The following is a 57,671-nucleotide window of genomic DNA, read 5'->3' as shown; positions in this document are numbered from 1 at the left end:
ATTTAGAAAAGGCTTTAGATTGTATGTCTAGACATATAGAGACAGTAAGTAGTGAGATGAACATAGATTCTGAGTTTAAGCATTACTTTAGCAGTAGCTATTAGAGCTTTTTTTATTTACATAGAGATGTTAATTTATTTACAAACGAGGTATTAGTGGTTTTTTATTAGTGCTTCTAATGTATTTTAATAATCTAGTATACAAGTAGTCAAGATGGAAAGTGGTATGGCTTTTATTGCGCTAGGGGGGAGAGATATGGAACTTGTAAACATGACTGTAAGAAAATGTTTTAAAGAAAGAGTTGAAAAAACACCAGATAAGGTTTTTTTAAATCATGGGAAAGAAGTGTTCACTTGGAGTTGTGTTGACAAGATTACTGACAAGGTTGCCATGGTGTTTTTAGAGCAAGGGATAAAAGCCGGTGACAGGGTTGGCATAATAGGTGTAAATAGCGCAAGTTGGATAATATCCTTTCTTTCATTACAGAAAATATCTGCAGTTGCAGTTCTTATAAATCCCTGTTTTAAGGAAAAGGAATTAATAGATTGCATAAAAATAGCTAATATAAATCATATGTTTTATACGAATCTCTGTGGCGATAACAAAACAGATAAAGTTATGAAAAACATTAAAAATAGTAGAGAAGCTTCTCATGTGAAAATTTATAATATTGAGAAAAGTTATAAAGAATGGATAAAGCTTTCAAAGAAAACTATAAATACTAAAAAGCAATTTCCTAAAGATGATGACTCAAGTCAGTTATCATGTATACTTTTCACATCAGGAACTACTAACAATTGCAAAGGTGTTATGCTATCTCATTATTCGATAGTCAACAATGCAAGAGAAGTTGTAGAACAAATGAGATGGGGAGAAGATGATAAAATGTGTTTATCAGTTCCATTATTTCATTGCTTTGGGATTACAGTTAGCTTGTTGACCACGATTATAGCTGGAATGTCAATATCCTTGATTCACAAATATAAAACAATGCATGTTTGTGAAGTGATTGAAAAAAATAGGTGTACCGTACTAAATGGTGTTCCAAGCATGTTTTTAGCCATGATAAAAAATCCAAATATGGAAAAATACGATCTAAGCAGTTTGAAAAGTGGAATAATTGCTGGATCGCCGATATACGAAAATGAATATATGGAAATCTGCAAAAAGTTAAGTGGCGTAAAGTTGCAGACTTCTTATGGACTAACAGAGGCTTCTCCCTGCGTATCCATAGCAGATTACGATGACGATTTAGAGAGAAAAGCAAAAACATCAGGAAAGATAATAAGTCATGTAGATGTTAAAATAATAGATTTAAATAGCCATGAAGAATGTGGTCGAAATGAAGTCGGAGAAATATATGTTAAAGGCTATAATGTTACCAAAGGTTATTTGGCATCAGATCCTGTAGTCTGTGATGCAGTTCAACCAGATGGTTGGCTGAGAACAGGGGATTTGGCATATATAGACGAAGATGGATACCTAACAGTTGTAGGTAGGAGAAAGAACTTAATCATAAGAGGTGGAGAGAATATATCTCCTGTTGAGATTGAGGAATTTATCAAGGAAGTGAAAAATGGATTAGAAGTATTTGTTTTTGGAATGAAATCAGAGGTATTACAAGAAGAAATAGTTGCCTGTATAGAAGGTGAGCATGATGAGAAAATGATCGCCAAGATAAAATCTCACTTAGAGGAGAACATAAGTAAATACAAGATACCTAGTTACTTCGTATTTGTTAAAAATTTCCCTAAAAATCCTACAGGAAAGGTAAATGAAAAGGAATTAAAAAGAATTTCTTTAGATTTACTTTCTGAACAAATAAAAGAAAACAATAGAAAAAGAAAGAAAAAGTTTGATAATGACAAACATTAAATATTAGTTTGTTTAAAAAATAAATTATAAAGATATACAAAGTTACACTTTGATATATCATATGCAGTATTTAACTGAGTATTATTAAAATTTGGGAGGTAATGTTAATGAGCACAAGAAAACAACCATTAAAAGGAGTCAAGGTAATAGAACTTGCCAACTTTATTGCAGCAGCAACTACAGGAAGATTTTTAGCTGACTTAGGTGCAGATGTAATAAAAATAGAAAGTGCAAAAGGGGATCCTTTAAGATATACAGCTCCAACTGAAGGTAGACCTCTTGATATGCATGAAAACACAACTTGGGAATTGGAAAATGCAAACAAGAGATGTATATCGCTTAACATGAAAGATCCAGCAGGTAAAGAAGCCTTTTTCAAATTATTAGATGAGGCAGACATACTAATAACAAACTGGAGAGTTCAGGCTTTAAAGAGAGCAGGTCTTGACTATGAAACTTTAAAGGTTAGATATCCTAGCTTAGTATATGCTATATGTACTGGATACGGTGAATATGGTCCTGACAAAGATTTACCAGGGTTTGACTTTACTGCATTCTTTGCAAGAGGCGGTTACTTAGAAAACCTTAGACAGAAATCAGATGTTCCTATGAACGTTGTTCCAGGACTAGGGGATCATAACGTAGGTATAAACCTTGCTGCAGGTGTTCTTGCTGCACTATATCATGCAAAGATGACAGGTGAAGGAGAAAAAGTTGAAACTAGCTTATTTGAAAGTGCTATATTCAACATGGGGATGATGGTTCAGGCAGCTCAATATCCAGACTATGGAACAAAATATCCAATAAATATTAGAGAAGCAAACAATCCTCTAAATGCTTGTTGGAGAACTAAGGATGGAAGATATGTTCAGACTTGCATGCCAGATTATAATACATACTATAAGAAATTCTTAACAGCATTAGAATTAAATGAAATGGTAGAAGACGATAAGTATTTCCCAGTTCAGAATCTTCATGAAAATAAACTAGGAACTGAAGTTTACGATAGAATAATGTCTAGATTTGAAGAAAGAGAATATAAAGAATGGGCAGATGTACTTACTCAGGCTGATATACCTTTCGCATTAGCACAGTCTTGGGAAGAACTTTTAGAAGATGAACAGGCATGGGCAAATGACTGCTTCCACAAGATGAAATATCCAAAGGGCGAAAGAGTATTAGTTAAGCATCCTGTTAAGTATCAGGAAATGGGACCTACTCCGTACAACAGAGGACCATACATTGGTGAACATGGTGTAGAAATCCTAAAGGAAATAGGATATACAGAAGAACAGATTCAGGAAATGTTAGAAAATAAAACACTTTACATATGGGAAGACAAATAATATTTCAATCTAAATATTAGGGATTCGATATTGAAGATTTAGAGTATTACGGATTCGCAGTTTGTAATTTATATTAATTTATGTGTTTGTAAAAATTAAATTATGAAGGATGAAAAAATGAGAGATGTATATACAATGGGTATTGACATTGGTTCTACTTCGTCAAAATGTGTAATACTCAAAAATGGAAAAGATATTGTTGCCGAAGGAGTTGTAAACTTAGGTGCCGGAACAAAAGGTGCAGATAAAGTTATAGAAAAAGTAATGAATGATGCTAACCTGACTTTGGAAGATATGGATACAATTGTTTCTACTGGATATGGTAGAAATAGTTACGACGGCGCAACCAAGACAATGAGTGAGTTAAGTTGTCACGCAAAAGGTGGAAGTTATATATTTGGAGATGTTAGAACCATTATAGATATAGGTGGGCAAGATATCAAAGTTTTAAAACTAAACAATAAGGGTCAGCTTATGAATTTCTTAATGAATGATAAATGTGCTGCTGGTACAGGTAGATTCTTAGAAGTTATGTCAGGAGTCTTAGATGTTAAGTTGGAAGACTTAGGAGATCTGGATAAACAGGCGAGTGAAAAAACTCCAATAAGTTCTACATGTACAGTATTTGCAGAATCGGAAGTAATTTCATGTATGGCTAAGAAGATTCCTATTCCTAACATAGTAAGGGGAATTCATTTCTCAGTTGCTACTAGAGTAGCAGGACTTGCGAAAAGAGGAGGCTTAGTTGAACCGGTAGCTATGACTGGCGGTGTAACTAAGAATTTAGGAATAGTAAGAGCTTTAAGCGAAGAATTAAATACAGAAATAAAAATATCTAAAGATTCTCAAATGGCAGGAGCATTAGGAGCGGCTTTATACGCTTATGAAGAATATTTAAAGAGCTAGAAAGGAGCTTATCATGAGTAATACAGGAATGGTAGAAGAAAAACCAGCAAAGAAAATGTTGGGAGAAATAGTGGCAAAGCATTATCAGGATGCATGGGATGCTAAAAACAGAGGTGAAAAAGTTGGTTGGTGTGCATCTAACTTCCCTCAGGAAATATTTGAAACAATGGATATAAAGGTTGTATATCCAGAAAATCAGGCTGCAGCTATTTCAGCTAAGGGCGGCGGTCAGAGAATGTGCGAAATAGCAGAGGATCAAGGTTATTCTAATGATATTTGTGCATATGCAAGAATAAGTTTAGCATATATGGATGTAAAGGATGCTCCAGAACTTAATATGCCTCAACCAGATTTTGTAGCTTGCTGTAACAACATCTGTAACTGTATGATCAAGTGGTATGAAAATATAGCTAAAGAATTAAATATTCCACTAATATTAATAGATGTTCCTTATAACAATGATTATGAAGCTGGTGAAGACAGAGTTGAATATCTAAAGGGACAGTTTGATTACGCTATTAAACAGTTAGAAGATTTAACTGGTAAAAAATGGGATGAAGATAAATTTAAAGAAGTAATGGAAATATCTCAGAGAACAGGTAGAGCTTGGTTAAAGGCTACTGGATACTCAAGATATACACCATCTCCATTTAGTGGTTTTGATGTATTTAATCACATGGCTGTAGCAGTTTGTGCAAGAGGTAAGCTAGAATCAGCTTTAGCTTTTGAAAAACTTGCTGAAGAATTTGACCAGAATGTGAAAGAAGGAAAATCAACATTTAAGGGAGAAGAAAAATATAGAATATTATTTGAAGGTATTGCATGTTGGCCTCACTTAAGACATACATTTAAGCAGTTAAAGGACAATGGAGTAAATGTATGTGGAACTGTTTATGCAGATGCTTTCGGATATATTTACAATAATACAAATGAGTTGATGCAAGCATATTGCGGAACTCCAAATGCTATTTCTTATGAAAGAGCTACAGATATGAGACTTAAACTTTTGGAAGAAAATAACATAGATGGTATGTTAATTCATATAAATAGAAGCTGTAAGCAGTGGAGTGGAATAATGTATGAGATGGAAAGAGATTTAAGGGAAAAGACTGGCATACCAACAGCTACATTTGATGGTGACCAGGCAGACCCAAGAAACTTCTCAGAAGCACAGTATGACACGAGAGTACAAGGTCTTATAGAAGTAATGGAAGCAAATAAGGCAGCAAAGAGGGAGGCGCAGAAACATGAGTAATATTGATGTATTGTTTGACAAGTTAAATGTATGTCCATTAAAGCAGTTGGATAAATATACTGATGAAGGTAAAAAAGTTATCGGTTGTGCACCAGTATATGCACCTGAGGAATTAGTTTATGCAGCAGGAATGATACCAATGGGTATTTGGGGAGCTGAAGGTGAAGTTACACTAGCAAAGGAATACTTCCCAGCATTCTACGCATCACCAATTCTTAGATTAATGGATTTAGGTTTAGAAGGTAAACTAGACAAGATGTCAGGTATGATAATAGGTGGTTTAAGTGACGGACTTAAAGGACTTAGTCAAAACTGGAAAAGAGCAGTAAAAAATGTTCCAGCTTTATACATTGGATATGGACAAAATAGAAAGCTTGAAGCGGGAATTGAATATAATAAGAAGCAATATCTTAAATTAAAGAAACAGTTAGAAGAAATAGCAGGTAAGGAAATAGAGGATTCAAAGATAGAAGATGCTATAGTTCTATATAACAAGCATAGAAAAGCATTACAGGAATTCAATGAATTAGCATCTAAACATCTAAATACTGTAACTCCTACATTAAGAGCTAGAGTAATGACTAGTGCTTATTTCTTTGACAAGGCAGAACACTTAGAAATCGTAGAAGAAATAAATAAGATTTTAAGGGAAATGCCAGAAGAAAAGTTTGAAGGCAAGAAGATAGTTACTACAGGAATATTGGCTAATAGCCCAGAAATATTAAAGATATTAGAAGAGTATAAGTTAGCAATAGTAGATGACAATATAAATCATGAATCTGGACAGTTCGACTATCTAGTAGAAGAAGGAACTGGTGACCCAGTAAGAGCACTAGCTAAATGGATTTCTGATATAGAAGGAAGTACTTTACTATACGATCCAGAAAAACTAAGAGGAAAGATAATAACTGAAAAGGTAAGAAAACATGGAGCAAACGGTGTCCTATATTTACTTACTAAGTTTAGTGACTCTGATGAATTTGATTATCCTATCATTAAGAAAGAACTTGATGATAATGGAATAGTAAATATTTTAATAGAAGTTGATCAGCAAATGACTAACTTCGAACAAGCAAGAACTGCATTACAAACATTTGCAGACATGATTTAATTTAAAGATAAAAATTTAAGGAGGCAATCTATGATTTTCGAAAAAGAACATGAATTAGTTCGTCAGCTTGCAAAGCAATTCGCTGAAGAAATAATTAAACCTATCGCTGAAGAAGTTGATGAAACTAGCGAATTTCCAATGGAAGTATACAAGAAAATGGCTGACGCAGGTTTCTTAGGTATTAAGATACCAAAAGAATATGGTGGAGCAGGAGGCGATCATCGCTCATATGCAATAGTTATGGAAGAACTTTCAAAGGCTTCTGCAGTATCTACTATATGGATATCTTCTCCAAACTCACTACAGTCAACACCTATATTGAGAGATGGTACTCCAGAACAAAAGGAAAAATACCTAAGACCAATGGTTACTGGTGAAAAAATGTTCTGTTTTGCTCTTACTGAACCAGGTGCTGGTTCTGATGCAGCTTCAATACTTACAACAGCAGAAGCTGATGGTGATGATTTTATAATAAATGGTAGAAAAACATTTATAACAGGAGCTCCAGTTTCTGATTATATAATTTTATTTGCAAAGACTAACCCAGAGTTAGGTGCAAAGGGAATATCAACATTTATAGTAGATTCAAAGGCTGAAGGCGTATCATTTGGTAAGGCGGAAAACAAGATGGGTGTAATTGGATGCCCAACTAGTGACGTTGTTCTAGAAAATGTAAGAGTTCCTAAAGAAAATATGTTAGGCAAGGAAGGCAAAGGATTTATTAATGCAATGAAGACATTGTCAGTTGGTAGATTGGGTATAGCTTGTCAAGCATTAGGTATGGCTGAAGGGGCTATGGAAGAAGCTGTTAAATATGCTAAGGCTAGAAATCAGTTCGGAAGATCTTTAGCTAGATTCCAGAATACACAATTCGTTTTAGCTGAAATGGAAACAAAAATCTGTGCTATGCGTCACCTAGTTTATGACACTGCATATAAGATGGATATGGGTCAACCAGCGGATAAGGAAGCATCTATGGCTAAACTATTTGCTACTGAAGAAGCAAAGTGGGTAGTAGACAAGGCTTTACAGATTCATGGTGGATATGGTTATATCAAGGAATATCCAATAGAAAGAATATACAGAGATATAAGAGTAACTTCAATATACGAAGGTACTTCAGAAGTACAAAAGATGGTAATAGCATCAAACGTGTTGAAATAGGGGAGGTAGTATAGATGAAAATTGTAGTTTGCGTTAAGCAAGTACCAGATACAACAGAGGTAAGACTTGATCCTGTTAAGAATACATTAATCCGTGATGGGGTTCCAAGTATAATAAATCCTGATGACAAGGCAGGAGTTGAATTAGCACTTCAGATAAAAGAAGCAGTCCCAGGAAGTACAGTAACAGTAGTATCAATGGGACCTCCACAGGCAGAATTAGCACTAAGAGAAGCACTAGCTATGGGATGTGATGATGCGATATTAGTTTCAGATAGAGCATTCGGTGGTGCAGATACTTGGGCAACTTCTTCAACAATTGCAGGAGCATTAAGAAATATTGATTACGATATTATAATAGCAGGTAGACAGGCTATAGATGGTGATACAGCTCAGGTTGGTCCACAGATAGCTGAACATTTAGGTATACCTCAGATTTCTTATTGTGAAAAGCTAGATGTAGAAGATGGAAAGTTTATAGTTAAGAGACAGTTTGAAGATAGATATCATATAATTGAAATAACACCACCTTGTCTAATAACTACTTTAAGCGAGGAAATAAATCCTAGATACATGTCAATAGGTGGAATATTCGATGCTTATAAGAAAGATATTAAGGTTTGGGGATTAAAAGACATAGAAGACAAACTTGATATAGCAAATATTGGTTTAAAGGGTTCACCTACAAATGTTAAAAGGTCATTCACTAAACAGGCTAAGGGCAAGGGTGTAAAGCTAGAAGGTTTAACACCTGAAGAAGCAGCAGATGCTATAATTGCCAAGCTACAAGAAAAGTATTTAATATAATACTCTAAAAACTGAAAGATAATTTTAATATATAATTGAAAGGAAGATAACCTAATGAACAAAGATATTTATGTAGTAGTTGAACAGGTAGACGGTGTCATTCAAAAAGTAGGCATCGAGCTTATAGGTATAGCAAGTGAGTTAGCAAAAGATTTAGATCAAAAGGTAGTAGCTGTACTACTAGGAAGTAATATAAAGGGATTAGCTGAAAATCTAATACATCACGGAGCAGATGAGGTACTTTGCGTAGATGATCCAATATTAGAAGTTTATTCAACTGAACCATATACAAAGGCAGTAAATGCCATTATAGAAGAAAAGAAGCCAGAAATAGTACTATTTGGGGCAACTTCAATAGGAAGAGACCTTGCACCAAGGGTTTCTGCAAGAGTACATACAGGACTAACTGCAGACTGTACTAAGTTGGAGATAGATCCAGAAACTAAGTTGTTACTTATGACAAGACCGGCATTTGGTGGTAATATAATGGCAACTATAGTTTGTAAGGAATTTAGACCACAGATGGCAACAGTAAGACCAGGAGTTATGAAGGCTCTTCCAAAGGATGCTTCAAGAACTGGTGAAATAGAAGACTTCAAGGTTGACTTTAAGCCTGAAGATATGAATGTAAAGATAAGAGAAGTTGTAAAATCAACTAATCAGACTATAGATATCACAGAATCTAAGAAGTTAGTATCTGGTGGTAGAGGTATAGGAAGTGCAGAATACTTCGACGTACTTAAGGAATTAGCAGATGAATTAGGTGGTCTAGTTACATCTTCAAGAGCAAATGTTGATGCTGGATGGATAGGCAGAGATAGACAGGTTGGACAGACAGGTAAGACTGTAAGACCAGACTTATATCTAGCTTGTGGTATATCTGGTGCAATACAGCATTTAGCTGGTATGGAAGACTCTGAATTTATAGTAGCTATAAATAAGGACACTAACGCTCCAATATTCGATGTAGCTGACTTAGGAGTAGTAGGAGATCTACATAAGATAGTTCCTATACTTATAGAAAAAATTAGAGCTATAAAGCAAGAACAGGCAGACATGATGTAAGTTATTTATGCGATTATGTGTAGATAATATATAAAATACGGGTAATGACAAGATTTTATAAAGCTAATATTTAGGGGGAAGTTTAACATTCCCCCAAATTAGCAAAAGACTTCGATAAACTATAATCAAACGAAGTTTTATAAAAAAATAACAAAATTTAGATCAAATAAATTCGTTATCTATTTAAGATTGACTGCTGCGGTTTTTAACACAGTTAATTGTAACTAGAATAATTTCTAAGGGGGAAGAGAAATGGTAAAAGTTAGAGTAACTTGTAACAAAAACATTATTGAAAGATTTGGAGTTAAGAAACCAGAAGGATGGGATTTCAAGTATATCAACTATCCATGTAGTGATGAAGAATTGGTTGAACAGTGCAAAGATGCGGATATAGTATTCTGTGGACCAGTAGATTACTTCAGAAGAGAAGTAATAGAACAGTTAGATAATTGCAAGTTAATACACTCTTTAGGTGTTGGTTTTGATAAGATAGATCTTCAAGCAGCTAAAGAAAAGGGTATTTATGTGTGTAATAACAGAGCAGTCAATGCAGCACCAGTTGCTGAATTAGCAGTCGGACATATGATAAATTGTTTAAGAAGAATGCCAGAAGCTGATGCCAAGATAAAGGCACGTGGAGTAGATGGATTCAATGAAAGCTTCAAGGAATATCAAGTTAAGGGGCAAAATGAACTAGGCTCAAGGGTAATCGGATTAGTAGGATTAGGAGCAATAGGTAAAGCAGCTGTTGGTATGTTACAGGCATTCGGATGTAAGATTAAATATTATGATGTGTTTAGAGATGAAAAATTTGAGCAAGAAAAAGGCTTAGAATATTGCGAATATAATGAAATATTAAAAACTTGCGATATAATATCATATCATGTTCCAGTATTAGAAACTACAAGAGATATGGTTCGTAAAGAAACAATAGATCTTATGAAGCAAGATGCAATAATAATAAATGTTGCTAGAGGTGAAATCGTTAATAATGAAGATTTGGCTGAAGCATTAAATAATGGAAGAGTCTTTGCTGGACTTGATGTAATCGCACCAGAACCACCAACTGCTGATCATCCTATTTTCAACCTAAACGAAGTAGGCAAGGCTAGACTATCTATTACTCCTCATATAGCAGGAACAACAGATGACGCTTTCATAAGAATGTCAAAATGGTCTTATGAAGACATGGAAAAAGTTATGAGAGGCGAAAGACCTAATAATGTAGTAAATGGTCTATAAGATTAATTTATTACATTGTTAACTAAAAATGTCTTAGAATTGCAATGTTTAAAATATAGGCTTTGAAGGGATATTTATATTATTTTTAATATTATATCTCTTCTTGGCCAAAGAATATGTTTCGCACAAGCGAAAATTGCTGATTATTTTATAAAAAGGTGAAAAAATATGGAAATTAAAAAGAAAGACATAATTGTTTGTGGATTCGCGTTATTTGCAATATTTTTTGGTGCTGGAAACTTAATATTCCCTCCATACCTAGGTGTTTTAGCTGGTGATAGATGGTATATTGCAATGTTCGCATTCTTGTTATCAGATCCGGTACTTCCAATACTAGGAGTTGTAGCTACAGCAAAATTAGGAGGAAGAGCGGATGATTTGGGGAGAAGAGTAGGAAAGAAGTTTGCTCAATTAGTTGGAACTGTTGCTATTCTTACAATAGGACCACTATTTTGTGTACCTAGAACAGGTGCAACGACACATGAAATATTTATAAGACCATTATTTCCAAATGTACCAAGTTGGATTACTTGTTTAGTATTTTTCCTTATAACATACTATATAACGTTAAATCCAACAAAGGTTATAGATATTATAGGTAAGTACTTGACTCCATGTTTGTTAGTAATATTGAGTTTAATAGTAATAGTTGCTGTAGTAAATCCTCCAGATCCTGCAGTAACGACATCAACAAAAACTTTATTTACTCTAGGTTTTAAAGAGGGTTACCAGACAATGGATGCTCTTGGATCACCACTTATGGCGGGTATAGTAATATCTGACTTGGTTAGACGTGGTTATGATAATAGAGAAATACAACTAAGAGCAAGTTTATGGGTTGGTTTAGTGGCATTTATTTTACTAGCTTTAGTGTATGGAAGTTTGACATATGCAGGGTCTACAGTAGGAGGTCACTTTACAGCTGATACAGAAAGAACAGCTTTATTAATAGGTATGGTAGAGCTTATGATAGGTAATGTAGGAAAGGTATTTATGGGAGTTGCAGTATCTCTAGCCTGTCTTACAACATCAATAGGATTAACTTCTACTTGTGGTAATTACTTTGAAACAATTTCTAATGGAAAGTTGGCGTATAAAAAGGTTGTAACAGTTGCTGTTATTGTATCTTTTGCTTTATCATTCCTAGGTGTTGACGGTATTATTTCAATTGCAGTTCCAATACTTTCAGCGATTTATCCAGTAATTATAGTTTTAATACTTATGTCTTTATTTGATAAGAAAATCAAATATAACTGGTCATATACTGGTGCAGTTATTGGTGCTTTCTCAGTATCAATAGTGGAAAGTATAAACATGGCATCTGCTATGAGAGGCGGAAACCTATTGGGAGGAGTTACTGCTTGGATACAGACTTTTCCTTTTGCAAAATTCGGATTTGAATGGTTGATTCCAGCTATTTTAGGATCAGTAATATTTACAATAATAAGTATGACTGCTAAAGTAGGAAAGACTATAAACGATCCAGTTTATGATGAAGTAAATTAAAATATAAATTTAATTTAGTTTAGTATAGAGTTTATTTTATAAATGATTATATTGTCGTTTAATAATACTATAGCGACATAAAAAATAGGAGGTAATAGTATGATTTCAAAAGATATGGTGCAATTAGGTACAGCAAAGTCAGTAATTAGAGAACTTGCAGGATTTGGTGCTATGAGAGCGGCAGAAATTGGAGCAGAAAATGTTTTAGATTTCAGTTTAGGTAATCCAAGTGTTCCAGCTCCAAAGGAAGTACAGGAAGCAATAATAGAAATAATAAATGACAACAACCCTAAAGTTTATCATAGTTACAGTTCTGGTGCAGGTCACAATGCTACTAGAAAGGCTATTGCAGATAACCTTAATAAGAGATTTGGAACAGATTATACTATGGATAATTTGCTTATGACTTGTGGTGCTGCGGCATCTCTAAATATAGTATTTAAAGCTTTAATATCATCTCCAGATGATGAAATAATGGTATTAGCACCATTCTTCCCTGAATACACAGTATTTATTCAGTCACAGGGTGGAAAGCAAGTATTAGTTCCTTGCAAAGATGATATGCAGTTAAATATAGACGGAATAAGAGAAGCTATAACAGAAAATACTAAGGCCATAGTTGTAAACTCTCCAAACAATCCTTCAGGAGTTGTTTATTCAAAGGAAGAAATAGAAGCTTTAGCAGAACTTTTAAGAGAAAAATCTAAGGAATATGGACATACTATATATCTAATTACAGATGAACCATATAGAGAACTAGTTTTGATAGATGGTCTAGAAGTTCCATTTATACCAAACTACTATGACAATACAATAGTATGTTATTCATGGTCTAAATCATTATCTCTACCAGGTGAACGTATAGGTTATGTATTAGTACCAAACAAAATAGATGATAAGATGATAATGGCAGCTTGTGCAGGTGCAGCTAGATCTCTAGGATATGTTTGTGCACCTACATTATTCCAGATGGTAATAGAAAAATGTATAGATGTTGAACCAGATTTAACAGTTTATAAGAAGAATAGAGATATACTATATGATGGTCTTACAAAACTTGGATACAAGGTTGCTAAGCCAGCAGGAGCATTCTACTTATTCATAGAAGCTCCAGATGGTGATTCTGAAAAGTTCTCTGAAAAGGCTAAGGAATATGATATGTTAGTAGTTCCTGGAACAGGATTCGGATCAAAGGCACATATGAGATTATCTTATTGTGTAGAAACAGAAAAATGTGAAAAGGCTTTAGAAGTATTTGAAAAGCTAATGGAAGATTATAAGTAAGAAAAATAGTAGATGTGTGTAGATAATATTTAATGTTTATTTAGTGATATAAACCCCAAAATAATAATTTAAAGTTAAATTTGTTATATATAATGTAGTGAAGTAGCAATGTTGATTTTTCAATATTGCTACTTTTTATTTTTTCTTAATTAGACCCCAAAAACTTTGCGAAATAAAATGATAAGCAAGATAATCTAATTACTTATAACGGTATTTTTAGACTTTTAATTTATAAATTTAATAGAATATATTGACTTATTAACTATGTTAAAAAATAATGAATTAATATAAAATAAAATTAGTAATATTTTGAAAACTTTATAAAAATAGATATTTATTATAGAAAAATGGTTATAACTATAGTATAATAAAAAATATAAAAGAAAGTTAAATAGAAGTAATAAAATAAATATAGGAAAGATATTGAGTAAATTAAGAAACTCAGAATGTATTAAAAAAATAAATATAAAATCCTAAAAAATATTTTATTATAATGTATTTATTTTCTTTGGACAAATTAATTATTTTATGACATTATTGATTTGCTTTGACTTTTCAAAATAAATTGTTTGAAAATTTGGATTATTACTTATATTTTGTGAAAAATAAAGTAATGAAATAAATAATGCTGGTTGTTTATAGAAATTTAGAAAAATAATTTTGAGAAAAAGAAAAGGTGAAGAATATGGAAATTAAAAGAAAAGATGTAATTATTTGTGGCTTTGCATTATTTGCAATTTTCTTTGGCGCAGGAAATCTAATATTTCCCCCTTATCTAGGTATAGTAGCAGGTGATAGATGGTATATTGCCATGTTTGCCTTCTTGCTTTCTGACCCTGTTTTACCAATACTAGGTGTAATAGTCACAGCTAGACTAGGTGGAAGAGCTGATGATTTGGGCAAGAGAGTAGGCGCAAAGTTTGCAAAGCTAGTAGGCACAGTTGCTATACTTACAATAGGACCATTCTTTGCAGTTCCAAGAACAGGTGCAACTACACATGAAATATTAATAAGACCACTATTTCCAAGTGTACCGAGCTGGGTTACTTGTTTAGTATTTTTCCTTATTACTTATTACATAACTTTAAACCCATCAAAAGTAATAGATATAATAGGTAAGTACTTAACACCATGTCTTTTGGTTATACTGGCATTAATAGTCGTTATATCTATAGTAAATCCTCCAGACCCAATGGTAACTACATCTACATCTAATTTATTTACTTTAGGATTTAAAGAAGGTTATCAGACAATGGACGCTCTTGGATCTCCTCTAATGGCTGGAATTGTAATAACAGACCTTATAAGACGTGGTTATAACAATGAAGAAATACAGTTTAAGGCGAGTGTAAAGATTGGTATAGTGGCATTTATATTGTTGGCACTAGTATATGGAAGTTTGACATATGCAGGAGCAACTGTAGGTGGACACTATGATGCAAATACAGAAAGAACTACACTATTAATAGGAATGGTTAGATTAATGTTAGGTAGCGTGGGACAGGTATTTATGGGGGTTGCAGTTGCCCTAGCTTGTTTGACAACATCTACTGGTCTAACATCTACTTGTGGTAATTATTTTGACACAATTTCCAATGGAAAGCTTCCTTATAAGGTGGTTGTAACAGCTTCTGTTTTAGTATCATTCTCATTATCTTTCTTAGGAGTTGATGGATTAATTACAGTGGCAATACCTATTCTTTCAGCTATATATCCTGTAATGATAGTTCTAATACTAATGTCTATATTTGATAAGAAGATAAAGTATAACTGGACATATACAGGAGCAGTAATAGGTGCATTTGTTGTATCTGCAATAGAAAGTATAAATATGGCCTCTAGTATGAGAGGTGGCAATTTACTTGCAGGTCCAGCAGAGGCGATAATGAAATTACCTCTAAGTCAGTTTGGATTTGAGTGGGTTTTACCAGCTATAGTATGTTCTATAATATTTACTTTAATCAGTATGTTTGCTAAAGTTGGGAAAACGATTGACGATCCTATATAAAAATATATTAAAAGTCCTTTATTAGTTAATTAGGTATAAACCTTTTTATAAATTTAACCAGCAAAAAGTTTTACCCGAAAGGGGCATTTACCAAAGAAAGGACGAGGCTAATATCTAGATAGATATTGAAGGTCTCGTCCTTTTTTTGCTGGATAAAAATACAACTAGTTTCAAAAATATTATCCTTATTTTTAGGTATAGTAATCAGATGTATTCCTTTCAAAAATCTAATATTTTTATATTAAGTACTGTCGAAAATGTATAAATTATAAAGGGATTTAAAAAAATAAAAATAAATTCATGAAAAGTTGATAGATTAAAACAATTAGTAAGTAACAAACAATAGAAAAAGACTATAAGATAGAATATTCATTGAATTAAATATAGCAAAATGCTATATTTATTAGGTATGACTTAAAAAGAATTATAATTACTATCAATTAAAATGAAACATCAATTTTAATGAAAAATATATAGGGGGAAGTATGGATTTGCTTGAAAAGGTTTTTGAAAGCGTTTCTTTAAGTAGAGAAGATATAGTATACCTTCTCGATTTGCCATGCGATTCAAATGAAGTAAAAAGGCTAGGAGAATACGCAAGAAAAATAAGTAAGGAATATGGAGAAAATAAAGGTAAGGTCTGGGGAGCTATAGGTCTTGATTATTCAAATTGTAAAATGAACTGTTCATTTTGTTCACTTGGAGAAAAATGGAATCAAATAGACGAAAAATATGAATTGACAGATGATGAAATTTTGAAAATATCAAATAGATATATAGAAAGTGGTGTAGACTTTTTTGTTATAAGGACAACGGAGTTTTATGATTTTGAGAAATTAAAAGAGCATATAAAAAAGTTGAAAAAAATATTGCCTAAAGAAACACTTTTTATAGTAAATACGGGAGATGAAAATTCTAGAAGGGCAGAGGAGTTAAATAAAGTTGGAGCTGATATAATTTATCAGGCGATAAGGCTAAGAGAAGGGGTTGATACTAATTTTGACCTATCTCAAAGAGAAGAAACTATTAAAATAATAAATAATTCTTCTTGTGCTCTATCTCAATATCTTGAGCCAATAGGACCTGAACATAGTTCGGAAGAGATAGCAGATAGAATAATAGGAATAATAGAAGAAAATACAAAAATATCAGGAGTTATGAAGAGAGTGTCTGTGGAAAATACTCCTAAATTTAAATTTGGAGATTTGTCAGATGACAGAGTAGCTCAAATAACGGCGATTCTTAGAATATGCTTAAAGGATAAAGTCAAGGACATTGTAATTCATCCATATTCTAAAAAAGCAGTAGATTATGGTGCAAATGTTTTGGTAGTGGATATCGGTGCTATTCCAAGGTCATCAAATGTAGAGCTTGAAGAATGGGATTTAATGACTGTAGATAAAGCAAAGAAACTTCTTAAGGAAAGCGACTACGATGTGAAAAGTATTTAATTAAAGTGTCTAAAAATCGGATGATTCCGATATATAGAAATAGATTTTATTGGAGGTTATTATGAAGAAAAAACTATTAATGCTTGTATCTATTGCAGTACTGTCTTTGTCAATGGTTGCTTGTGGAAACAAGGACAAGAAGACAGAAACTAAAACAGATGACAGCAAGAAGCAAGAAATTAAAGTGGGAACTTGGAAAACAGCCCAAACTATACAGCCATTTCTGTATGACAAATTTGAAAATAAAAATGAAAATGTAGAGGTTAAGCCTTTTACAAATCCTGGAGATATGAAAACAGCTCTATTGTCAGGTAATATTGATTTTTGTGGAACGACATGGGTAACAGCTATAATGGCAGCTTCAAAAGGAGAGCCCATAAAGGTAGTTGCAAGTATGACTGAAAAATGTTCTGCACTTGTAGTTGGAAAAGAAAGTAATATAAATGATATAAAAGACCTTAAAGGAAAGACTATAGCGTATGTTCCTGGAACTATGCATCATATTTTACTTCTTGAAGTTTTAAATAGAGCAGGGCTAGATCCTAACAAGGATGTTACTTTAAAAAAGATAGATTTCTTTGATATGGGACAGGCTCTTGCATCTAAGTCTATAGATGCTTTTTGTAGTGGAGAACCATATCCATCAATAGCTATGGAAGATGGATACGGCAAAGTTCTTGAATACCCTTACTATGACGATAGTATAGGTTATATAAATGCTGCTATGATAACAACTGACAAGGAAATAAAGGAAGATCCAGAATTAGTACAAAGAATGGTAGATATGCATGTTGAGTCTACTAAGTATCTGATGGATCATAAAGATGAATGGATAGATATGTCAGCTAAGTTTGGAACAGAGAAAAAATATCTTGAAAAACCTACTGAAAATATAGATCTTACTTGGGATATAACTCCAAAGACTATAGAAGAAGTAAAGAAATTAGCAGAGAGAATGAAGGAAATGGACATGATAGACAAGGTTCCAGATGTCGATGCTATGTTTGATTTAACTTTCCTTGATAATGCAAAAAAAGATCTTAAATAGTGGTGATAAGTATGAAAAAAAGTATAAATAAAAATAGCAACTTTGATTTTGTGAATTTCATAGTGCCAATTATATTTATAGCATCGTGGGCTATTTTACCTATACTTTTAAAGACACCTGAATATTTAATCCCATCATTAACAAAAGTTATAAAAGGGTTTATAGACTTTATTTTTGGGAATGATAATTTATCAACTTATTCAGGAACATTTTTTAAAAATGCAGCTGCCAGCTCATATAGAGTATTTGTGGGATTTTTGATTTCATCATTTCTTGGAATCTTCTTAGGTGTTCTTTCGGGATACTTTTCATATATAAAAAGACTCTTTGATCCATTTATACATATTATAAGAATGATACCAGGAATAGGTTGGTTTCCTATTGCTATGGTTTGGTTTGGAGTAGGAAACAAAACAACGATATTCCTTATTGCCTTGGCAGCCTTCTTTCCAGTTTATGTAAATACACTTAGAGCTGTATCAGATGTAGATAAAATTTTAATCGATGCAAGTAAAGTTCTAGGGGCAAATTCAAAACAAGTTCTTAGAACCGTGATTTTGCCATCTTCTTTACCAGGAATATTTTCTGGTCTAAGATTGGGAATGGGAGTGTGCTGGGCATATCTAGTACTTGGTGAATTGACAGGGGTTAATGAAGGACTAGGAGCCGTTATGATGGATTCTAGAATGCTTGGCAATGTAGATATGATAATAGTCTGTATGCTTTCAATAGCTCTACTTGGTAGAATATGTGACCTTCTACTGTTAGGAATATATAAGATACTTAGACCAATGGATTAGGAGTGATATTATGAAAGAGAAAATACTCAGTGTTAAAGGACTTAATCTTGGATACTCAAATAATCAAGAATATAAAAAAATATTAGAAGATGTAAACCTAGATATAAGAAAAGGTGAAATAGTTAGTATTATAGGTCCAAGTGGTTGTGGAAAATCAACGCTTTTAAGTGCTATTGGTGGTATAAATAATGACTATGAAGGCGAGATAATATTTAAATCTAAAAAAGTATCTTCACCTTCTTCTGAAAGAGGATATATATTTCAGAAACCAGCCTTATTTGATTGGATGAATGTAGAGGATAATATAGGATATGGTCTCAAAATAAGAAAAGAAAATAGTAAGATAATATCTGAAAAAATATCTTCATATATAAATGAAATAGGGTTAAAATCTTATGAAAAATATTATCCAAAGAGCCTTTCAGGAGGTATGCAGCAGAGAGTATCGCTTGCAAGGGTACTTATAATGGAGCCTGAGATGTTGCTTATGGACGAGCCTTTTTCAGCTCTTGACTATCAGACAAGAGTAGAGATGCAGGGGCTTACATTGAGATTATGGGAACATTACAAGCCTTCTATTGTATTTGTTACACATGATATAGAAGAGGCCATATTACTTGCAGACAAGGTAATGGTAATGAGTAAAAATCCAGGTAAAATAATAGATGTAATAGATATAAATTTTAAAAGACCAAGAAGTATAGACATAATAAGCGATATAGAATTTGTTGAAATTAAGAAAAAACTTCTTAATATGCTTATGTCAAAATAAAAAATTTAAGATAATATAAAAAAATTTAAAATAACAAAAACAAAACTGTCATAAAGTATAATATTTATATAGAATTCCCTATAAATATTGTACTATGGCAGTTTTTTATTTAGTATTATAGTGGGAAATATAAAAACAAAGCTTTAGTAAAAAATGTAATATTGATTTTTATTTATATATATTTATAAAAAGAGCTGTTTTTAATAGAATAAATAAATATAGCGATGTCTTACTATTGTTTTTCCCTTATATTTTCACAGAATATTTGAATATATTCTCAAAATAATATAGAATTAAAACAATAGCAGTAGTATATTCATTGAAATATGAATATAGAGCATAAACATATATTTGGTAAATATGGAAAAGCAAGGCATCTATGGTTTAATTGGTATTAAAAGTATTTCGTAACAAAATTTTAAATTGCAGACATAACTATTTATATTTAAGTAATTAGTTAGAGGTCTAGACTAGCTTGATTTTAAAATATAATAGCAAGAATATATTCGCAGTTTATAAGTACATATTGAATGGGTATAAATTATATTAGAAAAAAGTGAAAGTTTTACACTTTGAAAATATGAAAAGTGTGGAGAGTAGGAATCAGTTTATTAGGCGCAGTTTTATTTTTGTATTGTGTAAATAATGCAGAATAAACTAAAGTGTTTTTGATATACGTTTGATTCGAACTAGTTTGTAGAGGAATTAGTGAACAGATAGTTCAGAAGGAGGATGTAATGGAACAACTTTTTTTAAGCGGATATACAAGAAAAAACAATAAAGGCATACATATATTTGATGTAGAATATGATATAGATAGAAATATTAAGTTTAGCAAAAATCAATTAATAGAAGAGTCATCTCCTACATACTTGGCAAAATCAGCTAATGGGGACAGGTTATTTTCTATTACAGCAAGAGATGGCGGAGGTGTAGCATCTTATAAAAAAGAGAATGGTAAGTATGTTTTAGTAGATACTTTGGCTGGTATGATAAAGGCACCTTGTCATTTGTATTTTGATGAGAAAAAGAATTTAGTTTATTCAAGCAATTACCATATGGGTAGGCTTGATATTATCGGTGTTGATGATAATTTAGAGCTTGAGAGAAAGTCTACCATACAATTTAATGGTAAGGGTAAGGTCAGTCCAGATCAAGATTCTTCAAAGTGTCATATGTCTATAAAAGATCCTTTTGATAAGTATCTAATAGTAATAGATTTGGGAGATGATGCAGTTCACACCTATTATATTACAGAAGATGGAAATCACAGGCTTATTTCAACATATAAAACAGAAGCAGGAATGGGTCCAAGACATATTGTTTTTTCAAAAGATGGAAGAAAGGCATATTTAATAGGTGAATTAAATTCTAGAATTGACATATTGAATTATGATTTTAGTAGTGGTGAATTTTCATATGTAGATAGTATATCAACTATTCCAAATGACTATGATGGAAAGAATACCGCAGCAGCTATTAAAATAAGTTCTGATGGAGAGTTTTTATATGCTAGTAATAGAGGACACAATAGCATAGCTGCATTTAAGATTCTTGAAGATGGTAGTTTAGAACTATTACAGTTGTTAAAAACAGAAGGTGATACACCTAGAGATTTTAATTTTAATAGCGATGAAAGATTTGTATTTATAGGACATCAAAATGGTGACTATGTAAAAGTCTTTAAGAGAAACAAGAAAACAGGCAAGCTTGAATATCTAAAGGGAATGGATATAGAAGCAGCTGAAACTGTTTGTGTAGTGGAGTAAAATTTAAGATACTTTTTTAAAAGCTGTTGCCATTATATAACTTTGTTTATATAATTTGTGCAACAGCTTTTTTTACAATAATTATTTAAAAAGAAAGGACAATCCATTTTTATACATTCTTTGTTTTTGCTTTTATAAGTGTAAACTGATTTGGCGTATTCAAAGTCAAATAGTTTTTTACATGTTTCATCAAATAAAAATTCACTTGCCTTTATAATATCAATGAAACTATTTCTTTTACAACATCTAGGACCGCCGATTTCTCCGATTGAAGAGAGAACATGGCTTTCATTTTATTTGAAAAAACCCATGAATATTTTGTAAGTGGTGTTGCTCACTTAATTACAGATGTAAATATTCCACTGCCAACACCTGCGCCACAAATAGAACATTGGCTATACATCAATTCGTGTGAATAAACTAAATCTGCTCCACATACCATACATCCTGAATTATATTTCATTGTTTCTACCTCATTTTTCACTTGTATATAAGTCCTTTTAAGAATATATAGTATATATTTCTACTAAGATATACACAAATAGATAAATATGATTGTGTTTAAAGTTTAAATAATTACTTTAGAGAATAGAAAAATAAATTCTAGAAAAAATAATTTTATATATTTATATTTATGTTAAAAAATTAATTAAAACAACTTAGAAAGATTAATCATAACAACTTTATAGACTCCATAAATACTAAGTAGTAAAAATATTAACTCCGGAATTATCACAAAAAATATTAAGTTCTTGATAAATGACTTTTTATCTTTTGAAGCAGACTTAGCTTTTATAAAAAGAATAGTTGGAAGTACTACGTTTAAAGACATTGCAAGAAAAGTCACCAAGAAAATTTGAAGAGCATTAACATTGTTTATTATCAAATTTTCACCTCCTTATTAACATCGATTACTTTATACTTATTATACTATAATATGATGCTTAAGTTATACAGCTTTTTTTGAAAAAAACAAGATTTTAAGAAGTTCTTTATGCTATAATATGAGTATAATGCCGTTTTTATAGCAATATATAAAATGAAAAATACTTAATTAAAATATATAAGTTAGAGACCATTTTTTTTAATGACGTATTTGAGAAAATCGTTATTTTTAAAATAGTCAATTTTTTATGGGAATATATTTTTATCAATGTATAGTACATAGATAATTGTTTAATTTTTATATTGTGTTTTTTATTTTAGGGTAACTATAAAGTGGAAAGGTATGACAATATATTCAGGAAAATATTATTAGATAGGATGTTAAAATATGAAAAAAAGTAAAGTGATAGCAATGGCTGTGTTGATATCCGGAACGGCTTTACTGTGTTCAAAAGCTTTTGCGGCTGATACTGCGAAGACTCCTCTTCAGAGTATTGACTGGACTATGAAAAATTTAAAGGCACAAGCGGGACAAAACAGGGATAAGGTCGAAGAGGAAATCGATGAAGTAAATCCAGATACTTCTATTTCAAAATTTAATATGGCAAAGGCAAAGTCTAGGTTTGAAGATGTAGTATTCTTGGGAGATTCTATTACAGAATATCTAAAGGTAGGAGGAATACTTGATTCATCAAGTGTTCTAGCTAAAAAAGGAGAACATGTAAATCAGGCAGATAAGCATATTAAGGAAATAGAAAAGCTTAAACCTAAACAGATAGTTATTTTATATGGAGCCAATGACCTGAATGGAGAGTCTACAGATAAGTTTGAAAGTTCATATATAGAACTTATTAACAAAATAAAGAAGGTAGATAAGGGCGTTGAAATCTATATACAAGCTCCTCTAAAGGTTGATGAATCAAAAGCTATTAAGAAGAATGATGGAAGAATAAATAATAATAATGTAGCGGAGTTAGATAAAAGGGCTAAAAAAGTAGCTGAAAAAACTGGCGCTAAGTATCTTTCTTCAGATGGTTTAATAACATCTAACAATCTTTATGAACCAGATGGAATACACTTAAAGTATGATTTCTATAAAAACTGGCTATTCTTCTTAAGTGAGAATTTATAAGGGGGGTGAACTTGTTTGGAAAAAGGTAAGGACAAAGAAAAAAGTAATGTCTCTCCTACGAATTATGAACATACTGCTAGACTTAGGACAGTAGATATAGAAAAGCCTAAGAGGATGTTTAATAAAAAAAGGTTGAGACCTTCTATAAAAACAAGCCCTCTATATAGGAAGAAGTATGCAATACTTGCTCTTATAGTTTTAGTTGCTTTTATAGGAGCATATCAGCTTGTAAAAGTAAGAGAAATTAATTTTACAACACTTCCAGAAAATATTTCAAGAAAGATAGATGGCGAAGATCTTGAAAGAGGGAATGCTTTGACTTTGAGAAAGCTATATAGTATCAATGATATGGAGTATGATAACTTTGTGCTTTTTGCGCCAAAAAGCAATATGGTTGCAGATGAAATACTTGTTGTAAAGTGCAAACCAGGTCAGGCAGATTCTGTAATGGCAAAGATACAAAATAGAATAGAAAGTCAGTCAAATAGTTTTAAAAATTATGCACCAGCACAGTATGGAATAATTTCATCTAGTGAACTAAGTAAGAAAGGTGATTATGTATATTTTATATCAGCAAAGAATACGAGTGCAATAAATAAAGCGATAAAAGATAGCTATAAGTAAGGGAAGGTGAGAGTTTTGAGTTTTACTAGTTTAACATTTTTATTCTTGTTCTTCCCGATAGCAATGATATTACATACTTTTGTACCGAAAAAATCGAGAAATTGGGTTCTTTTGCTACTGAGTCTATTCTTCTATAGTTGGGGTGACCCGAGATATTTACTATTGATACTTTTGTCAATAGTAGTGACTTGGTTTGGTGTAAAAAGGATGTGCCGTTACAAGAGTAAAGAGGAAGAAGCAAGGTTCAATATGGTATGTTTAATAGTAATAAATGTAGCTATATTGGTATTTTTCAAATATTATGGTTTCTTTATAGACAATATAAATATGATTTTTAGAACTAATCTTAGAATAGTAGAATTACCTTTACCATTTGGTATTTCATTCTATACTTTTAAAATTATATCTTATATAGTAGATGTCTATACAGGAAGAACTAAAGAACAAAAAAGCTTAGTTGATTTTGCACTGTATATTAGTATATTTCCACAAATCGGGGCTGGACCTATTATACAGTACAATCAAATGGAAGCAGAGTTAAGAAACAGAGTAATTACAACAGAAAAGTTTGGTATAGGAATGGAAAGATTCATTATAGGATTAGGTAAAAAAGTTCTTATATCGAACAATTTGGCACTTACTTGGGCTCAAGTGAAATCTATGCCAGATTTAAATATGTCAGCAGCAACTGCATGGATTGGAATTATAGCATTTACATTACAAATTTATTTTGACTTTAGTGGTTATTCAGATATGGCAATAGGATTGGGGAATATGTTGGGCTTTAAGTGGCCTGAAAACTTCAACTATCCTTATATATCAAAAAGTGCTACAGAATTTTGGAGAAGATGGCATATTTCCTTGGGGAACTGGTTTAAGACTTACATTTATTTTCCTATGGGTGGAAGTAGATGTTCAAAAAATAAACATATAAGAAATATTTTTGTAGTTTGGATGATTACAGGTTTATGGCATGGGGCGAGATGGAATTTTATAATATGGGGACTTTATTTTGGTCTTATAATATATTTTGAAAAAACAAGATTGCTTTCATTTCTTGAAAAAAGAAGTCCAAAGTTACAGACTCTATATTGTCTGTTAATAGTTGTAATAGGTTGGGTAATGTTTGACCTTCAAGGAGTTTCAAACATTATTAAATATTACGGAAATATGTTTATAATAGGAGCAAATCATATTGTAGATCCAACTGCAATGTATTTATTAAAAACAACATGGAAACTCATTTTATTAGCAATGATAGGTTCAACTACTTTAGTAAGTAGAGTAATAAACAATATAAAGTCAAGGTTTGGAGCAAAGGGATATATAGCAGTATCAATATTTTATATTATAGTATTTATACTGTCAGTAGCCTCATTAATTGGCGAGAGCTACAGTCCGTTCCTATACTTTAATTTCTAGGTGGGGGTGATGCAGGATGAGTAATAAATACAATAGATATGAAGAACCTGAGATGCCTGAAAGCCTAAGAAAGTTGCTTACTGATGATTTTAGTGATTCTAGAAGAAATGGTAAGAGAAAAAGTAAAAAAAGACCAGGGAAGGCTCCGAAAAAAACAAATAAAAGCAAAAAAAACCTATCAAAAAATAAAAAGAGAGCGACTGCTCCAAAAAAACCAGTAAATAAGAAGACAAAGACAGACAGAAATAAAAGCGCAAGACCAAGTGTTGGTTCAACTAAGGCAAGACCAAAAGTACAGCCGAAAGTTTCTAGACCAGTTAAGCCTATTGCTCAAGAGGCAACTAGAAAAATTCCGGTAATAAGAGATGAAAACGGAAGAAAAATAAGTCAAGATAGAGCTAGAAGGCAAAGACTTTATGAAGAGCAAAGTACGAAGAGAATTCCAGTTAGCCAAACAAGGAAATCAAATAAAAAAGTACATAAAAAGGCTGTAAATAGAAAATCTACGAGAAAGAGAAAGAAGAAAAAAAGTAGAATCAGTATAAAGCATATTTTTTCTGCAATAGTATATGCCTTTCTTTTAGTAGTAGGGTTTATATTTACAGGCGGAGATAAGAAGAAATATGTAAGTAAAGAAAAAAGAAAAAAACTAGATCAAAATTTCTATAGAATACTTTCAGGTGCTTCAATGGGTTTGATTGTGATTATGATGGTTGCATTTATAATTTCTCCTAAGGCTGAAAAGTCTATTTCAGAAAATAGGACACTTCAGCAAAAGCCAAGGGTTACAATGCAAAGCGTTCTTACAGGGAAGTATTCAAAAGATATTGGGAAATATGTTTCAGACCAGTTCCCAAATAGATCGGGCATGATAAAACTTAAGGCTAGATTTGATCTTCTCCTAGGAAGAAAAGAGTTAAATGGTGTGTATATTTGTAAAGATGGATATCTTATGGAAGGATTTACAGAAGCTAGTCCTGAAGTAACAGATGCTAAGGTTAAGGCTATTAACAGCTTTGTTTCTCAAAACCCTAAGCTAAATGTAAGCATGATGTTGGTTCCTAATAAGGTTGAAATTTACAAAAATCTTCTACCAAAGAATGCACCTTCAGATTCTCAGAAGGCATACCTTGATAAGGTAAAAGAAAAGGTTGATAAGAAGGTTAATTTTGTAAATCTTATTACACCATTTAATAGAATAAAGAATGCTACACAACTGTATTACAAGACTGACCATCATTGGACAACTGACGGTGCATATAAGGGATATGAAGAATTTTCAAAGAGTAGAGACATATCTCCAGCTCAAGAAAAGAGGTTTACTAAATCTCTTGCAACAGATAAGTTCTTGGGAAGCCTTTACTACAAAAATGGTGCTCAAATAGGAGAACCAGAAAATATTATTCTTTATTTAAAAGAAAAGCCGTACCCACTTCTTGTAAAGTACTATGATACAAAAGAGAAGGTAACTACACTTTATGATGCAAATAAATTAAAGGGTAAGGATAAATATGAGGTCTTTACAGGTGGAAATCACTCACAGATTAAGATAAGAACCAATGTAAAAACAAATAGAAAACTTCTTTTAATAAAAGACTCATATGCAAATGCAATGCTTCCTTTCTTGATTAATGATTTTGCTGAAATTAATGTGGTAGACCTTAGATACTATACAGGAACTATGGCAGACATACTTAATAACAATGAAGTTACAGACGTGTTGATACTTTACAATATAAACACATTCAACACAGATTCTTCAATACTGAATATATACGATCCAGATTATCACAGTCAGGATAATGAATCTACATCAGCTAGTGAAGGAAAAGAAAAGAAGTCTGTAGAAGAAAATAAGAAGATAGACAAGACAAAGGATACTAAGTCATCAGAGGATAAGGCTGCTAGTAATAAAAAATCAGCTTCTGGAAAATCCAGTGAAAGTGGACAAAGTTCTACAAGCAAGAAAAACTCTGATAAAAATACTGACGAAAAGAAAGATGTTCAATAGAAAAGTTTGAAAGTATCTTTAGAACATATATGAAATAAAAAAGTGTACTGCATATGCAGTGCACTTTTTTTATTACGAAGTTTAGAAAGTTAAATAGTTTTAATACATTTTATAATAAAAAGTCCCACACTAATTAGTATGAGACTCTTTTATTTGTAGAAGTAATAGTTATTACTTCTTTTCTAGCTTATTTACTTCATCTCCTGCCCATTCATAGAATGAAGCATCATAGTTTTGAACATTTTTGTAACCGGCATTTTCAAGGGCTAGTGTCATATGAGCTGATCTTATACCAGCTGTGCAGTATGTAACAATACGGTCATCTTTTTTGATTCCAGCTTTTTCAAGTATCTTTTCAATTTCCTTACTAGATTTTATAGTACCATCTTCGTTATAAAGTTGATTGAAAGTGATGTTTATAGCGTTTGGGAGGTGGCCGCCTCTAGCTTCACCATACTTTGTAGCTCCATCATATTCTTCTTTTTCTCTAACATCTATGATTTTATATTGATCATAGTCCTTTTTTAGTTCTTCTGTTGTAATATTTGCATCTGGGCTTACAGCAGTAAGTAGCAAGTCTGATTCCTCTGGTTTAGGAACCTCCTTAGTAGTTTCTAGCTTATCTGCAGTCCAAAGATCATAGCCACCATTAAGTATTCTAGCATCTATTCCGGCTCTCTTTAAACTCCAAACCAATCTTCCGTCTTCTCCCCATGCAGATTTATTTCCATAAACTACAACCTTAGAATCTTTCTTTATACCCAATTTTCTAAATTCAGCTGACAATTCTTTAGGGTCTAAAAGTGTACCCCAATCCTTGTCTCCAGGCTTTCCAGAAACTTTAGAAAGCGATTGCCAAGCAACGTTTATAGCTCCTGGAATATGCCCTTTTGCATAATCCTTATCCGATCTAGCATCTAGGATAATTACATCTTTACCCATGTTCTTTTTAAGCCAGTCAACACTTGTAAAGTAGTCATTGTTGTCAAAAGTATATAAATCTTTTGTAGTAGCTTCTTCTGAACTACTTTCTGTCTTTTGTGGTGCTGCCTCTTTAGAAGTATCTTCCTTATTGCATCCAACTGCAGAAAATACCAAAAAGGCTGATAAAATAGGATAAATGATTTTCTTTGAGATTATTTTCATTGTACGATTCCTCCTTAGAATATAAATAACTTATATTAGAAAGTATAAGTCTGAATTATGAAAATTTTAAAAAATAATCAATCTCTTTTTATTATATCATAATAATATGAAACCATAAAAATATTTGATTATAAATATATTGTAAAAACATATAGTTAATATACTGCTGAATAAATAAAATCAATAAAAAAGAACAGGTGAAAACCTGTTCTTTTGATATCTTATTTTTCAGCAGCCTTTCTATTAAACAAAGAAAGACTTTTTATATCTACTTGCATTACTATAATTGATGCAATTACGACTAAAGCACCAAACATCTGAATAGGTTTGATAGCTTCTCCAAGAATGATAAATGCCAATATAGTGGCAAATATCGGTTCAAATGCCACAAGAATACTTGGAAGAGTATTTCCAAGGTATTCAGAAGACTTAATATAGTAGGAATTAGCTATATAAGTAGATAAAACACCAATAGCCAATAGATTTGCAATAGTATAAAGTGGATCTGCTCCATTTACTATTGAACTTGCAAGCTGTGGAATATTACTAAATATTCCAAGGAAGACTGTCCCTCCCCAAAATCCGTAAAGAAGAAGTGTATCATTTGAATACTTACCTTCAGCAAATCTTGGTATTACAAGCTGACAGGCAAATGTTATACCACTTAGAAGTCCAAATACAACTCCTAAAACATTAAGGTCTTTTCCACCTGCAGCAAAAATATCTATTATACACATACAACCTAGTATACATGTAATAACAGTTATAATTTTTTTGATTCCCACATGATCCTTAAAGAAAATTCTTCCGAACAATGTTACCCAGATAGGATTAGAAAACATTAAGACTGTAGCTACTGCTATAGGGATTCTTTCAACTGTTAGACTGAAGAAAGCCATAGCAAGACCGAATGCTATAATTCCGTAAACTACACAGAATACAAGACCTTTTAAATCAATTCTAAAAGCTTCTCTGTTTTTTATGGCCAACGCTATTGTAGTAAATACCGCAGCCTGAAGGCATCTTGTGAATGCCACCTGAATAGATGTTAAATGTGCGCCGTTTAAGTTTCTGCTGACAATACCCATTGTAGCCCAGAAAAACGTAGCAATTAACATCAACCTTATACCTTTAAAGGTATTCTTTTTAGTAGACATCTTTCTACCACCTCTTTCTTAAAAATTATTGGTTTGTCGTATAGTTGAAACTAGTACATCAAAGTTAAAATTCCAACACATAGAATCTATGTTTTCATTTCTGTTCATAAATTATTTTTTGAACAAACTCAACTCTATTAATTAAGATAGCTTATTTTTAAAATAAAATATCCGGGAAATAAATTTAGTTTAATTAAATAAAATCTGTAATTTTTATTTAAAAAACACAGATAAGACCTCAAATATTTATTAAAAAATGCGCTAACAGTTGATATTTTAGCATAATTAACTTTGTGGTTCAAGATAAATATGAAAAAAAAGTATAATATTTTACAAAAGATATTGAAATATGTCAAGACTTGTGATAAAATAATATACTGCTTATAATGTGAAAATATGCCTATTTGACTTATATTTTGGCAATGTTTTCCGGGAGTTTTTTAATAAAAACTATTCAGAAGCAATATTTTATTAGATAATTGCGATTTATAAAGTGGGCTCGTGAAGGTAAATTTCTGTTGCATTTAATTACACTAGCGAGGTGGATTTATAAACGTAAACTCATAAATTAACAAATGCAATAAAAATTTAATTTAGTGAGGTGAAAATTGTGGTACCACATCCAGTCATGATTGGAAAAAGAGAAAGAATGAGCTTTTCCAAGATTAAGGAAATAGCTGACGTGCCAAATCTAATTGAGATTCAGGTTGACTCATATGATTGGTTCTTAGAAGAAGGCTTAAAAGAGGTATTTACAGACATTTCACCAATAGAAGATTACACAGGGAATCTTATATTGGAGTTTGTAGATTACTCATTGGACGAAAAGCCAAAATACGATATTGAAGAATGTAAGGAAAGAGATACTACTTACTGTGCTCCTTTAAAAGTTATGGTTAGGCTTATAAATAAGGAAACAGGCGAAATAAAGGAACAGGAAGTATTTATGGGAGACTTCCCTCTAATGACAGAGAGAGGAACGTTTATCATAAATGGTGCAGAGAGAGTTATCGTATCACAATTAGTTAGATCTCCAGGCGTTTATTATGCTGAAGAGAGAGATAAGACGGGTAACAGACTGATTTCTTCTACTGTTATACCTAACAGAGGTGCATGGCTTGAATATGAAACAGATTCTTCAGGTGTTATTTCTGTAAGAGTAGACAGAACAAGAAAGCAGCCGGTAACAGTACTTCTTAGAGCTCTAGGAATAGGTTCAGATGCTGAAATACTTGAGCTTTTAGGAGATGACGAAAGATTAAGAGCTACTTTAGAAAAGGATAATACTTCAAATGTTGAAGAAGGTCTAGTTGAAATTTATAAGAAGCTAAGACCAGGTGAACCACCAACAGTAGAAAGTGCTTCATCACTTCTAAACTCATTATTCTTTGATCCAAAGAGATATGACCTTGCAAAGGTTGGTAGATACAAGTTCAACAAGAAACTTGCTCTTTGTTACAGAATAATGGACAAGATAGCTTCAAGAGATGTAGTAAATCCTGAAACTGGTGAAATATTTGTAAGTGCAGGAGAAAAGATTAGTCTTGATGTTGCAAGACAGATTCAAAACTCAGGTATTAATCAAGTATGGATAGCAGTAGATAGCGAAAAAGAAATAAAAGTAATAGGAAATAACTTTGTAGACATAAAGGCTCATGTTGATTTTGATATATCAGATCTTAAAATCAAGGAGTATGTTCACTATCCAACACTAAAGGAAATATTGGACAACTATGAAGATGAAGATGAAATAAAGGAAGTAATAAAGGCTAGTATGAAGTCTTTAATACCAAAGCATATACTATTAGATGACATCATTGCTTCTATAAGTTATGAATTTGGTCTATTCTATATAATAGACGGTAAGTATAGAGTTGGTAATATAGATGATATAGACCATCTAGGAAACAGAAGAATCAGATGTGTTGGAGAGCTACTTCAGAATCAGGTTCGTATTGGTTTCTCTAGAATGGAAAGAGTAATAAAGGAAAGAATGACAGTTCAGGATATGGAAACTATCACTCCTCAGGCTCTTGTAAATATCAGACCAGTATCTGCGGCAATAAAGGAGTTCTTCGGAAGTTCTCAGTTGTCACAGTTCATGGACCAGACAAATCCTCTATCAGAACTTACTCATAAGAGAAGACTTTCTGCTCTTGGACCAGGTGGTCTTTCAAGAGAGAGAGCAGGATTCGAAGTTCGTGACGTTCACCATTCACACTATGGTAGAATATGTCCTATCGAGACTCCAGAAGGTCCGAACATCGGTCTTATAAACTCACTTTCTACATATGCAAAGATAAATGAATATGGATTTATCGAGTCACCTTATAGAAAGTATGACAAGGAAAGAAAGGTTGTTACAGATGAAATACACTATCTAACAGCCGATGAAGAAGACTTATATGTAAGAGCACAGGCAAATGAGCCACTTGATGATGAAGGACACTTCATAAACAAGAAGGTAATTTGTAGAACTGTTCTTGGTGCAGTTGAAATGGTTTCAGAAGACAGAGTAGACTACATGGATATATCTCCTAAGCAGGTTGTTTCAGTTGCCACTGCAATGATACCTTTCCTTGAAAATGACGATGCCAACAGAGCCTTAATGGGATCAAACATGCAGCGTCAGGCAGTGCCTCTAGTGAGAAGAGAAGCTCCTATAATAGGTACAGGAATAGAATATAGAGCTGCTAAAGACTCTGGTGCAGTTGTCGTATCTAAGAACGATGGTGTGGTTGATAGAGTTTCAGCAGATGAAATAATAATAAAGAAGAACAATGGAGATAAGGATAGATACAAGCTTCTAAAGTTTAAGAGATCAAACTCTGGTACTTGTGTAAATCAGACTCCAATAGTAAGCAAGGGCGAAAAGGTAGTAGCTGGAGATGTTATAGCAGATGGTCCAGCAACAGACCTTGGAGAAATAGCTCTTGGTAGAAACTGTCTAATAGCCTTCATGACATGGGAAGGTTACAACTACGAGGATGCCGTTTTAATTAACGAAAGACTTGTAAAGGAAGATAGATTATCTACAATACATATAGAAGAATACGAATGTGAAGCTAGAGATACAAAGCTAGGACCTGAAGAAATTACAAGAGATATACCTAATGTTGGAGAAAATGCTATAAAGAATCTTGATGACAGAGGTATTATAAGAATAGGTGCTGAAGTAAATTCTGGCGACATATTAGTAGGTAAGGTTACACCTAAGGGAGAAACTGAATTAACTCCAGAAGAAAGACTTCTAAGAGCAATATTCGGTGAAAAGGCAAGAGAAGTAAGAGATACTTCACTTAAGGTTCCACATGGTGAATCAGGTATTATAGTAGATATCAAGATATTTACAAGAGATAATGGAGATGATTTATCACCAGGTGTAAATGAACTTGTTAGATGCTATATAGCTAAGAAGAGAAAGATAAAGGTCGGAGATAAGATGGCCGGTCGTCATGGTAACAAGGGTGTTATCTCAAGAGTATTACCAGAAGAAGACATGCCATTTATGGCAGATGGTACTCCTATGGATATAGTTCTTAATCCACAGGGTATACCTTCTCGTATGAATATCGGACAGGTACTTGAAATGCACTTAGGACTAGCTGCTAAGAAACTAGGTTGGTATGTTGCAACATCAGTATTCGATGGTGCCAACGAGTACGATATTATGGATGCTCTTGAAGAAGCAGGTTATCCAAGAGATGGTAAGCTTCAGTTATTTGATGGACGTACAGGTGAATCATTCGACAATAGAATAACTGTAGGTTACATGTATTACTTAAAGCTACATCACCTTGTTGATGATAAGCTACATGCAAGAAGTACAGGCCCTTACTCACTAGTAACTCAGCAGCCTCTAGGAGGTAAGGCTCAGTTCGGTGGACAGAGATTCGGGGAAATGGAAGTTTGGGCTCTTGAAGCATATGGTGCATCTCACATACTTCAGGAAATCCTAACAGTTAAATCCGATGACGTTAAGGGTAGAGTTGAAACTTATGAAGCAATAGTTAAGGGTGAAAATATACCTGAACCAGGTATGCCAGAATCATTCAGAGTATTGATGAAGGAACTTCAGTCACTATGCTTGGATGTAAGTGCACTTGATTCAGAAGGTAATCCAATAGATATCAAGGAATCAGTAGACGAAGAAGGTCATGAAGATTTCAAGATTGAAAGTGTAGTACCAGATGATATAGAAGATACTCACATGATAGAAGAAGTTGAAGCTGAGGTTTACGAGGAAGAGGAAGAAGAATTTGATGAAAACTTTGTAGACGAAGAAGAGGAAGAAGATACAGCTTTTGTTGACTTCGACGATGATGATGAAGAAGAAAAGTTTTAAAAATTAATTTGTAGCATAAAGGGTAGAAGGAATTTTGTTTTGGGGTTTCTATTTTGAAATCCCAGAAACAATTATTATATATAAGTATCGAAAAGAAGGGAGAGAACTCCTTGTTTGAATTAAACAATTTTGAGTCGATAAAAATAGGTTTAGCTTCTCCAGAGAGAATAAGACAGTGGTCAAGAGGGGAAGTAAAGAAGCCTGAAACAATAAACTATAGAACACTAAAGCCAGAAAAAGATGGTTTATTCTGTGAAAGAATATTTGGTCCAACAAAGGACTGGGAGTGCCACTGCGGTAAATATAGAAGAGTAAGATATAAGGGTGTAGTATGCGACAGATGTGGTGTCGAAGTTACAAAGGCCAAGGTAAGAAGAGAAAGAATGGGACATATAGAGCTTGCTGCTCCAATGTCACATATATGGTATTTTAAGGGAATACCATCAAGAATGGGACTATTATTAGATATGTCTCCAAGATCTCTTGAAAAGGTACTTTATTTTGCATCTTATGTAGTAATAGAGGCTGGTGAAACAGGTCTTGCATATAAGCAGGTACTTACTGAAAGAGAATACAGAAATGCTATAGAAAAGTATGGATATGGAAACTTTGAAGTAGGTATGGGTGCTGAAGCAGTAAAGAGACTATTAGAAAAAATAGACTTAGATGCTCAGTCAGCTGAACTTAGAGATGATTTAAGAGATGCAACAGGTCAGAAGAGAGTAAGAACTATCAGAAGACTAGAAGTTGTAGAAGCCTTTAAAAAGTCAGGAAATAAGCCTGAGTGGATGATACTTGAAGCAATTCCAGTAATACCACCAGATCTTAGACCTATGGTACAGCTAGATGGTGGTAGATTTGCTACTTCAGATCTAAATGACCTATACAGAAGAGTTATAAACAGAAATAACAGATTAAAGAGACTTCTAGAATTAGGAGCTCCTGAAATAATAGTAAGAAATGAAAAGAGAATGCTTCAGGAAGCTGTAGATGCTCTTATAGATAATGGTAGAAGAGGTAGACCTGTAACAGGTCCTGGAAACAGACCTCTTAAGTCACTTTCAGATATGCTAAAGGGTAAGCAAGGTCGTTTCAGACAGAATCTTCTTGGTAAGAGAGTTGACTATTCAGGACGTTCAGTTATCGTAGTTGGTCCTGAACTTAAGTTCTATCAGTGTGGTCTTCCAAAGAAGATGGCTCTAGAGCTATTCAAGCCATTCGTTATGGATAAGCTTGTAGCTGAAGGATATGCACATAATATAAAGAGTGCTAAGACAATAGTAGAAAAAGTTAAGCCAGAAGTATGGGATGTACTTGAAGAAGTAATCAAGAGTCACCCAGTACTACTTAACCGTGCACCGACTCTACATAGATTAGGTATACAGGCATTTGAACCAGTACTAGTTGAAGGTAAGGCTATAAAGCTTCACCCACTTGTTTGTACAGCATATAATGCCGACTTCGATGGTGACCAGATGGCTGTCCACGTTCCACTATCAGTTGAAGCACAGGCAGAAGCAAGATACCTTATGTTATCAGTAAATAACATACTTGCTCCTAAGGATGGTTCTCCAATAACGACTCCTTCTCAGGATATGGTTCTTGGGTCATATTATCTTACAATAGAAGCACAGGAAGGTGTAAAGGGTACAGGAACAATCTTTAAGGATTATAATGAACTTACACTTGCATATTTCAACCACAAGGTTGACCTTCATGCTTTAGTTAAGATGAGAGTTGTCCTTGAAGATGGTAGAAGCTCTTTAGTAGAAAGTACAGTAGGTAGATTCATATTTAATGAAGGTATACCTCAGGATTTAGGGTTTGTAGATAGAGAAAAAGATCCATTTGGATTGGAAGTTGATTTCCTTGCAGACAAGAAATCTCTAGGAAAGATAATAGATAAGTGCTTTAGAAAGCATGGAAATACAAAAACTTCTGAACTACTTGACTATGTTAAGTCAATGGGTTATAAGTATTCTACAGTTGGTGGTATAACAGTTGCCGTTGCAGACATGGATATACCAGAAGCTAAGTATACTTACTTAAAAGAAGCAGAAGAGTTAGTAGATAAGTATGAAAAGGCATATAGAAGAGGTCTTATATCTGATGAAGAAAGATATGAAAAAGTTATAGAAACGTGGACATTAACAACTGAAAAGGTAACAGATGCTCTTATGGATGGTCTTGACAGAATGAATAATATATTCATAATGGCTCACTCAGGAGCCAGAGGTTCTAAGAACCAGATAAGACAGCTTGCAGGTATGCGTGGTCTGATGGCCAATGCATCTGGTAAGACAGTGGAAATCCCAGTTAAGTCTAACTTCCGTGAAGGTCTATCAGTAATGGAATACTTCACATCTTCACATGGTGCTAGAAAGGGTCTTGCCGATACAGCCCTTCGTACAGCCGATTCAGGTTACTTAACAAGAAGACTTGTTGATGTCAGCCAGGACGTTATAGTTAGGGATATAGATTGTGGAACTACTGAAACTACAGAAATATTTGCAATCAAGGACGGTAACGAAGTAATAGAAGAAATACAGGATAGAATCATAGGTAGATATACAATTGATGCAATTGTTGATCCTAAGACTGGTGAAGAACTAGTTGGTGCTGACCAGATGATTCTTGAAGATGACGCAGAAAGAATAGTTGCAGCTGGTGTAGAAACTGTACACATAAGAACTGTTCTTAACTGTAAGACAGAACATGGTGTTTGTGCTAAGTGTTATGGTAGAAACCTTGCAACAGGTAAGCCTGTAAATATAGGTGAATCTGTAGGTATCATAGCAGCTCAGTCGATCGGTGAACCGGGTACACAGCTTACAATGCGTACTTTCCATACAGGTGGGGTTGCCGGTGGAGATATAACTCAGGGTCTTCCTAGAGTTGAGGAGCTTTTTGAAGCTCGTAAGCCAAAGGGTCTTGCAGTAATTTCAGAAATTGCAGGTCATGTAGAAATAGATGAAACTGGAAAGAGAAAAGAAGTTATTGTTATTCCTGAAGATGGCGAATCTCAGGTATATCAGATACCGTATGGTTCAAGATTAAAGGTTAAGAATGGACAGGCTGTAAAGGCTGGAGATCAGCTTACTCAGGGATCTATTAACCCTCATGATATAGTAAGAGTTAATGGTATAGGCGGAGTACAGGATTATATCGTTAAAGAAGTACAGAGAGTTTATAGATTACAGGGTGTTGATATCAACGATAAGCATATAGAAGTAATTGTAAGACAGATGTTATCTAAGGTTAAGATAGAAGATCCAGGAGATACTGATCTAATACCAGGTGGATATGAAGATGTTCTTACTTACAATAAGTGCAATGCTGAAGCAGAATCAAAGGGACTAAGACCAGCAGTAGCAAAGAGAGTACTTCTTGGTATTACTAAGGCATCTCTTGCAACTGATTCATTCTTATCAGCAGCATCATTCCAGGAAACTACAAGAGTTCTTACTGATGCAGCTATAAAGGGTAAGGAAGACCACTTAATAGGTCTAAAGGAAAATGTCATACTTGGTAAGTTAATACCAGCTGGTACAGGTATGAAGAAATATAGAAATATAGCTATAGAAAAAGAAACAGTAGATGCTTAGTCTGAAACTGAAAATATAGTAAAACTTTGATTTGATGAAAAAGGCAGCTTAGTCTAAAAAGACAGGCTGTCCTTTTTATTTTATAAAGTCCATAAAAGCCTTTATAAAGGTTTAAAATTGTAAATTGATAAATTATACAGTTTTAAGAAAACGATACCCTAGAAGTCGATATAAGAAGCTTATATATGTATATATTAATTAAGGTGGGGCTATGGAAACATTTATGAATAAAAAAGGAACTGACAAAATGTCAGTTCCTTTTTTATTCATAAATGTATATTAAAGTAAAGAGATTGCATTTTTAACAAAATCCTACACATTAACATAAATTGAAAAGATATCTTTTTTAACCTTGTGTTATAACATCTTCATCTTTTAATTTATCTTCTGAATCATCATTTTTTTCTTCAAGTGTCTTTTTTAGAATAATGGGTGTGAATATAGTAGTTACCACAACCATCAATATAATAGGTGAGAATAAATCTGCATCTATCAATCCTAGATTATAACCCTTTTGAGCTACAATTAAGGCGACTTCTCCTCTTGACACCATTCCTATACCAATATTAAGAGCCTCATGATTTGTAAACTTACAAATTTTAGCACCAACTCCTGCCCCTATAATCTTAGTAAGGATTGCAACTATAATCAATATAATTGCAAATATAAAAGTTTGAGATGAAAAATTGTCAAATTTTGTTTTTAATCCAATACTTGCGAAGAATATAGGCGAAAAGAATAGATAAGAAAGAACGTTTACCTTTTTAACGATCTCATTTCTTACACTAAACCTACTGAAAATAACACCTATTAAATACGCCCCTGTAATGTCTGCTATACCAACATATATCTCTGAAATATATGAAATTATAAATACTAATGCAAGTACATATACTGTAATTCTTCTTCTATCTCGCTTAAAATCTAAAAACTTTGCTCCGATGGTAGTAATAACACCGAATATAAACATACATACAAAATAAACAGCCATTCTAAGAAGTACAGCTGATATGCTAATATTTGTATCCTTAAAGCTCGTTATTATAGTAAGTACTATAATTCCTAAAACATCATCTACTATTGCTGCACCTAGGATAGCGTTTCCTATACGGCTATTAACTTGTCCTAGTTCTCTTAATGCTTCAATAGTTATACTAACAGAAGTTGCAGTTAAAACAACACCAACGAATAATGCTTTCAATAAATCCTGTTCTACACCAGGATTTATATGGAAGAACCACATATAAGAAAGGAAACCACCTACTAAGGGGATAACAACTCCCATGATTGCTATTAGAAGGTACGAAGCTCCTTTTCTCTTAATTTCACCAAGATCTGTGTCCAATCCAGCCATAAACATCAATATAATAACACCGATTTGTGCAACTTCATCTAAAAAAGTTGTGTTATCAACGATACCTAACATAGACGGTCCAATAATAACTCCTGCTACAAGAGCCCCAACAACGTGAGGTAAATGAATCTTTTCGGTAAGACCCCCAAAAACTTTAGTAGACAGAAGGATAATTGCTATGCTTAAAAGATATGTATAATCTAACATTCTACATTCCTCCTACTTATTAATGTATTTTATATTTAAATAATCATATAAATGGTATAATTTGCTATCTAACCACGACAATTGATATTATATCATAGAAAACAATTTATGTCATAAGATATAATAGTTTATTAAATAACGTAAATTTTCCAAGTATTTTCCTATAAAAACAATCAATAAAACTATTAAAAAAAGTTTTCCTTAAAATGACAAAATTTGATGAATTTCTATACTATAACAAAGTATAACCCTGAATAAAAACTATTATTATAAATTTATGTGCTCTAGATTATTTTTTTTTTATGTGCTATTATGTAAAAATAGAGGGTATAAATTTATTTTTAAAGGTAGAAAAAATATGATAAAAATAGGAAAACTATTGTACAATTTTTACTAGCCTGTATAAATTTTTATCACAATATAGGAAAAATATTAATAGTTATAAAAAAATTTATATTTTATTATAATAATCTTAAAATTGTTATAATAAAAACACAAAAAATATATTAAGAGATGGAGGAAATTTATGATATTTTTTAAGAAATTTGACAAAAAAAACTATGATAACCTATTAAAAATGATGTTGGAGTTTTATTCTTCAGATGCTGTGGATAAACCTATTGATAAGGAAATAGTTAACAAGTTGTTAGACGATATACTATCAGAAGAATACAGCATAAAGGGTGTTGAGGCTTACTATGATAATGAACTTGTCGGGTTCGGGGTAATAACAAGTTATTATGCTTCTGAGGTTGCAGGAATAACTATTCAGTTGGAAGATCTATTTATAAAGGAAAACTATCGAAGTAAAGGTATAGCAAAAGCATATTTTAAAGCTGTAATGGAAAATTATCCTGAGGCAGTTAGATTTAGACTAGAAGTTTGTTCAAGTAATACTAAGGCAATATCACTTTATAAAAGAATGGGATTTGAAAAACTAGAGTATGATCAAATGATATTTAATATAGAAGATTCCAATGAATAAATGTATTTAAATGATTTTCTTAGAAAAAATAATTTTTAAAGAGTTTGATAAAAACTTTAGTACGAGATATTAAATAAGTGCAAAAATAAAAGGGTTGCTCACTGAACAACCCTTTTTATCTTGAATTTAAGATCTATAATCTAATTAGCCATATCTTAGAATCCGTAATCGTATTCCTTGCTTCCGTCAATAGCGTTTACGACATTAGTGTAACCATCATCTATTAACTTTTGAGCAACTTCAGCAGACTTGTTTCCTGTGTAGCAGAATACATATATAGCTTCGTTTTTATCCTTTGGAAGTTCGCCCTTTTTAGCATCGAAATCATCAGGCATTATGTTTATAGCCTTATCAAATGTACCCTTCTTGAAATCATCAGCCTTTCTAGCGTCGATTATTAATTTAGCCTTTCCGTCCTTTATGTCCTTGTCAAATTCAGGTCCAAGTTCATTAGAAAACTTAACAAGATCATAGTCATGTTTCTTAACGCCTTCAGCGTCATATACCTTAGTAAATCCAGCCTTTACAAGCTTTTCAGCAACTTCTGCACTCTTCTTACCTGAGTTACAGTAAACTACTACATTCTTATCCTTGAATCCATCGATAGAAGACATTTCTTTGTCGAAATCATCTATAGGCATATTTATAGCAAACTTAAGATGTCCTTCCTTGTATTCTTCTGGTGATCTAACATCGATAACAAGGTAGTTTTCCTTTTCCTTCTTATCAGATTCGATCTTTGCTAACTCATCACCCTTCATTAACTGAGCCTTAGAATCTTCCTTCTTTTCTTCAGTTTGAGTAGCCTCTTTCTTTGGTTCTTCCTTCTGCCCACAAGCAGATAGACCTATTGATGATGCCATCAATAAAGCCATTAACGCAAGTTTAGTCTTTTTAAGTTTCACGCGAGATACCTCCTAAAAAATTATTACTATCCATTACTAATTATAACCTATAAAGTAAGCTTTGTAAGTTTATTTCACTGACTATTGAAAAAATAAATGAAATGATATAATTATATTAATTTTATCTATTAATAAAAATAGAAAAACGATTTTATTGTTGAAAAAATAACTAAAATTTAAAGTTTTAAGTAAAAATAGATAAAAATTAATTAAAAAAGGTTGACATTAAAAAAAGCATATTGTATTATGAAAGTGCATAAAATATTAGTTATTCATTTAATGTACATGTTCTGGAAATATATTTTAGAAAGTACTTTTATGTTCAATTTTGTGCAAGCATAATTTTATACCATCCTTTATGCAGGGGGACGCTAGCCCCCTGTTTTTTCTTATTAGAAATTCTAAATTATAAAAATAAAATGAAATAAAGTATATAAAAATAGCCATATTATTTTAAAATACAAAGAACATGCTTCATAAAAGACTATAAAAATACTTAAAAAATAGTTTTTAGAGCATTTTTTAAATCAATAAATAGTTATGTAGTATAATATAAATGATAAAAAAATATCTAAAGTGTATTTTATAGCTATCTATATAATATTCTTTAGTGAGAAAAATGAAAGAAAGGAATAAAATAAGAAATCAAAACATTAAAAAATAAGTGAATTTCTTTTTTAAAGTATAAAAAGTTTTTAAAAAAATAAAAAGTATTATACAAAAATAGGATTTATAAATATCCACTAAAGATTGTGAATTTTTTCTGAAAATGCAACAAATAAGCTCTGAAAAGAGTTATAATTATATAAACAAATAGTTTTATTGATAAAGAGGAGGATTTTGAAATGACTGAGAATATGTTGATGTTAACTTTTAAGGATTTGGATGATGCAAAAAAGGTTTATGAAAAACTGAAAAAAGCAAATAATGATGCTGAAGTGAACTATCAGGTTTTACAGACGGTTTTATTGAAAAATGACGGTGGAAAAATAAATGTTCTCGATCACCATGCTGGAGTTTTTGATGAACTAGAAAAGACAATGATAGGTGGAGTAGTAGGTGTTGTTCTCGGAGTATTAATAGGACCTTTTGCAGGATTTGTATTAGGTGGAGTAGGAGCAATGATAGGTTCTGGATTTGATATTACAGAACAGAGTGAAACTGAAAATATGCTTTACCAAATGTATTCAAGAATTTATGATGGTGAAATAGCCATTCTTGCAATAGTTCAGGAAGAAGACGAACTTGAACTTAACAGCACAGTAGGACATCTAACACAGGATATTTATAGATGGGATGCTGCAGAAATAAAGGAAGAAGCAGAATATGCAACAGATATAAGAGATTCACTTTTAAGACAGGCTAAGATGGAATTAAAGAAGGAAAAAAGTGAAAATAGAAAGAAAAAGATAGAAGAATATAAGGAAAACATAAAGAAGGAATTTAAGAAAATAGGCAAGAAAAAGGAAAAATAAATTTTATTCTTTCTGGGATAGAATTAGATAAGCTAAAAGTATACTTGAAAGAATGAGCCGAAAAAGATATTTAAGTGAAAGAGTGTGAAGAAAATGAACAATATAATAGACTATATAGAGTGGAGAGGTGATTTGACATTTCAGCAATCAGCTTTTAATGAAGTGGACAATTTGATCTTTGCTCAGATTTCATACCTTAATCTTGGAGTTATAAAGGGTCAGGTTAAAATTGAAGAACTTGGCAAGATATATAGGAAGAAAATTGCAAGTAGAGAGAATAAGTCTGAAAATGATGTTTCAGATTTTACTGAGAGAGTAGAAGTTATGTTTTTAAAAGCTTCAGAAAGCAGGAGATTTAAAGACGTTTTAGTGACAAGTTTTGTAAATAAATTTGACGAAGTAAGAGAGAGTCAGTTTTCAGCTATGACATTTATAATAAACGATGATTTAATGTATGTAGCATATAGAGGAACTGATGATACCCTAGTAGGATTTAAGGAAAATCTGAATATGTCGTTTTCTGCTCCTGTTCCAGGTCAAATGGATGCTGTTAGATATTTGAAATCAATTCTAGAGAGATTTGGGCAAAGTGAGGTAATAGTAGGCGGTCATTCTAAAGGTGGAAACTTTGCGGTTTTTGCAGTTAGTCAACTTACAGATAGAGAAAGAGAAAGAATAAGTACAATTTACAACAATGATGGACCAGGATTTACAGAGAATATACTCAACTCTGAAGGTTACAAGAAAACTGTAGGAAAAGTTAAAAAATACATTCCAGAAGATTCTTTTGTGGGAATATTGATGGATGATGAAGAAGAGTGTACAGTTGTAAGTGCAAGTGCTTCTTCAGGTATTTTGCAGCATGATGGTTTAAATTGGGACGTAAAGGGAACAGAGTTTATAAGAAAAGAAAGTGTAAGCAAAAAGAGTGCATTTGTAGATAAAACTATTAAGCATTGGCTAGAAGGTCTTAATAGAGAAGAAAGAGAAGAGTTTGTTAACGAACTCTATGCTATATTGAAGAAGTCAATGAATGCAAACTGTTTAAATGATATTTTTAGAAATAGATTTAAAAGCACCTATTATTTTATAAAGAAAATGGGGAGCTTAGAAGAAGATAAAAGAGAAATGTTGCAAAATACAGTTTTAAAGCTTATACAAAGTGGTTCAGAAATCAAGAGAGAAGAAAAAGAAAATGAAAGAAACAGAAGAATAAATTCAAGAAAGAAGAAAAAAATAGAGAACTTAAGTGATAAAGAATTGAGAAAGTTTATCTTAAAAAAGATATCTACAAATAAAGAGAAATAATAAATAAAGGTTTGGTTCAAAAAAATGGATCAAACCTTTATTTTTTAATACAGGCTCAAATAATTATAATTAGAAGTTAAAAATAAATTAGAATGAATATTATTTTTAAAAATTTAAAATAATAAAAAAATATAAAAAATTTAATTCTTTTAAAAAAATCTATTGAATTAGAATTAAATAAGTGGTACAATACATACAATACTCTCAATTATCAGAACTAACAGATAATTGAAAGCATTTTGTGGAATAAATAGAAAAGGAGGATATATTTTGAAATCAGTAAAAATAGGAATCATTGGATTTGGAACTGTGGGTTCTGGAACGGCAAAAGTTTTGACCGAAAATAGAGACATAATTGAAAAGAAGACGGATTGTCAGGTCTCCATAAAGACGATATGCGTAAGAGATATAAATAAGACGCGTAAGTTTACGGTTGAGGGAAGCACGATGACCGATAATGCAGAAGACATACTTCGAGATCCAGAGATAAATATAGTAGTTGAAGTAATGGGCGGAATAGAGAAATCGAAAAAAATTATTGAGGAAGCCTTTAGGCGGGGTAAACATGTAGTAACAGCTAATAAAGATCTTATAGCTGAGCATGGAAAAGAGCTAACAGAACTTGCTCGGCAAAACAATCTTCACTTTTTTTACGAAGCAGCAGTCGCTGGTGGAATTCCTATTTTACGATCATTACAATATTCTTTAACTGGAAATAGAATCCAGAAAATAGGTGGAATAATAAACGGTTCAACAAATTATATTCTTACAAGAACAGAAGTAGAAAGATTATCATTGGAAACAATTATCGAAGATGCAAAATCATTAGGTTATCTTGAATCAGATCCGAGTGCAGACCTTGATGGTCTAGATGCAGCAAGAAAATGTGCAATACTTGCAAGTATCGGATTTAACAGTCTAGTTACATTTAATCAAGTATACGTATCAGGTATTAGAAAAATTGAATTAGAGGATATTGAATACGCAGACAAAATGGGTTATTCAATTAAATTGCTTGCAGTTGCAGAAAATAGGGAAGATGGGATAGTTGCGAGGGTTCATCCTGCTTTAATTCCGAAAGACCATCCTTTAGCATCTGTTCAATATGCATTTAATGCAGTTTATGTAATAGGCGATATGGTTGGTGAAACAATGTTCTATGGAAAAGGAGCAGGAGATTTGCCAACGGGTTCAGCAGTTGCAAATGATGTAATAAATATATGTAAAAGTTTGGTTAATGATTCAAAAGCTGAATATGCATATGATTTATTTGAAGATAAGAAGATAATTTCTATTGAAAAACAGTATTTTCAATATTATGTGAGATTAAAAGTTGAAAGAGATAAAAAGACAGTATCAAATTTTGTAAGAACTTTTGAATACTACAACATTCCGATTTATTCAATAAATCAATGGGAAAAAGAAGACGAAGATGGAAATAAATACGATGAATATATAGCAATAACAAATAAATGTAGAGAACTTGATTTTGAAAGAGCAATTGAAGAGATAAATATGTTATCTAGTATAATTGACGAAGCAAAAGCAATAAGAATAGAAAGAGGGTTATAGTATGGCTTGGCAAGGAATAATGAATAAATATAAAAAATACCTTCCAGTAAATGAAAATACACCAGAAGTTAGTCTTTTTGAAGGTAATACACCACTTATTAAAAGTGTGAATTTAAGTAAAGAATTAGGAATTGAATTATATTTTAAATTTGAGGGGTTAAATCCTACTGGTTCATTTAAAGATAGAGGAATGTTTATGGCAGTTGCAAAGGCAATTGAAGAGGGTTCAAAGACTATAATGTGTGCCAGCACAGGAAATACTTCAGCATCAGCCGCTGCATACGGCGCAAGATATGGTCTTAGGACAATAGTTCTTATACCAGATGGTTACGTTGCAATGGGCAAACTTGCTCAGGCATTGCAGTATGGTGCGGAGATTGTAGCCATAGAGGGAAATTTTGATGATGCATTAAATTTGGTGAAAGAAATTACAGCTACACACCCGATTACTCTTGTAAATTCACTTAATCCATATAGAATTGAAGGGCAAAAAACAGGAGCTTTTGAAATAGTAGATGACCTAGGAGATGCACCAGATTATCTTGCAATACCTGTAGGAAATGCTGGAAATATTACTGCATATTGGAAGGGTTTTAAAGAATATCATAAGGCGGGTAAAATTTCAAAGCTTCCTAAGATGAAAGGTTATCAGGCTAAAGGAGCATCACCTATAGTAGAAGGGAAGACATTTGAAAATCCTGAAACAATAGCCACAGCAATAAGAATAGGTAATCCAGCATCTTGGGACAAGGCAATAAATGCCAGAGATGAATCAAATGGTTCAATAAAAGCTGTAACTGATGAAGAAATTTTATATGCTTACAAAAAACTTTCTGATAAAGAGGGAATCTTTGCAGAGCCGGCTTCTGCTGCATCGCTAGCAGGTGTTATTCAATCTGTAAAAAATGGAGACATAAAAAAAGGTTCTAAAGTAGTGGCAATACTTACTGGAAATGGTCTTAAAGATCCAGATACTTGCCTAGACATAGCAGAAAAACCAGTGTCAATACCAGGAACACTAGAATCAGTACTTGAATTAATAGAGAAAAAATAGCATAAAATTAAAATCTAGTAAGTTAAGATGTTTAGAAGATAGGTGATAATATGATAAAAGTAACTGTACCTGCAACTACTGCTAATTTGGGACCTGGATTTGATGCAATGGGAATGGCTTTATCTCAATACTCTGTATTTGAGTGTGAAGAATCTGATGAAATAGAGCTAATAATAGAGGGATTAGAAAGTGAAAAATTGACAGTAGAAGATAATCTTGTAATAAAGTGTATGAATAAAGTTTTTGATTATATAGGAGATTATCCAAAAGGTTATAAATTGAAGATTATAAATGGAATTCCACTTGCAAGGGGGATGGGGTCTAGTGCTTCAGCTGTTATTGGAGGAATCATGTGTGCTAATGCACTTATGGACTTTCCTCTTTCAAGTGATGAAATATTGAATTTAGCAACAGAGTTGGAGGGGCATCCAGACAATGTAGCCCCCGCACTTTTGGGAAATTTAATAGTTTCTACAAAAACTAAAGACAATGAAATAATATTTAGAAGCATAGAGCTTTTTGAAGATATGGAATGTGTTCTTTTTATACCAGATTATGAAGTATCTACTAAGGACTCTAGAGAAGTTTTACCTGAAAAAATATCTATGGAAGATGCCGTTCATAATAGTTCGCATTTGGCACTTTTAGTTCTTGCTTTTTTAAATAAAGACAAAACCCTGATAGGAAAAACAATGGACGATAGAATTCACGAGCCATATAGAAAGAGTTTAATTAGAAACTTTGATGACTTTAGAGAAGCTGCAATTAGTTCTGGAGCTTTTGCATTTTCTTTAAGTGGAGCAGGATCTACAATAATAGCCTATTCAGATGAGGAGAATAGTGAAAAAGTTAAAGAGGCGTTTGAAGATATCGCCCAAAAAGAGGTTATCTCTGGAAAGGCTATAGTTATAAAACCTTCTAATAAAGGTGCGATATGCGAGATAAATTGAGGTGAATATAGATGGGAATAGTAGTACAGAAATACGGTGGTAGTTCTGTAGCTGATGTAGAAAAAATAATGAGAGTTGCAAATAGAATTGTAAATACTAAAAAAGAAGGCAATCAAGTAGTAGCAATTGTTTCAGCTATGGGAAAGACTACTGACAATTTGATAAGTTTGGCTAATGAAATAAATAGTAGACCAGCAAAAAGAGAAATGGATAGGCTCTTATCTACAGGAGAACAAATATCCATGTCTTTATTGGCAATGGCAATTGATTCTTTGGGAGAAAATGCAGTTTCTCTTACAGGACCGCAAGCTGGTATAAGGACAGATTCTAAGTATAGCAAAGCAAAAATAGTAAATATAGTGTCTAATAGACTAAAAAATGAACTTGAAAACGATAATATAATAATAGTTGCTGGTTTCCAAGGTGAAACAGAAGAACATGATATAGCTACATTAGGGCGAGGTGGATCAGACACATCTGCAGTATCTATAGCTGCTGCACTAAATGCAGATTTATGTGAAATATTTACAGATGTCGACGGTGTATATTCTTGTGATCCGAGAATAGTTCCAAAGGCAAAAAAACTTTCTTCCGTAAGCTATGATGCGATGTTAGAACTAGCCCTTCTAGGTGCAAAAGTTCTTCATCCAAGAGCTGTAGAAGTTGCAAAGTCACATGGAGTCGAAATACATGTAAGATCTAGTTTTAGCCATGATATAGGAACTATTGTAAAAAAGGAGGTATCCGAAATGGAACATGACGGTTTGATAACAGGAATAGCGCATGATAAAAATGTTGCTAAAGTAGTAATTTTTGGTGTACCAGATACTCCTGGAACTGCTGCAAAAATATTTAAAGCACTTGCTGATGAAAATATAAGTATACAAATGATTGTACAAAGTGCTCAGATAAAAAACATCAATGATATAGCATTTACTTGCTCTACAGAAGATGCCAAAGAAGCGGCAGATATTTTAAGAAAAATAGGTGAGAAAATAGGTGCTGAAAGAGTAATTATAAATGAAAATATTGCAAAAGTAAGTGTAATAGGAGCAGGTATGATGACACACTCTAATATTGCATCTAGGATGTTTAACACTTTAGGTGAAAACAATATAAACATAGACCTAATCAGTACATCTGAAATTACAATTTCAGTAACTGTCGACCTTGATCAATGTGAAAAGGCTGTAGAGACTTTAGCAAAAGAATTTGATATTGTTGAGTAAATAAATCTTTTATAAAAATACATTGTAAAAATACTATAAGTGTGTTATCATAATCTACAGGATATAAGAGTAGCTTGTACAGAGATGCAAGAGTATCCAATAAAATTAGATTAAGTCTTTTAAGCTGGTCCAGAGAGACTGGGAAGGATAACGACCTCAAGGTTGTCAGCAAAAGCTGATATAATTTGTTGTAGAATAGAAATAAAGTCTATACAACAGATTTAATATATAGATTATCACATCCTTACGCCTCTGGTGTAAGGATTTTTTTATGCCTTTCACCAAGAAGGATGAAAATATATCAACCGTTAAAATTTCTTAAAAAGACATATAGGCTTAATCGGAAGAGGAGCTAAATTATGGTAAATGGAAAAGAAAAATTAATCGTAGCAATCGATACAGACAATTATGAAAAAGCAGTTAATTTAATAGATTCACTAGAAGACAGTGTAGAAATATATAAGGTGGGATTGGAAAACTATATCGCATCAAGAGGAAAGACTGTCGACTATCTAAAGTCAAAAGGAAAGAAAATTTTCCTAGATCTTAAATTTCACGATATTCCAAACACTATGAAGTCAGCAGTAAAGGCGGCTATAAAAGATGGTGTATGGATGATGACAATTCACGTATCTGACATGGAAGGTATGAGACAATGTGCTCAAATTGCCAAGGAAGAAGCAGAAAGATTAAATATAGAAAAACCACTAATTATAGGAGTAACAGTTCTTACTTCTCTAAGCAATGAAGATTTATCTGATATAGGATGTAACATAGGAACAGAAGAAGTAGCAATTAAGAGAGCAAAATTAGCTAAAGAGGCTGGTCTTGATGGAGTTGTATGCTCAGCAAGGGAAGTAGATAAAATAGTTGAAGCTTGTGGGGAGGATTTCATGACAGTGTGTCCAGGAATTAGACCTAAGAATTCAGAAAGTGGAGATCAAAAGAGAGTTGTCACTCCAAGTGAAGCAATAAGAAAAGGAGCAAAGACAATAGTAGTAGGTAGACCTATTACAAAGGCAGAAAATGCTTCAAAAGCAGCAGATGAAATAGTAAAAGAAATTGAATCAGTAATGTAAATATATGAGCTTAAGACAGTAGTGTAGGAGGATGTATATGAAAGGCAGATTAATACTGGAAGACGGAACGATATTTGAGGGAAAGGTATTTGGATATATAAAGGAAGATAGTGTAGGAGAAGTAGTATTTAATACTTCCATGACAGGCTATCAGGAGATGCTTACAGACCCATCATATTATGGGCAGATAGTAACAGCAACGTACCCATTAATAGGAAACTATGGTATAAATCTTGAAGATAGAGAATCAGATAAGATTCAGGTAAGAGGTTTTATAGTAAGAGAAAAAAGTGATATGCCATCCAACTTTAGGTGTGAAATGGACCTAGATACTTACTTGAAACAGAGTAAGGTAATAGGACTTGAAGGCATAGATACAAGAGCTCTTACAAAAATTCTTAGAAATAAGGGAACAATGAGAGGCATAATAACTACTGAACATACTAAGCTTTCAAGTATTCAATCAAAGCTAGATGCTTTTGATAATACTCAAGCAGTAAGAATAGTAGGAAGAAAAGAAGTTGAACATATAGAAGGTAAGGGGAAAAAAGTAGCCATAATGGATTACGGAGTAAAAGATAATATAATAAGAAACTTTTTAAAGAGAGATTGTGATGTTACAATTTTCCCAGCTGAAACAAAGCCTGAAGATGTTCTAAAAATAAACCCAGATCTTGTATTTTTATCAAATGGACCTGGGGATCCTGCAGACCTTCAGGATATAGTAGAGAATGTTAGGTATATGATAGGCAAAAAACCTATTGTAGGAATATGTCTTGGACACCAAATTTTAGCAATAGCATTAGGTGGAACAACAGAAAAATTGAAGTTTGGTCATAGAGGTGGAAATCATCCTGTAAAAGACTTAGAAGCAGGGAAAATATTTATTACAGCTCAGAATCATGGATACTATGTAAATAATGTACCTGAAGACGTAGATGTAACTCAGATAAACTTGAATGATAATACAGTAGAAGGAATGAGACATAAAAATCTTCCAATATACAGTGTTCAGTATCATCCAGAAGCTTGTCCAGGACCACTAGATAGTGAGTACATATTTGATAAGTTTATGGAATTAGCAGAGTAGATAAAAATACAAAAACGGAATTGAATTTTATATAGATGATGAAGGAGAGATATTATGCCTAAGATAGAGAGTATAAAGAAAACATTGGTACTAGGTTCAGGACCTATAATAATTGGTCAGGCTGCAGAGTTTGATTATTCTGGAACACAGGCCTGCCAGGCACTAAAAGAAGAAGGAATTGAGGTTGTACTTGTAAACTCAAATCCAGCTACAATAATGACAGATCAGGAAATAGCAGACAAAATATATATAGAACCACTAACAGTAGAATTTATAGAAAAAATTATAGCAAAGGAAAGACCGGACAGTATACTTGCAGGTATGGGTGGACAGACTGGACTTAACCTTGCAGTAGAACTTCATGAAGCAGGGGTACTTGATAAGTATAATGTAAAAATGATAGGTACATCTGTGGAATCTATAAAAAAGGGTGAAGATAGAGACCTTTTTAGAGAAGTGATGAAGGAAATAGGAGAGCCTATAATAGAAAGTGATATAGTAACTACTTTAGAAGAAGGTTTGGAATATGCACAGAAGATAGGTTACCCTGTAGTTGTAAGACCAGCCTATACTCTTGGAGGAACAGGGGGAGGAATTGCTGAAACAGAAGAAGAATTAATAGAAACATTAACTCATGGACTTCAGCTAAGCCCAGTAACTCAGTGCCTTCTTGAAAAATGTATAAAGGGTTGGAAAGAAATTGAATATGAAGTAATGAGAGACTCAAATGGAAACTGCATTACAGTTTGTAATATGGAAAATATAGATCCAGTAGGAGTTCATACAGGTGACTCAATAGTCGTAGCACCTAGCCAGACTTTATCTAATGTAGAGTATCAGATGTTGAGAACAGCATCACTAAAAATAATAGATGCAATAGGAGTAGAGGGAGGATGTAATGTTCAGATAGCCTTGAATCCTAATAGCTATGAATATGCAATAATAGAAATAAATCCGAGAGTATCAAGATCTTCTGCACTTGCATCAAAGGCAACAGGGTATCCAATAGCTAAGGTTGCAGCAAAGATTGCACTTGGATATACATTAGATGAAATAGAAAATTCAGTAACTAAAAAGACAAATGCTTGCTTTGAACCTACTCTTGACTATGTTGTAGTGAAGATACCAAAGTGGCCATTTGATAAGTTTAAAAAGGCAAATAGAAAGCTTGGAACTAAGATGATGGCAACAGGAGAAATAATGAGTATAGGTTCAAACTTTGAAGCAGCCTTCTTAAAGGGAATAAGATCTCTTGAAACAGGAAAGTATTCACTTGTACATAAGGCATCTGAAAGAAAAACTTTATCTCAACTAAAAAAGAGTGTAGTAGTTCCAGATGATGAAAGAATATTCGACCTTGCAGAAATGTTAAGAAGAGGATATAAGATAGAAATGATAAATCAGATAACAGGAATGGACGAATGGTTTATCAATAAGTTTAAGTGGATAGTAGAGCAAGAAGAGAGACTTAGAGTAATGAGTATAGAAGATTTATCAAAAGAATATCTTCTTGAACTTAAAAAGAAGGGATTCTCAGATAAGGGAATAAGCGACCTTATGGGAATTTCATCAGAAAATATACTAGAATTAAGAACACTTTACAAGATACAGCCTTCTTACAAAATGGTTGATACTTGCGGAGGAGAATTTGAAGCATTATCACCATATTACTACTCAACATATGATGAATATGATGAAGTAGAGGTAAGTGATAGAAAGAAAATAATAGTTTTAGGTTCAGGTCCTATAAGAATAGGTCAGGGAATAGAATTTGACTATTGTTCAGTACACTGTGTAAAGTCTTTAAGAAAGCTTGGAATAGAGACAATTATAATAAACAATAACCCTGAAACAGTAAGTACAGACTTTGATACATCAGACAAACTATACTTTGAACCTCTTACAGAAGAAGAAGTTTACAATATAATACAAAAAGAAAAGCCAGATGGAGTAATACTTCAGTTCGGTGGACAGACTGCTATCAAGCTAGCAAAATTCTTATCTGAAAAGAAGGTTAAGATACTTGGAACAGATTTTAAGGATATAGATGCAGCAGAGGATAGAGAAAAGTTTGATGATCTTCTTGAAGAACTTTCAATAAATAGACCTAAAGGAAAGGGTGTTTGGACAGTTGAAGAAGGAATTGAAGTAGCAACAAATCTTGGCTACCCAGTTCTTGTAAGACCGTCATATGTTTTAGGTGGACAGGGAATGGAAATTACATATGATGAAAAAAGACTAGTACAATACCTAGAAGATGCATTTGAAAGAGATGCAGTAAATCCTGTACTAATAGATAAGTATCTTACAGGTACTGAAATAGAGGTAGATGCAATCTGTGATGGAAAAGATATACTGATACCTGGAATAATGGAACACCTTGAAAGAGCAGGAGTTCACTCAGGAGATAGTATAACAATGTATCCTAGTCAGGGAGTATCAGACAAAATAAAAGAAAAAATATATGAATACACAAAGAAAATGGCACTTAACCTAAATGTTCTAGGAATGGTAAATATACAGTTTATAGAATATAAGGGAGAGCTATATATTATAGAAGTAAACCCAAGAGCAAGTCGTACAGTTCCATATATATCAAAAGTAAGTGGAGTACCAATTGTAGACCTTGCAACAAAGTGTATGTTGGGAGAAAAATTGTCAGACCTTGGATATGGAACAGGAGTATACAAAACATCAAAATATGTTTGTGTAAAGGTTCCAGTATTCTCAATGTCAAAGCTTTCAAGAGTAGAAGTAAGTCTTGGACCTGAAATGAAGTCAACAGGAGAAGTTCTTGGAGTAGGAGAAACTCTTGAAGAGGCTCTATACAAAGGCTTCTTAGCAGCAGGGCAGGGAATATCAGATAATAAGAAAAAGATATTAGCAACAGTAAATGACAACGATAAAGCAGAGTTTATTGAAATAGCTAAGGGAATGGGAGAACTAGGTTATGAATTTGTAGCTACAGAAGGAACAGCAAAGGCTTTGAAAGAGGCTGGAGTAAAATGCGATGTGGTTAACAGAGTGGAAGAGCCTAGACCAAATATACTAGATGTAATAAGAAATAAAGAAGTAGACATAGTAGTAAATACACCTACAAAGGGAAATGATTCTACAAGAGATGGGTTTAAAATGAGAAGAACAGCAATAGAATTCCAGACTGAAATAATGACTTCTCTAGATACGCTAAAGGCAATGGTATCAGTAAATAGAAAGCATGTAAATTCAAACCTTATGAAGGTATATAGTCTAGATGAAATAAACGCATAGATAGCAAAAAAATAAAGGATAGGGAGTTTTAATTAAAAGAAAGGCTCTTTAAAATAAATTCCTGAATATAACTTTATAAACGAAATATAAAACTTCCTATTTAAAGGGCTGTGCAATTGCACAGCCCTTTATTTATAAAAAGTACACATAAATATTAAAAATAATAAGGCTGCGATATTCTTTTATGATATAATATATAATAGATTATATAAATACAGTGAATTGATATAATTTATTTAAAAATATAGTTAAATACTCATAAATATAAGTTAAAAAGATGCTTTAAATAGTAAAAATAATAATTGGAGGTACAGGCATGAGTTTAGTAGAGTATGTTGACAGAACAAAGAGTAATTGCGACAAATGGAATAATTTTAGAGGAGAATATGAGAAAAAAGGTCTAATAGGATTATGGGTTGCAGACATGGATTTCAAGTGCCCTAAAGAAGTTTTAGAGGCATTAAAAGAATATGTAGAATTTGGTGTAATAGGTTACTCAACACCGAAAGAATCATATTATGAAGAGTTTATAAAGTGGGAAAAAGAAGAACATAATGTAGAAGTTAAAAAAGATTGGATAAGGTTTTCTTCAGGTGTAGTAGCTGCTATTAACTGGTTTTTAAATATGTACACAGAGACAGGTGCATCTATTATGATCAACCCACCAGTATACTACCCATTCTCAGATGCAATTAAAAATAATAAAAGAAATATTATAGAATCAAAGCTTATAGAAGATAATATGTACTATTCTATGGATTTTGAAGATATGGAAAGAAAGATAAAGGAAAATAATGTATCAGCATATATTCTTTGCAATCCACACAATCCAGTAGGTAGGGTGTGGAGAAAAGAAGAAATAGAAAAAATAGTAGAAATCTGTAAAAAAAATAATGTACTTATTATATCAGATGAAATACATCAAGATTTAAACTTTAAAGGTCTTGAAAATACCTCACTAATAAATTATTTTGAAGAGTATGATAATATAGTAGTTGCTACTGCTGCATCTAAGACTTTTAACATAGCAGCTTGTAAAAACTCATTTATAGTAATTAAAAATAAAGAACTTAGAGATAAATTTGATGAATATACACTTAGAAATAAAACTCTTTCAGGAAATTACTTTGGATATCTTGCAGTAGAAGCGGCATATAAGTATGGAAAAGCTTGGTTAAATGAAGTAAAGGATATAATCTATAAGAACTTTGAATATGTAAAGTCAGAATTAGACGGATACAAGGGAATTAGAGTAGCTTCTTTAGAAGGTACTTATCTTCTTTGGATAGATATGAGAAGTGCTCTCTCAGGAAGAGACATACATGAATTCATGGAGAAAAAGTGTAAATTAGCCTTTGATTATGGAGAATGGTTTGGAGGCAAGGAGTATGAAGGATATATAAGAATGAACTTGGCCACATCCATAGACATAATAAAAGAAGCGGTAGAAGAAATTAAAAAAAATATTTAGAACATATTTTTATAAAATAAATTTATCTATTAAATTAAAGCTAGTAATCATGTTTATAATTATGATTACTAGCTTTTAAATATCTATAAAAATTAGTAAAAAATATCACCTTTCTATGAATAAAATCACAAATAAAAAGTAAATAAAATCTAATAACAAATGAGAATTAATTCATATAATAATGAAAATAAATTACGTTATAAACAAATAAAAAATAATATAAAAAATATTCATATTTAACAATCTGAATAAAATAATATTTTGGTAATTATATAGATTGATAAACAAAGATTATTACTTTATAAATAAAAGCATTATTATAAAATAAATAAAGAATCTATATAGAAATATTTAAATAAAAAAATTAGTATTGTTTAGGATGAATTTTGTTGGGTATCTTATTGTATAACATCAAAGTAATTCATAAAAATATTCAGAGCAAAAAAGAATGCTCAAAAAAAAAATCAGTTTCTGTTTATTAAAGTACAATGAAACATATTTTTAAAGAAAGGAGTTATAGGTTTTAAAAGGTAATAGTAAGTAGGATTTATATTAATGAAGTTAAATTTAATAGTAATGAAAAGGAGAATGAAAATGAGAAAAAATTTAAGGACTTTTTTAATTATTTTTATGGCTATAGCCACATCATTTGCATTTACATTACAAAATAATTATGCAGAAGATAATGCAATAGCACAAATCAATGGTGGACAAGTAGAACAAACTGTAAATCAAGGTGGTGAAAGCTATGCAAAGCCTAATGTAGAACAAACACCAAAACCATTGGAAACACAGAAATCACTAGGAAATACAACAGAAATAGAAGAACAAAAGACAGCTGAAAAAATGAATGAAGAAGGTATAAATAGTAAGCCAAATAATTTAGATGGTTCAGATTCTAACTCAGATTCTAACAATGAAATAAAGAATGAAGAAAGTAAAATAAATAGTACAGAAGAAGAAAAAAATAAAGATAAAGAAGTGAATGTCTTAACAGATCATAAAAAGAAGAAGAGAATAAAAATACTGCAACTCCTATAAATGTGAAGTTAAGTAAAACAGAAGTGAATAAGATGGGAGAGCTTAGTGGTGCAAAATTAAAGCTTTTCAAAGTTGAAGATGGTAAAGAGACAGAGGTTAAGAATTGGGAATCAGGAAACTCTCCACTGGAATTAAGCTTAGAGCCTGGTACATATAAGATGGTAGAAGAAGAAGCCCCAAAAGGCTATAAAGCGAGTGAACCAGTTGAATTTACAGTAAAAGAAGATAACTCAGTAAACATAGATAGTGTTTTTAAAGCGTATACAAATCAAATTATAAAAAGCAGTATAGATAGATATGATCTCATATATGTTTATCCAAAGGGTGATAGTAATAATAAAACAGTAGTTTATTGTTTTAATGCAAAGAAACAATTACCACCAAAAGAAGATTCCGTTATAAATAAGAAACTAGAATATTTTGCAGAGTATGGTACAGGAAAGTTATTTGAAGAAAAAGCTAGCAGAGAAGTGTTAAAAGGCGAAGATTTAAAAGAAGCAGTTTTGAAGGTAATATATAATGGTTATCCTCATAATAAAGTTGGATTACAAGAAAAGTATGGACTTTCAGATAATGAGTTTCGAAGAGCTACACAGCAAGCTATTTGGTATTTTACAGATTCAGGTGGTGTTGTTAATAATAGATATGAAGGTAGTTTAAATGAAAAAAGGGCGTACGAAATTCTTATAGGTAAAGGCTTAGATATAGATGAAAGTTTAAAAAAAGCACCATCTAATATGACTTTATATCTATATACTCCATATGAAAATAAAAGTAAATCTGAATACTATCAAAATTTATTAAGTACAAGGTTTATAGATCCTGTGACAGTTATCTTAGAAAATACAAAATTACAAGATCAAACAAATCCAAAACCAGAGGAACCAAAGGATTCAGAAAAGGAAAAACCAGAGGAACCAAAGGATTCAGAAAAGGAAAAACCAGA

At 32.3% G+C, this 57,671-nt stretch carries 43 protein-coding genes and 1 pseudogene (1 of these 44 running past the window's edge); 37 read left to right on the top strand and 7 right to left on the bottom strand.

The genetic code is table 11. From position 1 onward, the window contains the following. The 18 genes from BMY82_RS06735 to BMY82_RS06650 form a co-directional block, all read left to right on the top strand. On the top strand, positions 1-104 hold the 3' end of the coding sequence (locus BMY82_RS06735; protein WP_091975797.1) for a GntR family transcriptional regulator. The gene continues 571 nt to the left of window position 1, outside the view; 104 of the gene's 675 nt are visible here — the last part of the coding sequence; its start codon lies off the left edge, out of view; it ends in the stop codon at positions 102-104. A gap of 151 nt (positions 105-255) precedes the next feature. Continuing rightward, complete coding sequence (locus tag BMY82_RS06730) at positions 256-1,875, top strand: class I adenylate-forming enzyme family protein (RefSeq protein ID WP_091975796.1); 1,620 nt, start codon at positions 256-258, stop codon at positions 1,873-1,875. A gap of 107 nt (positions 1,876-1,982) precedes the next feature. Continuing rightward, positions 1,983-3,221 carry a CaiB/BaiF CoA transferase family protein gene (locus tag BMY82_RS06725; RefSeq protein WP_091975795.1) on the top strand — a complete coding sequence of 413 codons (1,239 nt, stop codon included), beginning with the start codon at positions 1,983-1,985 and terminating at the stop codon, positions 3,219-3,221. Between the two features lie 117 nt (positions 3,222-3,338). Further along, positions 3,339-4,127 carry an acyl-CoA dehydratase activase gene (locus BMY82_RS06720; protein WP_091975794.1) on the top strand — a complete coding sequence of 263 codons (789 nt, stop codon included), beginning with the start codon at positions 3,339-3,341 and terminating at the stop codon, positions 4,125-4,127. Between the two features lie 13 nt (positions 4,128-4,140). Then, positions 4,141-5,382: a 2-hydroxyacyl-CoA dehydratase subunit D gene (locus tag BMY82_RS06715; protein WP_091975793.1), complete on the top strand. Its 1,242-nt coding sequence runs from the start codon at positions 4,141-4,143 to the stop codon at positions 5,380-5,382. Continuing rightward, a complete protein-coding gene (locus BMY82_RS06710) occupies positions 5,375-6,493 on the top strand; it encodes a 2-hydroxyacyl-CoA dehydratase subunit D (protein ID WP_091975792.1) in 1,119 nt (372 codons plus the stop codon). Before BMY82_RS06715 ends, BMY82_RS06710 begins: the two co-directional genes overlap by 8 nt. Positions 6,494-6,523: 30 nt before the next feature. Then, on the top strand, positions 6,524-7,657 hold the full coding sequence (locus tag BMY82_RS06705) for an acyl-CoA dehydrogenase family protein (RefSeq protein ID WP_091975791.1): 1,134 nt from the start codon (positions 6,524-6,526) through the stop codon (positions 7,655-7,657). Positions 7,658-7,671: 14 nt separating this feature from the next. Continuing rightward, positions 7,672-8,463, top strand: a complete 792-nt coding sequence (locus tag BMY82_RS06700; RefSeq protein WP_091975790.1) for an electron transfer flavoprotein subunit beta/FixA family protein — start codon at positions 7,672-7,674, stop codon at positions 8,461-8,463. Positions 8,464-8,517: 54 nt separating this feature from the next. Beyond that, positions 8,518-9,528, top strand: a complete 1,011-nt coding sequence (locus BMY82_RS06695) for an electron transfer flavoprotein subunit alpha/FixB family protein (RefSeq protein ID WP_091975789.1) — start codon at positions 8,518-8,520, stop codon at positions 9,526-9,528. A 252-nt stretch (positions 9,529-9,780) separates the two neighbouring features. Then, positions 9,781-10,770 carry a 2-hydroxyacid dehydrogenase gene (locus tag BMY82_RS06690; RefSeq protein ID WP_091975788.1) on the top strand — a complete coding sequence of 330 codons (990 nt, stop codon included), beginning with the start codon at positions 9,781-9,783 and terminating at the stop codon, positions 10,768-10,770. Positions 10,771-10,938: 168 nt separating this feature from the next. Then, complete coding sequence (gene brnQ / locus BMY82_RS06685; protein ID WP_091975787.1) at positions 10,939-12,276, top strand: branched-chain amino acid transport system II carrier protein; 1,338 nt, start codon at positions 10,939-10,941, stop codon at positions 12,274-12,276. Positions 12,277-12,375: 99 nt separating this feature from the next. Next, entirely contained in the window at positions 12,376-13,560 is a 1,185-nt protein-coding gene (locus BMY82_RS06680; protein ID WP_091975786.1) for a pyridoxal phosphate-dependent aminotransferase, read from the top strand. A gap of 685 nt (positions 13,561-14,245) precedes the next feature. Then, complete coding sequence (gene brnQ, locus BMY82_RS06675) at positions 14,246-15,568, top strand: branched-chain amino acid transport system II carrier protein (protein WP_091975785.1); 1,323 nt, start codon at positions 14,246-14,248, stop codon at positions 15,566-15,568. A 485-nt stretch (positions 15,569-16,053) separates the two neighbouring features. Next, positions 16,054-17,019, top strand: a complete 966-nt coding sequence (locus BMY82_RS06670; RefSeq protein ID WP_091975784.1) for a radical SAM protein — start codon at positions 16,054-16,056, stop codon at positions 17,017-17,019. Positions 17,020-17,080: 61 nt separating this feature from the next. Continuing rightward, positions 17,081-18,067 carry an ABC transporter substrate-binding protein gene (locus tag BMY82_RS06665; RefSeq protein WP_091975783.1) on the top strand — a complete coding sequence of 329 codons (987 nt, stop codon included), beginning with the start codon at positions 17,081-17,083 and terminating at the stop codon, positions 18,065-18,067. Positions 18,068-18,078: 11 nt separating this feature from the next. Then, on the top strand, positions 18,079-18,867 hold the full coding sequence (locus tag BMY82_RS06660; protein ID WP_091975782.1) for an ABC transporter permease: 789 nt from the start codon (positions 18,079-18,081) through the stop codon (positions 18,865-18,867). Positions 18,868-18,877: 10 nt separating this feature from the next. After that, on the top strand, positions 18,878-19,639 hold the full coding sequence (locus BMY82_RS06655; protein WP_091975781.1) for an ABC transporter ATP-binding protein: 762 nt from the start codon (positions 18,878-18,880) through the stop codon (positions 19,637-19,639). Positions 19,640-20,376: 737 nt separating this feature from the next. After that, on the top strand, positions 20,377-21,408 hold the full coding sequence (locus BMY82_RS06650; protein ID WP_091975780.1) for a lactonase family protein: 1,032 nt from the start codon (positions 20,377-20,379) through the stop codon (positions 21,406-21,408). 32 nt (positions 21,409-21,440) lie between these two features. Here BMY82_RS06650 and BMY82_RS09730 read toward each other — a convergent pair. The 3 genes and pseudogenes from BMY82_RS09730 to BMY82_RS06645 form a co-directional block, all read right to left on the bottom strand. Continuing rightward, positions 21,441-21,683 (bottom strand): annotated as a pseudogene (locus tag BMY82_RS09730) (DUF5714 domain-containing protein); the annotation flags it as partial. A 59-nt stretch (positions 21,684-21,742) separates the two neighbouring features. Further along, a complete protein-coding gene (locus BMY82_RS09640; RefSeq protein WP_278308743.1) occupies positions 21,743-21,871 on the bottom strand; it encodes a hypothetical protein in 129 nt (42 codons plus the stop codon). A 186-nt stretch (positions 21,872-22,057) separates the two neighbouring features. Beyond that, entirely contained in the window at positions 22,058-22,294 is a 237-nt protein-coding gene (locus tag BMY82_RS06645; RefSeq protein ID WP_091975779.1) for a hypothetical protein, read from the bottom strand. Positions 22,295-22,681: 387 nt separating this feature from the next. Between BMY82_RS06645 and BMY82_RS06640 the strand changes: the two genes are divergently transcribed. The 4 genes from BMY82_RS06640 (at position 22,682) to BMY82_RS06625 (ending at position 27,482) form a co-directional block, all read left to right on the top strand. Continuing rightward, positions 22,682-23,425 carry a GDSL-type esterase/lipase family protein gene (locus BMY82_RS06640; protein WP_091975778.1) on the top strand — a complete coding sequence of 248 codons (744 nt, stop codon included), beginning with the start codon at positions 22,682-22,684 and terminating at the stop codon, positions 23,423-23,425. A gap of 15 nt (positions 23,426-23,440) precedes the next feature. Then, a complete protein-coding gene (locus BMY82_RS06635) occupies positions 23,441-24,049 on the top strand; it encodes a DUF4358 domain-containing protein (protein ID WP_091975777.1) in 609 nt (202 codons plus the stop codon). Positions 24,050-24,220: 171 nt separating this feature from the next. Further along, the gene (locus BMY82_RS06630; protein ID WP_242938936.1) at positions 24,221-25,471 is read left to right on the top strand and encodes an MBOAT family O-acyltransferase; all 1,251 of its coding nucleotides are present in this window, start codon (positions 24,221-24,223) and stop codon (positions 25,469-25,471) included. Between the two features lie 16 nt (positions 25,472-25,487). Continuing rightward, positions 25,488-27,482: a DHHW family protein gene (locus BMY82_RS06625; RefSeq protein WP_091975775.1), complete on the top strand. Its 1,995-nt coding sequence runs from the start codon at positions 25,488-25,490 to the stop codon at positions 27,480-27,482. A 171-nt stretch (positions 27,483-27,653) separates the two neighbouring features. Here BMY82_RS06625 and BMY82_RS06620 read toward each other — a convergent pair whose 3' ends face one another. Both BMY82_RS06620 and BMY82_RS06615 read right to left on the bottom strand, forming a co-directional pair. Continuing rightward, positions 27,654-28,628 (bottom strand): sulfurtransferase, encoded by a 975-nt coding sequence (locus BMY82_RS06620; protein ID WP_091975774.1) that lies wholly within the window; start codon positions 28,626-28,628, stop codon positions 27,654-27,656. Positions 28,629-28,849: 221 nt separating this feature from the next. Continuing rightward, positions 28,850-29,785 (bottom strand): DMT family transporter, encoded by a 936-nt coding sequence (locus BMY82_RS06615; RefSeq protein ID WP_091975773.1) that lies wholly within the window; start codon positions 29,783-29,785, stop codon positions 28,850-28,852. Positions 29,786-30,434: 649 nt separating this feature from the next. Between BMY82_RS06615 and rpoB the strand changes: the two genes are divergently transcribed. Both rpoB and rpoC read left to right on the top strand, forming a co-directional pair. After that, a complete protein-coding gene (rpoB, locus tag BMY82_RS06610; RefSeq protein ID WP_180366754.1) occupies positions 30,435-34,130 on the top strand; it encodes a DNA-directed RNA polymerase subunit beta in 3,696 nt (1,231 codons plus the stop codon). A 110-nt stretch (positions 34,131-34,240) separates the two neighbouring features. Next, positions 34,241-37,735, top strand: a complete 3,495-nt coding sequence (rpoC, locus tag BMY82_RS06605) for a DNA-directed RNA polymerase subunit beta' (RefSeq protein WP_091975772.1) — start codon at positions 34,241-34,243, stop codon at positions 37,733-37,735. Between the two features lie 346 nt (positions 37,736-38,081). Here rpoC and BMY82_RS06600 read toward each other — a convergent pair whose 3' ends face one another. Then, a complete protein-coding gene (locus tag BMY82_RS06600; RefSeq protein ID WP_091975771.1) occupies positions 38,082-39,296 on the bottom strand; it encodes a cation:proton antiporter in 1,215 nt (404 codons plus the stop codon). Positions 39,297-39,822: 526 nt separating this feature from the next. On the opposite strand from BMY82_RS06600, the gene BMY82_RS06595 reads away from it, so the two are divergent. Beyond that, the gene (locus BMY82_RS06595; RefSeq protein WP_091975770.1) at positions 39,823-40,281 is read left to right on the top strand and encodes a GNAT family N-acetyltransferase; all 459 of its coding nucleotides are present in this window, start codon (positions 39,823-39,825) and stop codon (positions 40,279-40,281) included. A gap of 155 nt (positions 40,282-40,436) precedes the next feature. Here BMY82_RS06595 and BMY82_RS06590 read toward each other — a convergent pair whose 3' ends face one another. Further along, entirely contained in the window at positions 40,437-41,186 is a 750-nt protein-coding gene (locus BMY82_RS06590) for a rhodanese-like domain-containing protein (RefSeq protein ID WP_091975769.1), read from the bottom strand. Between the two features lie 845 nt (positions 41,187-42,031). Between BMY82_RS06590 and BMY82_RS06585 the strand changes: the two genes are divergently transcribed. The 12 genes from BMY82_RS06585 to BMY82_RS06530 all read left to right on the top strand — a co-directional run. Next, on the top strand, positions 42,032-42,661 hold the full coding sequence (locus BMY82_RS06585; protein WP_091975768.1) for a hypothetical protein: 630 nt from the start codon (positions 42,032-42,034) through the stop codon (positions 42,659-42,661). Positions 42,662-42,754: 93 nt separating this feature from the next. Next, positions 42,755-43,969, top strand: a complete 1,215-nt coding sequence (locus BMY82_RS06580) for an Mbeg1-like protein (RefSeq protein ID WP_091975767.1) — start codon at positions 42,755-42,757, stop codon at positions 43,967-43,969. 270 nt (positions 43,970-44,239) lie between these two features. Beyond that, positions 44,240-45,541, top strand: coding sequence for a homoserine dehydrogenase (locus BMY82_RS06575; RefSeq protein WP_091975766.1), 1,302 nt, complete (start codon positions 44,240-44,242; stop codon positions 45,539-45,541). A gap of 1 nt (position 45,542) precedes the next feature. Next, complete coding sequence (thrC, locus tag BMY82_RS06570) at positions 45,543-46,595, top strand: threonine synthase (RefSeq protein WP_091975765.1); 1,053 nt, start codon at positions 45,543-45,545, stop codon at positions 46,593-46,595. Positions 46,596-46,645: 50 nt separating this feature from the next. Beyond that, positions 46,646-47,545, top strand: a complete 900-nt coding sequence (gene thrB / locus BMY82_RS06565; protein WP_091975764.1) for a homoserine kinase — start codon at positions 46,646-46,648, stop codon at positions 47,543-47,545. A gap of 11 nt (positions 47,546-47,556) precedes the next feature. Further along, positions 47,557-48,774, top strand: a complete 1,218-nt coding sequence (locus BMY82_RS06560) for an aspartate kinase (protein WP_091975763.1) — start codon at positions 47,557-47,559, stop codon at positions 48,772-48,774. A 359-nt stretch (positions 48,775-49,133) separates the two neighbouring features. Beyond that, positions 49,134-49,853 carry an orotidine-5'-phosphate decarboxylase gene (pyrF, locus tag BMY82_RS06555; protein ID WP_091975762.1) on the top strand — a complete coding sequence of 240 codons (720 nt, stop codon included), beginning with the start codon at positions 49,134-49,136 and terminating at the stop codon, positions 49,851-49,853. A 37-nt stretch (positions 49,854-49,890) separates the two neighbouring features. After that, entirely contained in the window at positions 49,891-50,943 is a 1,053-nt protein-coding gene (gene carA / locus BMY82_RS06550; protein ID WP_091975761.1) for a glutamine-hydrolyzing carbamoyl-phosphate synthase small subunit, read from the top strand. A gap of 54 nt (positions 50,944-50,997) precedes the next feature. Then, on the top strand, positions 50,998-54,213 hold the full coding sequence (carB, locus tag BMY82_RS06545; RefSeq protein WP_091975760.1) for a carbamoyl-phosphate synthase large subunit: 3,216 nt from the start codon (positions 50,998-51,000) through the stop codon (positions 54,211-54,213). 316 nt (positions 54,214-54,529) lie between these two features. Then, the gene (locus BMY82_RS06540; RefSeq protein WP_091975759.1) at positions 54,530-55,684 is read left to right on the top strand and encodes a MalY/PatB family protein; all 1,155 of its coding nucleotides are present in this window, start codon (positions 54,530-54,532) and stop codon (positions 55,682-55,684) included. 594 nt (positions 55,685-56,278) lie between these two features. Continuing rightward, the gene (locus tag BMY82_RS06535) at positions 56,279-56,725 is read left to right on the top strand and encodes a hypothetical protein (protein ID WP_091975758.1); all 447 of its coding nucleotides are present in this window, start codon (positions 56,279-56,281) and stop codon (positions 56,723-56,725) included. Between the two features lie 2 nt (positions 56,726-56,727). Beyond that, on the top strand, positions 56,728-57,671 hold a 944-nt coding region (locus BMY82_RS06530; RefSeq protein ID WP_091975757.1), incomplete at its 3' end, for a thioester-forming surface-anchored protein.

The organism is Peptostreptococcus russellii, assembly GCF_900110295.1.
GTDB lineage: Bacteria > Bacillota > Clostridia > Peptostreptococcales > Peptostreptococcaceae > Peptostreptococcus > Peptostreptococcus russellii_A.
This window is presented reverse-complemented; position numbering and strand designations above follow the sequence as displayed.

Bases quoted from the DNA above. Each gene is read 5' to 3' on its own strand.
- BMY82_RS06730 (WP_091975796.1), top strand. From the start codon at position 256: ATGGAACTTGTAAACATGACTGTAAGAAAATGTTTTAAAGAAAGAGTT.
- BMY82_RS06725 (WP_091975795.1), top strand. From the start codon at position 1,983: ATGAGCACAAGAAAACAACCATTAAAAGGAGTCAAGGTAATAGAACTT.
- BMY82_RS06720 (WP_091975794.1), top strand. From the start codon at position 3,339: ATGAGAGATGTATATACAATGGGTATTGACATTGGTTCTACTTCGTCA.
- BMY82_RS06715 (WP_091975793.1), top strand. From the start codon at position 4,141: ATGAGTAATACAGGAATGGTAGAAGAAAAACCAGCAAAGAAAATGTTG.
- BMY82_RS06710 (WP_091975792.1), top strand. From the start codon at position 5,375: ATGAGTAATATTGATGTATTGTTTGACAAGTTAAATGTATGTCCATTA.
- BMY82_RS06705 (WP_091975791.1), top strand. From the start codon at position 6,524: ATGATTTTCGAAAAAGAACATGAATTAGTTCGTCAGCTTGCAAAGCAA.
- BMY82_RS06700 (WP_091975790.1), top strand. From the start codon at position 7,672: ATGAAAATTGTAGTTTGCGTTAAGCAAGTACCAGATACAACAGAGGTA.
- BMY82_RS06695 (WP_091975789.1), top strand. From the start codon at position 8,518: ATGAACAAAGATATTTATGTAGTAGTTGAACAGGTAGACGGTGTCATT.
- BMY82_RS06690 (WP_091975788.1), top strand. From the start codon at position 9,781: ATGGTAAAAGTTAGAGTAACTTGTAACAAAAACATTATTGAAAGATTT.
- brnQ (WP_091975787.1), top strand. From the start codon at position 10,939: ATGGAAATTAAAAAGAAAGACATAATTGTTTGTGGATTCGCGTTATTT.
- BMY82_RS06680 (WP_091975786.1), top strand. From the start codon at position 12,376: ATGATTTCAAAAGATATGGTGCAATTAGGTACAGCAAAGTCAGTAATT.
- brnQ (WP_091975785.1), top strand. From the start codon at position 14,246: ATGGAAATTAAAAGAAAAGATGTAATTATTTGTGGCTTTGCATTATTT.
- BMY82_RS06670 (WP_091975784.1), top strand. From the start codon at position 16,054: ATGGATTTGCTTGAAAAGGTTTTTGAAAGCGTTTCTTTAAGTAGAGAA.
- BMY82_RS06665 (WP_091975783.1), top strand. From the start codon at position 17,081: ATGAAGAAAAAACTATTAATGCTTGTATCTATTGCAGTACTGTCTTTG.
- BMY82_RS06660 (WP_091975782.1), top strand. From the start codon at position 18,079: ATGAAAAAAAGTATAAATAAAAATAGCAACTTTGATTTTGTGAATTTC.
- BMY82_RS06655 (WP_091975781.1), top strand. From the start codon at position 18,878: ATGAAAGAGAAAATACTCAGTGTTAAAGGACTTAATCTTGGATACTCA.
- BMY82_RS06650 (WP_091975780.1), top strand. From the start codon at position 20,377: ATGGAACAACTTTTTTTAAGCGGATATACAAGAAAAAACAATAAAGGC.
- BMY82_RS09640 (WP_278308743.1), bottom strand. From the start codon at position 21,871: ATGAAATATAATTCAGGATGTATGGTATGTGGAGCAGATTTAGTTTAT.
- BMY82_RS06640 (WP_091975778.1), top strand. From the start codon at position 22,682: ATGAAAAAAAGTAAAGTGATAGCAATGGCTGTGTTGATATCCGGAACG.
- BMY82_RS06625 (WP_091975775.1), top strand. From the start codon at position 25,488: ATGAGTAATAAATACAATAGATATGAAGAACCTGAGATGCCTGAAAGC.
- BMY82_RS06620 (WP_091975774.1), bottom strand. From the start codon at position 28,628: ATGAAAATAATCTCAAAGAAAATCATTTATCCTATTTTATCAGCCTTT.
- BMY82_RS06615 (WP_091975773.1), bottom strand. From the start codon at position 29,785: ATGTCTACTAAAAAGAATACCTTTAAAGGTATAAGGTTGATGTTAATT.
- rpoB (WP_180366754.1), top strand. From the start codon at position 30,435: ATGAGCTTTTCCAAGATTAAGGAAATAGCTGACGTGCCAAATCTAATT.
- BMY82_RS06600 (WP_091975771.1), bottom strand. From the start codon at position 39,296: ATGTTAGATTATACATATCTTTTAAGCATAGCAATTATCCTTCTGTCT.
- BMY82_RS06595 (WP_091975770.1), top strand. From the start codon at position 39,823: ATGATATTTTTTAAGAAATTTGACAAAAAAAACTATGATAACCTATTA.
- BMY82_RS06585 (WP_091975768.1), top strand. From the start codon at position 42,032: ATGACTGAGAATATGTTGATGTTAACTTTTAAGGATTTGGATGATGCA.
- BMY82_RS06580 (WP_091975767.1), top strand. From the start codon at position 42,755: ATGAACAATATAATAGACTATATAGAGTGGAGAGGTGATTTGACATTT.
- thrC (WP_091975765.1), top strand. From the start codon at position 45,543: ATGGCTTGGCAAGGAATAATGAATAAATATAAAAAATACCTTCCAGTA.
- thrB (WP_091975764.1), top strand. From the start codon at position 46,646: ATGATAAAAGTAACTGTACCTGCAACTACTGCTAATTTGGGACCTGGA.
- BMY82_RS06560 (WP_091975763.1), top strand. From the start codon at position 47,557: ATGGGAATAGTAGTACAGAAATACGGTGGTAGTTCTGTAGCTGATGTA.
- pyrF (WP_091975762.1), top strand. From the start codon at position 49,134: ATGGTAAATGGAAAAGAAAAATTAATCGTAGCAATCGATACAGACAAT.
- carA (WP_091975761.1), top strand. From the start codon at position 49,891: ATGAAAGGCAGATTAATACTGGAAGACGGAACGATATTTGAGGGAAAG.
- carB (WP_091975760.1), top strand. From the start codon at position 50,998: ATGCCTAAGATAGAGAGTATAAAGAAAACATTGGTACTAGGTTCAGGA.
- BMY82_RS06540 (WP_091975759.1), top strand. From the start codon at position 54,530: ATGAGTTTAGTAGAGTATGTTGACAGAACAAAGAGTAATTGCGACAAA.
- BMY82_RS06535 (WP_091975758.1), top strand. From the start codon at position 56,279: ATGAGAAAAAATTTAAGGACTTTTTTAATTATTTTTATGGCTATAGCC.